The sequence below is a fragment of the Ruegeria sp. H9 genome (genome assembly GCF_056532915.1).
The window spans coordinates 950,833-1,006,867 of record NZ_JBQFNX010000002.1; the positions used below are offsets into that span (position 1 = coordinate 950,833).

General features: G+C 57.7%; 56 protein-coding genes and 1 tRNA gene (2 of these 57 running past the window's edge). 15 read left to right on the forward strand and 42 right to left on the reverse strand.

Going from position 1 to position 56,035, the window contains the following annotated elements:
• The 5 genes from ACR0CZ_RS13290 to ACR0CZ_RS13310 form a co-directional block, all read right to left on the reverse strand.
• Positions 1-7: the start of a helix-hairpin-helix domain-containing protein gene (locus tag ACR0CZ_RS13290; protein WP_480536915.1), read on the reverse strand. Its footprint begins 590 nt before the window's first position; 7 of the gene's 597 nt are visible here — the first part of the coding sequence; the start codon lies at positions 5-7; its stop codon lies beyond the left edge, outside the window.
• Positions 8-95: 88 nt separating this feature from the next.
• Positions 96-1,082: a fatty acid desaturase gene (locus ACR0CZ_RS13295; protein WP_170396376.1), complete on the reverse strand. Its 987-nt coding sequence runs from the start codon at positions 1,080-1,082 to the stop codon at positions 96-98.
• A gap of 164 nt (positions 1,083-1,246) precedes the next feature.
• Positions 1,247-2,710: a ribosome biogenesis GTPase Der gene (gene der / locus ACR0CZ_RS13300; RefSeq protein WP_170396374.1), complete on the reverse strand. Its 1,464-nt coding sequence runs from the start codon at positions 2,708-2,710 to the stop codon at positions 1,247-1,249.
• Between the two features lie 49 nt (positions 2,711-2,759).
• Positions 2,760-4,082, reverse strand: a complete 1,323-nt coding sequence (locus ACR0CZ_RS13305) for an outer membrane protein assembly factor BamB family protein (RefSeq protein ID WP_170396372.1) — start codon at positions 4,080-4,082, stop codon at positions 2,760-2,762.
• Between the two features lie 40 nt (positions 4,083-4,122).
• Entirely contained in the window at positions 4,123-4,794 is a 672-nt protein-coding gene (locus tag ACR0CZ_RS13310) for a hypothetical protein (protein WP_170396370.1), read from the reverse strand.
• Between the two features lie 226 nt (positions 4,795-5,020).
• Between ACR0CZ_RS13310 and ACR0CZ_RS13315 the strand changes: the two genes are divergently transcribed.
• Positions 5,021-6,244 (forward strand): efflux RND transporter periplasmic adaptor subunit, encoded by a 1,224-nt coding sequence (locus ACR0CZ_RS13315; protein ID WP_170396367.1) that lies wholly within the window; start codon positions 5,021-5,023, stop codon positions 6,242-6,244.
• Positions 6,241-10,056: an efflux RND transporter permease subunit gene (locus tag ACR0CZ_RS13320; protein ID WP_170396365.1), complete on the forward strand. Its 3,816-nt coding sequence runs from the start codon at positions 6,241-6,243 to the stop codon at positions 10,054-10,056. Before ACR0CZ_RS13315 ends, ACR0CZ_RS13320 begins: the two co-directional genes overlap by 4 nt.
• Positions 10,057-10,102: 46 nt before the next feature.
• Here the strand turns inward: ACR0CZ_RS13320 and ACR0CZ_RS13325 are convergent, their stop codons facing one another.
• The 3 genes from ACR0CZ_RS13325 to ACR0CZ_RS13335 form a co-directional block, all read right to left on the reverse strand.
• Positions 10,103-10,426 (reverse strand): hypothetical protein, encoded by a 324-nt coding sequence (locus tag ACR0CZ_RS13325; RefSeq protein WP_170396363.1) that lies wholly within the window; start codon positions 10,424-10,426, stop codon positions 10,103-10,105.
• Between the two features lie 136 nt (positions 10,427-10,562).
• Positions 10,563-12,374: an ABCB family ABC transporter ATP-binding protein/permease gene (locus ACR0CZ_RS13330; protein WP_170396361.1), complete on the reverse strand. Its 1,812-nt coding sequence runs from the start codon at positions 12,372-12,374 to the stop codon at positions 10,563-10,565.
• Positions 12,375-12,432: 58 nt separating this feature from the next.
• Positions 12,433-13,773: a LysM peptidoglycan-binding domain-containing protein gene (locus ACR0CZ_RS13335; RefSeq protein ID WP_170396359.1), complete on the reverse strand. Its 1,341-nt coding sequence runs from the start codon at positions 13,771-13,773 to the stop codon at positions 12,433-12,435.
• Between the two features lie 126 nt (positions 13,774-13,899).
• On the opposite strand from ACR0CZ_RS13335, the gene ACR0CZ_RS13340 reads away from it, so the two are divergent.
• On the forward strand, positions 13,900-14,451 hold the full coding sequence (locus tag ACR0CZ_RS13340) for an LOG family protein (RefSeq protein WP_480536914.1): 552 nt from the start codon (positions 13,900-13,902) through the stop codon (positions 14,449-14,451).
• A gap of 48 nt (positions 14,452-14,499) precedes the next feature.
• Here the strand turns inward: ACR0CZ_RS13340 and ACR0CZ_RS13345 are convergent, their stop codons facing one another.
• Positions 14,500-14,952, reverse strand: coding sequence for a baeRF12 domain-containing protein (locus ACR0CZ_RS13345; protein WP_170396355.1), 453 nt, complete (start codon positions 14,950-14,952; stop codon positions 14,500-14,502).
• Positions 14,953-15,236: 284 nt separating this feature from the next.
• Complete coding sequence (locus tag ACR0CZ_RS13350; protein ID WP_113789565.1) at positions 15,237-15,836, reverse strand: superoxide dismutase; 600 nt, start codon at positions 15,834-15,836, stop codon at positions 15,237-15,239.
• 101 nt (positions 15,837-15,937) lie between these two features.
• On the opposite strand from ACR0CZ_RS13350, the gene ACR0CZ_RS13355 reads away from it, so the two are divergent.
• Complete coding sequence (locus ACR0CZ_RS13355; protein ID WP_170396353.1) at positions 15,938-16,705, forward strand: FkbM family methyltransferase; 768 nt, start codon at positions 15,938-15,940, stop codon at positions 16,703-16,705.
• 109 nt (positions 16,706-16,814) lie between these two features.
• Here the strand turns inward: ACR0CZ_RS13355 and ACR0CZ_RS13360 are convergent, their stop codons facing one another.
• The 4 genes from ACR0CZ_RS13360 to ACR0CZ_RS13375 form a co-directional block, all read right to left on the reverse strand.
• The gene (locus ACR0CZ_RS13360) at positions 16,815-17,381 is read right to left on the reverse strand and encodes a sarcosine oxidase subunit gamma family protein (RefSeq protein WP_170396351.1); all 567 of its coding nucleotides are present in this window, start codon (positions 17,379-17,381) and stop codon (positions 16,815-16,817) included.
• A complete protein-coding gene (locus ACR0CZ_RS13365) occupies positions 17,374-20,388 on the reverse strand; it encodes a sarcosine oxidase subunit alpha family protein (protein WP_170466353.1) in 3,015 nt (1,004 codons plus the stop codon). The genes ACR0CZ_RS13360 and ACR0CZ_RS13365 overlap by 8 nt, the downstream gene beginning before the upstream one ends.
• 43 nt (positions 20,389-20,431) lie before the next feature.
• Entirely contained in the window at positions 20,432-20,761 is a 330-nt protein-coding gene (locus ACR0CZ_RS13370) for a sarcosine oxidase subunit delta (RefSeq protein ID WP_170396347.1), read from the reverse strand.
• A gap of 88 nt (positions 20,762-20,849) precedes the next feature.
• Entirely contained in the window at positions 20,850-22,094 is a 1,245-nt protein-coding gene (locus ACR0CZ_RS13375; protein WP_170396345.1) for a sarcosine oxidase subunit beta family protein, read from the reverse strand.
• Positions 22,095-22,272: 178 nt separating this feature from the next.
• Between ACR0CZ_RS13375 and ccmI the strand changes: the two genes are divergently transcribed.
• Genes ccmI through ACR0CZ_RS13390 form a run of 3 tightly spaced genes read left to right on the forward strand, consistent with a single transcriptional unit; the run spans position 22,273 to position 24,217 of the window.
• Positions 22,273-23,493 (forward strand): c-type cytochrome biogenesis protein CcmI, encoded by a 1,221-nt coding sequence (gene ccmI / locus ACR0CZ_RS13380; protein ID WP_170466350.1) that lies wholly within the window; start codon positions 22,273-22,275, stop codon positions 23,491-23,493.
• Positions 23,490-23,954 (forward strand): Holliday junction resolvase RuvX, encoded by a 465-nt coding sequence (gene ruvX / locus ACR0CZ_RS13385; RefSeq protein ID WP_170403288.1) that lies wholly within the window; start codon positions 23,490-23,492, stop codon positions 23,952-23,954. Before ccmI ends, ruvX begins: the two co-directional genes overlap by 4 nt.
• Positions 23,955-23,971: 17 nt before the next feature.
• Positions 23,972-24,217: a DUF1289 domain-containing protein gene (locus ACR0CZ_RS13390; RefSeq protein ID WP_170466347.1), complete on the forward strand. Its 246-nt coding sequence runs from the start codon at positions 23,972-23,974 to the stop codon at positions 24,215-24,217.
• Here ACR0CZ_RS13390 and ACR0CZ_RS13395 read toward each other — a convergent pair.
• The 7 genes from ACR0CZ_RS13395 to ACR0CZ_RS13425 form a co-directional block, all read right to left on the reverse strand.
• Positions 24,214-24,414, reverse strand: coding sequence for a hypothetical protein (locus ACR0CZ_RS13395; RefSeq protein ID WP_170466344.1), 201 nt, complete (start codon positions 24,412-24,414; stop codon positions 24,214-24,216). The two genes, ACR0CZ_RS13390 and ACR0CZ_RS13395, sit on opposite strands and share 4 nt — an antisense overlap.
• Positions 24,415-24,694: 280 nt before the next feature.
• Positions 24,695-25,423 carry a SpoIIAA family protein gene (locus ACR0CZ_RS13400; protein ID WP_170466341.1) on the reverse strand — a complete coding sequence of 243 codons (729 nt, stop codon included), beginning with the start codon at positions 25,421-25,423 and terminating at the stop codon, positions 24,695-24,697.
• A 36-nt stretch (positions 25,424-25,459) separates the two neighbouring features.
• Complete coding sequence (locus ACR0CZ_RS13405) at positions 25,460-26,245, reverse strand: hypothetical protein (protein WP_170466338.1); 786 nt, start codon at positions 26,243-26,245, stop codon at positions 25,460-25,462.
• Positions 26,239-27,063: a sulfite exporter TauE/SafE family protein gene (locus tag ACR0CZ_RS13410; protein ID WP_170396331.1), complete on the reverse strand. Its 825-nt coding sequence runs from the start codon at positions 27,061-27,063 to the stop codon at positions 26,239-26,241. The genes ACR0CZ_RS13405 and ACR0CZ_RS13410 overlap by 7 nt, the downstream gene beginning before the upstream one ends.
• A 28-nt stretch (positions 27,064-27,091) precedes the next feature.
• Positions 27,092-28,111: a tRNA dihydrouridine(20/20a) synthase DusA gene (dusA, locus tag ACR0CZ_RS13415; protein ID WP_170396329.1), complete on the reverse strand. Its 1,020-nt coding sequence runs from the start codon at positions 28,109-28,111 to the stop codon at positions 27,092-27,094.
• Positions 28,112-28,203: 92 nt separating this feature from the next.
• A tRNA-His gene (locus ACR0CZ_RS13420) sits at positions 28,204-28,280 on the reverse strand.
• A gap of 47 nt (positions 28,281-28,327) precedes the next feature.
• On the reverse strand, positions 28,328-28,810 hold the full coding sequence (locus ACR0CZ_RS13425) for a GNAT family N-acetyltransferase (protein WP_170396327.1): 483 nt from the start codon (positions 28,808-28,810) through the stop codon (positions 28,328-28,330).
• Between the two features lie 78 nt (positions 28,811-28,888).
• On the opposite strand from ACR0CZ_RS13425, the gene ACR0CZ_RS13430 reads away from it, so the two are divergent.
• A complete protein-coding gene (locus tag ACR0CZ_RS13430; protein WP_170396325.1) occupies positions 28,889-29,077 on the forward strand; it encodes a DUF6324 family protein in 189 nt (62 codons plus the stop codon).
• Here the strand turns inward: ACR0CZ_RS13430 and ACR0CZ_RS13435 are convergent.
• Entirely contained in the window at positions 29,074-29,505 is a 432-nt protein-coding gene (locus ACR0CZ_RS13435) for an MmcB family DNA repair protein (RefSeq protein WP_170396323.1), read from the reverse strand. The genes ACR0CZ_RS13430 and ACR0CZ_RS13435 overlap by 4 nt on opposite strands.
• A gap of 105 nt (positions 29,506-29,610) precedes the next feature.
• Here ACR0CZ_RS13435 and ACR0CZ_RS13440 point away from each other — a divergent pair, with 105 nt between their 5' ends.
• Both ACR0CZ_RS13440 and ACR0CZ_RS13445 read left to right on the forward strand, forming a co-directional pair.
• The gene (locus ACR0CZ_RS13440) at positions 29,611-29,931 is read left to right on the forward strand and encodes a metalloregulator ArsR/SmtB family transcription factor (RefSeq protein ID WP_170396321.1); all 321 of its coding nucleotides are present in this window, start codon (positions 29,611-29,613) and stop codon (positions 29,929-29,931) included.
• On the forward strand, positions 29,928-30,353 hold the full coding sequence (locus tag ACR0CZ_RS13445; RefSeq protein WP_170396319.1) for an SRPBCC family protein: 426 nt from the start codon (positions 29,928-29,930) through the stop codon (positions 30,351-30,353). The genes ACR0CZ_RS13440 and ACR0CZ_RS13445 overlap by 4 nt, the downstream gene beginning before the upstream one ends.
• A 215-nt stretch (positions 30,354-30,568) precedes the next feature.
• Here ACR0CZ_RS13445 and ACR0CZ_RS13450 read toward each other — a convergent pair whose 3' ends face one another.
• Genes ACR0CZ_RS13450 through ribB form a run of 4 tightly spaced genes read right to left on the reverse strand, consistent with a single transcriptional unit; the run spans position 30,569 to position 33,088 of the window.
• Complete coding sequence (locus ACR0CZ_RS13450) at positions 30,569-30,874, reverse strand: hypothetical protein (RefSeq protein WP_170396317.1); 306 nt, start codon at positions 30,872-30,874, stop codon at positions 30,569-30,571.
• Positions 30,875-30,933: 59 nt separating this feature from the next.
• Positions 30,934-31,416, reverse strand: coding sequence for a transcription antitermination factor NusB (gene nusB / locus ACR0CZ_RS13455; RefSeq protein WP_170396315.1), 483 nt, complete (start codon positions 31,414-31,416; stop codon positions 30,934-30,936).
• A complete protein-coding gene (locus ACR0CZ_RS13460) occupies positions 31,413-31,964 on the reverse strand; it encodes a 6,7-dimethyl-8-ribityllumazine synthase (RefSeq protein ID WP_170396313.1) in 552 nt (183 codons plus the stop codon). Before ACR0CZ_RS13460 ends, nusB begins: the two co-directional genes overlap by 4 nt.
• Positions 31,965-31,966: 2 nt before the next feature.
• Positions 31,967-33,088, reverse strand: coding sequence for a 3,4-dihydroxy-2-butanone-4-phosphate synthase (ribB, locus tag ACR0CZ_RS13465; protein ID WP_170396312.1), 1,122 nt, complete (start codon positions 33,086-33,088; stop codon positions 31,967-31,969).
• A 319-nt stretch (positions 33,089-33,407) separates the two neighbouring features.
• Between ribB and ACR0CZ_RS13470 the strand changes: the two genes are divergently transcribed.
• On the forward strand, positions 33,408-34,463 hold the full coding sequence (locus tag ACR0CZ_RS13470; protein WP_480503369.1) for a phosphatase PAP2 family protein: 1,056 nt from the start codon (positions 33,408-33,410) through the stop codon (positions 34,461-34,463).
• Positions 34,464-34,466: 3 nt separating this feature from the next.
• On the opposite strand, the gene ACR0CZ_RS13475 is transcribed toward ACR0CZ_RS13470, so the two are convergent.
• Positions 34,467-35,054, reverse strand: coding sequence for a riboflavin synthase (locus ACR0CZ_RS13475; protein WP_170396310.1), 588 nt, complete (start codon positions 35,052-35,054; stop codon positions 34,467-34,469).
• Positions 35,055-35,195: 141 nt separating this feature from the next.
• Between ACR0CZ_RS13475 and ACR0CZ_RS13480 the strand changes: the two genes are divergently transcribed.
• The 3 genes from ACR0CZ_RS13480 (at position 35,196) to ACR0CZ_RS13490 (ending at position 39,709) form a co-directional block, all read left to right on the forward strand.
• On the forward strand, positions 35,196-36,494 hold the full coding sequence (locus ACR0CZ_RS13480) for a capsular biosynthesis protein (protein WP_170396308.1): 1,299 nt from the start codon (positions 35,196-35,198) through the stop codon (positions 36,492-36,494).
• 80 nt (positions 36,495-36,574) lie between these two features.
• The gene (locus ACR0CZ_RS13485; protein ID WP_170396306.1) at positions 36,575-37,708 is read left to right on the forward strand and encodes a polysaccharide biosynthesis/export family protein; all 1,134 of its coding nucleotides are present in this window, start codon (positions 36,575-36,577) and stop codon (positions 37,706-37,708) included.
• Positions 37,709-37,711: 3 nt separating this feature from the next.
• Positions 37,712-39,709: a capsular polysaccharide biosynthesis protein gene (locus tag ACR0CZ_RS13490; RefSeq protein WP_170466335.1), complete on the forward strand. Its 1,998-nt coding sequence runs from the start codon at positions 37,712-37,714 to the stop codon at positions 39,707-39,709.
• Positions 39,710-39,712: 3 nt separating this feature from the next.
• Here ACR0CZ_RS13490 and ribD read toward each other — a convergent pair whose 3' ends face one another.
• The 6 genes from ribD to ACR0CZ_RS13520 all read right to left on the reverse strand — a co-directional run bounded on the left by ribD (position 39,713) and on the right by ACR0CZ_RS13520 (position 43,265).
• Positions 39,713-40,813 (reverse strand): bifunctional diaminohydroxyphosphoribosylaminopyrimidine deaminase/5-amino-6-(5-phosphoribosylamino)uracil reductase RibD, encoded by a 1,101-nt coding sequence (gene ribD, locus ACR0CZ_RS13495; RefSeq protein WP_480503370.1) that lies wholly within the window; start codon positions 40,811-40,813, stop codon positions 39,713-39,715.
• Entirely contained in the window at positions 40,810-41,280 is a 471-nt protein-coding gene (gene nrdR, locus ACR0CZ_RS13500) for a transcriptional regulator NrdR (RefSeq protein ID WP_039534475.1), read from the reverse strand. Before nrdR ends, ribD begins: the two co-directional genes overlap by 4 nt.
• Before the next feature lie 119 nt (positions 41,281-41,399).
• Positions 41,400-41,810 carry a secondary thiamine-phosphate synthase enzyme YjbQ gene (locus tag ACR0CZ_RS13505; protein WP_170466332.1) on the reverse strand — a complete coding sequence of 137 codons (411 nt, stop codon included), beginning with the start codon at positions 41,808-41,810 and terminating at the stop codon, positions 41,400-41,402.
• Positions 41,811-41,816: 6 nt separating this feature from the next.
• A complete protein-coding gene (locus tag ACR0CZ_RS13510; RefSeq protein ID WP_170396300.1) occupies positions 41,817-42,218 on the reverse strand; it encodes a hypothetical protein in 402 nt (133 codons plus the stop codon).
• Positions 42,219-42,295: 77 nt separating this feature from the next.
• On the reverse strand, positions 42,296-42,898 hold the full coding sequence (locus tag ACR0CZ_RS13515; RefSeq protein WP_480503372.1) for a DUF4166 domain-containing protein: 603 nt from the start codon (positions 42,896-42,898) through the stop codon (positions 42,296-42,298).
• Entirely contained in the window at positions 42,840-43,265 is a 426-nt protein-coding gene (locus tag ACR0CZ_RS13520) for a DCC1-like thiol-disulfide oxidoreductase family protein (protein ID WP_170396296.1), read from the reverse strand. Before ACR0CZ_RS13520 ends, ACR0CZ_RS13515 begins: the two co-directional genes overlap by 59 nt.
• A gap of 339 nt (positions 43,266-43,604) precedes the next feature.
• On the opposite strand from ACR0CZ_RS13520, the gene ACR0CZ_RS13525 reads away from it, so the two are divergent.
• Positions 43,605-44,618, forward strand: a complete 1,014-nt coding sequence (locus tag ACR0CZ_RS13525) for a helix-turn-helix domain-containing protein (RefSeq protein ID WP_170396293.1) — start codon at positions 43,605-43,607, stop codon at positions 44,616-44,618.
• A 183-nt stretch (positions 44,619-44,801) separates the two neighbouring features.
• On the opposite strand, the gene rpoD is transcribed toward ACR0CZ_RS13525, so the two are convergent.
• The 9 genes from rpoD to ACR0CZ_RS13570 all read right to left on the reverse strand — a co-directional run.
• A complete protein-coding gene (rpoD, locus tag ACR0CZ_RS13530) occupies positions 44,802-46,790 on the reverse strand; it encodes an RNA polymerase sigma factor RpoD (RefSeq protein WP_170396291.1) in 1,989 nt (662 codons plus the stop codon).
• A gap of 114 nt (positions 46,791-46,904) precedes the next feature.
• On the reverse strand, positions 46,905-48,854 hold the full coding sequence (gene dnaG, locus ACR0CZ_RS13535; RefSeq protein WP_170396289.1) for a DNA primase: 1,950 nt from the start codon (positions 48,852-48,854) through the stop codon (positions 46,905-46,907).
• An 80-nt stretch (positions 48,855-48,934) separates the two neighbouring features.
• On the reverse strand, positions 48,935-49,231 hold the full coding sequence (locus tag ACR0CZ_RS13540) for a hypothetical protein (protein WP_170396287.1): 297 nt from the start codon (positions 49,229-49,231) through the stop codon (positions 48,935-48,937).
• Positions 49,232-49,266: 35 nt separating this feature from the next.
• On the reverse strand, positions 49,267-49,812 hold the full coding sequence (locus ACR0CZ_RS13545; RefSeq protein WP_170396285.1) for a sarcosine oxidase subunit gamma family protein: 546 nt from the start codon (positions 49,810-49,812) through the stop codon (positions 49,267-49,269).
• A complete protein-coding gene (locus ACR0CZ_RS13550; RefSeq protein ID WP_170396283.1) occupies positions 49,805-52,738 on the reverse strand; it encodes a sarcosine oxidase subunit alpha family protein in 2,934 nt (977 codons plus the stop codon). The genes ACR0CZ_RS13545 and ACR0CZ_RS13550 overlap by 8 nt, the downstream gene beginning before the upstream one ends.
• Entirely contained in the window at positions 52,735-52,998 is a 264-nt protein-coding gene (locus tag ACR0CZ_RS13555) for a sarcosine oxidase subunit delta (protein WP_170396281.1), read from the reverse strand. Before ACR0CZ_RS13555 ends, ACR0CZ_RS13550 begins: the two co-directional genes overlap by 4 nt.
• A 55-nt stretch (positions 52,999-53,053) precedes the next feature.
• Entirely contained in the window at positions 53,054-54,307 is a 1,254-nt protein-coding gene (locus ACR0CZ_RS13560; protein WP_170466321.1) for a sarcosine oxidase subunit beta family protein, read from the reverse strand.
• A 196-nt stretch (positions 54,308-54,503) separates the two neighbouring features.
• Complete coding sequence (locus tag ACR0CZ_RS13565) at positions 54,504-55,934, reverse strand: Glu/Leu/Phe/Val family dehydrogenase (protein ID WP_170396277.1); 1,431 nt, start codon at positions 55,932-55,934, stop codon at positions 54,504-54,506.
• Positions 55,921-56,035, reverse strand: the final stretch of a protein-coding gene (locus tag ACR0CZ_RS13570) for a hypothetical protein (RefSeq protein WP_170396276.1). 194 nt of this gene lie beyond the right edge of the window; 115 of the gene's 309 nt are visible here — the last part of the coding sequence; its start codon lies off the right edge, out of view; the stop codon is at positions 55,921-55,923. The genes ACR0CZ_RS13565 and ACR0CZ_RS13570 overlap by 14 nt, the downstream gene beginning before the upstream one ends.

Below are 56,035 nucleotides of genomic sequence, written 5' to 3' on the forward strand. Positions count from 1 at the left end.
CGGTCATTTCGTTTCCTTTCGTTAACTCCCCCAGATTGTAAACGCACAGCACATACGTTCCTGCGAGAGCGCCAATTCAAGAATTAGACAGGAGGTTACCCGCTTTCGGCCAGGCGATGGCCTGCAGTCCGGCTGGGAAATGGGACAAGTCTTTTGGCATCTTCATCCCATAGTTTCAGATTCAGCGCCGCCACCGCCTCGGGAAACTTGATCCGTCGCGGTGTGTATTCTGGCGGCAGGTTATAGTGGCACGCGCGCAGCCGGTAAGATGGGATGCGGGCATTGAAATGGTGGATGTCATGCAATGTGATGCAGGCCACCGCATTATCGAACCACCAGCCGAAATCCAGCGCCGAGGACCCCTCCAACGCAGCCAGCTTTGGATCCAGCTCGGGGCGGCGATCCCAGTAGGTGTCTTCGAAATTGTGCTGCAAATACACCAGGAACACCCCAAGCATCCCGCCCAGCAGCGAAAACACCAGCCAGACCAGAATGCCGGTGGCACCGGCGATCAAATACAGCAGTCCCAAAAACACAACAATCGAGAGGTTGTGCAGCACCACGCCCATCACACCGAACCGCACGGTGTTCTTGGGCCAGCGATAGCGGATGAAGTATGTGAACAGCGCGCCAACCGGCACTAGAATGAAGGGATTCCGATACAGTCGGTAAAACAAACGCTTTTTCCAATCCGCCTCGTTCCATTCGCGCAGCGTCATGGTGTGGATTTCACCGGTCTCGCGATGCTCGAGGTTGCCGATTCCGGCATGATGCAGATTGTGGTTCTGCTTCATCACCTCGAACGGGGCAAATGTGAAGGGCGATAACCCATGGCCAGCCCATTCGTTCTGCTCGCGCGTTTCAAACAACGAATGGTGCCCGCAATCATGCTGCAGGACATAGAGACGCACGGCAGAGAAGGCAAAAACGATCCCGGCCGGGATCATGATGTACCAGCGGTCGACATAGGTGATCGCCAATGTAAGCGATGCGAAATACACCGCGAATGTTCCGAAATAACTTAGCGCGGCAAGCTTGTTGTCCTGTACCGCGTATTGTCTTGTATATTCTCTCAGATCCATCACGCCCGCTCCCCACGGAGGTCCGACCAATCACAAATTCAAAATTAAGTGCGGAGATCCCGCAAACAAGCAGCACGTGCAAAACAAATGCACGTGCTTGAATGCTAACGCGCAGAAACGGGGCTGTCACGCCCCCTCTCTGAAAATGCTTGAAATTAGCGCAGTTACGCCCGTCCCTTGAGATGCTTGGCCAGTGCGCCTGCGTTTTTCTTGCGCCGCCCTTTGTAGGGGTTCTTATCCCCCTGTCCGCGCAACGTCAGGCGGATAGGGGTGCCCGGCATATCAAAATCCTCGCGCAGGCCGTTGACCAGATAACGCGAATAGCTGTCAGGCATCTTGTCCGGATGCGAACACATGACCACAAACCCGGGCGGGCGGGTCTTGGCCTGCGTCATATACCGCAGCTTGATCCGGCGCCCCTGCGGGGCTGGCGGCGGGTGCTGTTCCAGCATGGCGGTCAGCCAACGGTTCAGCGCAGCGGTGGGCACGCGGCGGTTCCACACGTCATGGGCACGCAATATCGCGGCGCGCAAACGTTCCAAACCGCGGCCTGTTTTAGCCGAGACTGTGATCAGCGGCGCTCCACGCAACTGCGGCAGCAAGCGTTCGAAGGATTCTTTCAGATCGCGCAGCTTTTCCTGTTTGTCTTCTTCGATGTCCCATTTGTTGACGGCGACGACCACAGCACGACCCTCACGTTCGGCCAGATCGGCAATGCGCAGATCCTGTTGCTCGAATGGGATAGCCGCATCCAGCAACACGACGACGACCTCGGCAAACTTGACTGCGCGCAGCCCGTCGGAAACCGAGAGTTTCTCAAGCTTCTCCTGCACCTTGGCCTTCTTCCGCATCCCGGCGGTATCAAAAATCCGCATCGGGGTGCTGTCCCCGTCAGGGTCGGCCCAGTCGATCCGCAAGCTGATCGCGTCGCGCGTGATCCCGGCCTCGGGGCCGGTCAGCAATCGATCCTCGCCGATGATCTTGTTGATCAGGGTGGATTTACCGGCATTCGGACGGCCAACTACAGCGACTTGCAGGGGTTTGTCAGCGGTGATCAGCGGGGCTTCGCCTTCCCCGTCTTCGTCCAGCTCGATATCGGTTTGCGGTGTCTCTTCTACGCGCGCCTCTTCAGCCGCGTCAGCCAGTGGCATCAATTGCGCATAGAGGTCCGTCATCCCCTCGCCATGTTCGCCCGACAGACGCACCGGCTCGCCAAGGCCAAGGTTGTATGCTTCAAGCACGCCCGCATCAGCCGCGTTCCCTTCGGCCTTGTTCGCTGCCAGGATCACGTGTTTGGAGCGCTTACGCAGAATCTCGGCGAACATTTCGTCCGTGGGCGTCAAGCCCACCCGCGCGTCAATCATGAACAGACAGACATCGGCCATGTCCACTGCACGCTCGGTCAGGCGGCGCATCCGACCTTGCAAGCTGTCATCGGTTGCGTCCTCAAGACCCGCCGTGTCGATCACGGTAAAACGCAAGTCGCCCAGCCGCCCTTCACCTTCGCGCAGGTCACGCGTTACGCCGGGCTGGTCGTCGACCAAAGCCAGGCGTTTGCCCACAAGGCGATTGAACAGAGTGGATTTGCCCACATTCGGGCGCCCCACGATGGCGAGGGTCAGCGACATGATACTCAACTTTCAAGACTCAAGATGCGCCCTTTAACGCATCTTGTCGTCAACGGAAAGCGTGCAGTTCGCCCTTGGTCGACACAACATACAGCGTCTGACCCGCCACAACCGGTGCCGTGGTCGCGCCACCCGGCACTTCGACCTGATGCACCAGCGCTCCGTCGACGGGATTGAAGAAGCGCAGATAGCCGTCGTTCGAAGCCACGACAAGGCGTCCACCGGCCATGATCGGGCCGTAATGGGCAAAGATCGGCCCCCGGCGGCCCGGCTTGTTCTTGACGAAGCCCGGCAGATCGATGGCCCAGACAGTCGAGCCATCGGCTGCATCCAACCGTACCAATTGACTGCGATCACTGATCAGAAAAACACTGTTCCCCGCCGGCCAGACTGTATCAACGGCCCCCTCCGGTGCAGTCCAGTTCCGCTCACCCGAATTCCCGTCGAACGAGACCGTGCGCCCCGAATGGTTGCCGATTATGACCGAACTACCCGACACCATGGGCCCGGCGGTCACATCCACGATCTGAGCTGCCGCTCGGCCCCGACGCCCGCCTGCAACGGACGCGTTCCAGCGTAAAATACCGCCCCGGCGGAATGTTGCCGCGACATCACCCGATCCAAAGGCAAAGACTGACAGGTCCGAGGCAATCACGGGAGCAGGTGCACCCAGAACGTTGCCGACGCTCGGCGTGCCTTCGATTTGCCAGATGATCCGCCCATCCTTGGTATTCACCGCCCAACCGGTTTCGTCCCCGGCCACCAGATAGAGTATGCCGCCGCTAACCAAAGGAGCACCGCTGCCAGTTGCATTCAGACGTTTCTGCCACCTTTGCGCCCCGGATTTCGCATCGAGCGCGGTCAACCTACCGAAACCCGACGAGACATAAAGCACACCGTCGGCATAGGCGAGCCCTCCGCCTGTGGCATCCCCGTCCTTTTCATTCGGCGGGATAAGGTTTGTGCTCCAGGCGACCTGCCCTTGGGGCGTAACAGCCGAGACATTTGCCCCGGAATCGAGCGTATATATCAGGCCACCAGCAACAACAGGGTCTGCGGTGATCCGCTGTTTTCGGCTATCGCCAGACCCAATGTTAGCAGACCAAATACGCTGCGGTGTGGCACTCAGCGCTGCGTTTGTAGTGCGGAAGGCGGGTGTACCCGCGCTTTGCGACCAGTTGGCGTTGCGGCTTTGAGCCGGAATACTGATCGGTTTGGCGCCACGGGTTTCAACGGTTTCGTTGTCGATGGAGGCACGAATATCCTCACGCTCACCCGGCAGAATGACTTCGGGTTCCTGACAGGCGCTGAGAACGGTGAGCGCGGCTGCCGCAACGGGCAATCCGAAGCCTGAGAAATAACGTGATAGCATAATCTACAAACTCGCCTGTGATGTTCCGTTTCGCTGCCGGTTAACCCTGCTGGTTCGCCACGGGCTCGGGTTCGCCCCCAAGCGCGACGATCAGTTGAGCCGCGCGCTGTTGCAGATCGACGCTGGCCTCGGCGTCCTGGCGCAACGCCTGCAAACGGTCCAAAGCGGCTTGCGTATTGCCCTCGGCCACATCGATCAGGGCCAATTGTTCTTCGGCGAGCAGACGCAAAGGAGCACCAGGTATGGCCAGCGCTTCGAACTGTTGACGACGATCCGCCACTGGCATCGTGTCAGTTTGCAGTAGCAATGCCTTGAAACTTGCAATCGCGCGATAGATTTCAGGCAAATCCCCCTGCGTGGCGATCGCGTTCAGACTGTTCACCGCATCTTGCGCCGATCCGGCCTCGGCCTGAGAGGCGGACAGCAACATGTTCAAAACCGCGTCACCGCCGACAGACGCAGCATCGATCGCCTGCAGGCTTTGTGCCCGTTCGGCCGATCCGTTTTCAGCCAGCGCTGACAGAATCGCATCACCTAGAGCCTCGGCCTGGTTGGTATCGCGTGCTTTTCGGTATTCGTTGAACGCAGCACCCCCGACAATGGCCACGACAGCCAGCACACCTACCCAGCCCCAACGGCGCAAAAGAAGGTACATGCGATCGCGGCGCACCTCTTCGGTGACCTCTTCAATAAAACTGTCGGCGTCGCTCATCCCTGCCCCCAGGCTTAAGTGTCCGGTTTTCTAGCGCCATGTCATACCCCGGCGATCAGGCCAAGCCAAGTGCCCGAATTCATACATTTGCCACCATGTGGGTGACCCTTGCGTAAAAAACTAAACCGAACTATTCAGTTCAGTATGGAAAAGACATGGCCACAGCCCCATTTTAAGGGATAGCGGCTAAAGCCGACCGCGCGAACAGATCTGGAGATTCTACCGCATGCGATTGATTTCATTCGTTAACGCCATTTTGGTTATTGTTGCGTTGTATTTTCTTGTTTTCGAGCGCGACGCGCTGTTTGCATTTGCAGGTCGCGGAGACGAACCATCCGAGACCGCGACCGAGGTCTCGGAATCGGTGCAATCACCGGACTCGATCGGCGTTGTTGTGCTGCGCTCAACTGCGCGCGAGATCGGCAGCGCCGTTCAATTACGGGGTCAGACCAAGGCAAACCGCCAGGTCGAGGTCCTTGCCGAAACCATTTCGACAGTCCTGTCCGAGCCCAAGCGCAAAGGAGCTTTTGTCGAAGCAGGAGATCTGCTGTGCGAGCTTGATCCCGGAACCCGGCCCGCGAGCCTGGCCGAAGCCATGGCAGCCAAGCTTGAGGCCGAAAGCCGCGTTCCCGAGGCCGAAGCGCGCCTGGAAGAAGCTCACGCCCGTTTGGCTGAAGCCGAAATCAATCTGAAAGCAGCCCGCAAGCTGTCGGAAACCGGGTTTGGATCAGAAACGCGCCGTATCTCGAGCGAAGCCGAAATGAGCACTGCCGAGGCCGGAATCAAATCCGCCGAGGCTGGTCTGGAAGCTACGCAAGCTGGGATTGAAGCCGCCACCGCAGCAGTTGCAGCCGCCCAGCGCGAGATTGATCGCCTGACCATCAACGCCCCGTTTAAGGGTCTGCTTGAAAGTGATACTGCGGAATTGGGCAGCCTGATGCAGCCCGGCTCGCTCTGCGCAACCGTCATCCAGCTCGATCCGATCAAGCTGGTGGGTTTTGTGCCTGAATCAGAAGTGAATCGGATCATTGTCGGATCGATGGCAACTGCGCAGTTGGTTACGGGTCTGCAGGTCGAGGGGCGCGTGACCTTCCTCAGCCGTTCGGCTGATGAAACCACGCGGACATTCGAGGTCGAGATCACAGTGCCAAACCCGGAACTGCTGATCCGTGACGGCCAAACCGCCAACATTCAGATCGCGGCCGAAGGGGTCAAGGCACATCTGCTGCCCCAATCCGCACTGACCTTGAACAATGAAGGTGAGCTTGGTGTTCGCACAGTGGTAGCCGACAATGTCGTTGATTTTGTTCCGATCCGCCTTCTACGTGACACCGCTGATGGTGTATGGGTTGGTGGCCTGCCGGAAACTGCTGATATCATCGTGATCGGGCAGGAATTCGTCACACGTGGTGTGACGGTCGCGCCGACATACAGGGAAGCATCGCAATGACGGGTATCGTCAGTTGGGCCGCAAGCCGTGCCAGAATGGTGCTGGCTTTCATCGCGATTTCGCTGGTTATCGGCGGGTATGCTTATGTCGGGCTCCCAAAAGAGGGTGAACCCGACATCGATATCCCGATGCTCTTTGTGTCGGTGCAGTTTCCAGGGATTTCAGCCGAGGACAGCGAAAGCCTGCTGATCAGGCCGATGGAAACCGAGATGGCCGATCTCGACGGGTTGGACACGATGACCGCCACCGCCGCCGAGGGCTACGCAGGCATTCTGCTGGAGTTCGAGTTCGGTTGGGACAAATCCGCCACCATCGCGGATGTGCGCGATGCCATGAACACCGCGCAAGCTGATTTCCCTGATGGGGCTGAGCAATACACGATTACCGAGGTCAACTTCTCCGAGTTTCCCATCGTCATTGTTAACCTGACCGGCCCGGTACCAGAGCGTACAATGGCGCGCGTTGCCAAAGATCTGCAGGACGAACTTGAGGCGTTGGACGCAGTGCTGGAAGCTGGCATTGCCGGAAACCGCGATGAAATGCTTGAGGTCGTGATCGACCCGCTGCGGCTTGAGGCCTACAACGTCACGGCCGCCGAACTGATCAACGTTGTGCAAAACAACAACCAACTGATCGCTGCAGGTGAGGTCGAGACCGAACAGGGCACGTTCTCGGTCAAGATCCCGTCGTCATTTAAGACTGCTCAGGACGTCTATGGCCTGCCCGTAAAGGTCAACGGAGACCGCGTGGTCACCTTAGGCGAACTGGCCGAAATCAACTATACGTTTGAAGACCGCGCGGGCACAGCCCGGTTCAACGGCGAACCCACCGTCGCGCTGCAGGTCGTCAAGCGCAAGGGCTTCAATCTGATCGACACCGTTGCGCTGATCAAAGCCACCGTCGCCGAAGAACAAATCAAGTGGCCAGCCGAACTGCAGGCCGCTGTTGATGTGGGCACCTCAAACGACCAAAGCCGCATCGTCGATTCAATGGTGCGCCAGCTTGAAGGATCGGTTCTGACCGCCGTCGCGCTGGTGATGATCGTGGTATTGGCTTCGTTGGGAACACGCGCCGCGTTGTTGGTGGGTTTTGCCATTCCTACCTCGTTTCTGTTGTGCTTCGCCTTCCTCGCGATGATCGGGGTCACCATCTCGAATATGGTGATGTTTGGCCTGATCCTTGCCGTGGGCATGCTGGTCGATGGCGCCATCGTTGTTGTGGAATATGCCGACAAGCGCATTAAAGAAGGCGTTGGTCCGATGCACGCCTATGTCGAGGCGGCGCAACGGATGTTCTGGCCGATTGTTTCGTCGACGGCCACTACACTGTGTGCATTTCTTCCGATGTTGTTCTGGCCCGGTATTCCCGGCGAGTTCATGAAGATGCTGCCCATCACGCTGATCTTCGTTCTGTCGGCCTCGCTGATTGTGGCACTGATCTACCTGCCGGTCGTGGGCGGTGTCTCGGGCCGTATGAGCCGCAGTTTCGAGCGCAGCTCGAACTGGCTGCGGGCCCGCACGCCTTGGTGGCTGCGAGTGCTTCTGGTACCGCCTTCACTGTATATGATCTTCCTCGGCGCAATGCAGGTCTTGAACCCCAACTATCTGCTGCCCGGCGGTTCACTTTCTGGCGTGCTACTGTTTCTGTTCGGCGCCTTCGCTGGGTCGGTCACGCTGAGTGCTGCCAAGATCGAACGCGCCCCGGATGAACATGTTCATACCGCTAAAGAGCACACGCCCTTCGGTTATGTGATCAAGTTCCTGGTCGGCAATCCGGTCATGCCGGTGGTGTCCATCGCAGTCGTCTTTGCGGCGGTGTTTTGGGTCGCATTCATCATATTCCCGCAAAACTCTCGCGGCGTTGAATTCTTCGTGGAAAGCGAACCGGAACAGGCCACGGCCTATGTCCGGGCGCGCGGCAACCTGTCTCTGGCTGAAAAGGACGAAATGGTTCTTGAGGCCGAGCGCGTAATCAGCGAACACCCGGCGGTGATCAACGTATTTGCCTTTGCGGGCGAAGGCGGGCTCAATCAGAACAATGGCGGTGCAGAAGCCCCCGCCGACACAATTGGTCGCGTACAGTTCGAGCTCATTCCTTGGGAAGATCGCCCAATCAGCTCTGAACAGATTACCGGTTGGTTCTGGGGACCGATTGCAGGTCTACTTGGCTTTGCAAAGGAAGAGGTCGCGGCGGAATATGACGGCAATTTTGTTCTGGACGAACTAACCGCAGAGCTGGCAACCCTTCCTGGCTTTATCGTTGATATTCAGGCGCTGGAACAAGGTCCCGCTTCCGCCAAGCCCGTTCATCTGCGCATCAAAGGCGATAGCTGGGAGGATCTGACGGCCGCGACCGTCACAGCACGAGAAGCCTTTGACACCACACCCGGCTTGATCAAGATCGAGGACACCCTGCCTCTGCCCGGCATCGACTGGCAGATCGACGTGGACGTGGCCAAGGCGGGTCGATTCGGCGCGGACGTCGCAACCGTTGGCGCGATGGTACAGCTTGTGACGCGTGGCATCTTGCTGGGTGAAATGCGACCGGATTCAACCGATGAAGAGGTAGAAATCCGCGTCCGCCTACCTGATCAGGATCGCGTCCTGTCAACGCTGGATACGCTGAAAGTTCGCACACCGGACGGGTTGGTCCCCCTGTCGAACTTCGTCACCCGCAAACCCGTGGCCAAGCTCGCCGAGATCAATCGCGCGGATCAACAGCGCTACTATGACGTTAAAGCGGATGTCGAGCCTGGGCTGAGCAAGATCGTGACCACCGGTCCTGACGGTGCAGAGCTGCGTTTGGCAACCGTGCGCGCGATTGGTGAAGGTGCCACACCAACTGGCAGCACGATTACCAGCGCGGACGGGGCAGAGTTCGAACTCGTTCAACTAACGGGTGCCGAGAACGTGGGTGAAGTGCGGTCCGCCATCGAAAGCGGTGACGCTCGGTTTGCCCTGATCAATCCGAACGAACGGATTGCCGTGCTGACCGAGTGGCTGGAAACCGATCCTTTTGGTCGCACCATCACTTGGGAATGGACCGGCGATCAGGAGGATCAGGCTGAAAGCCAGGCGTTCCTGTCCAGCGCATTCCTGGCAGCACTGGGTCTGATGTTCGTGATCCTGCTGGCGCAGTTCAACTCGTTCTACAACTCGGTGCTGGTGCTGCTGGCCGTGGTTCTGTCTACGACCGGCGTGTTGCTGGGCATGATGGTAATGCAACAACCGTTCTCGATCATCATGACCGGGACCGGGATCGTGGCGTTGGCCGGTATCGTGGTGAACAACAACATTGTTCTGATCGACACCTATCAGGAATATAGCGGCTACATGTCTCGCATTGATGCCATCGTCCGCACGGCTGAGGCGCGTATCCGCCCGGTTCTGCTGACTACGCTGACAACAATGGCGGGTCTGACCCCGATGATGTTCGGCCTGTCGCTGGATTTCATCGGCGGAGGGTATTCGATCGACAGCCCCACGGCACTGTGGTGGAAACAGCTGGCCACGGCGGTGGTCTTTGGCTTGGGTACCGCCACGGTGTTGACGCTGATCGTCACGCCTTCATTCCTGGCGCTGCGAGTGTGGGTCACAACCTACGCGGTATGGCTGGGTAAGGCGCTGGCACGCGCCACCGCGGGTCGATCCAGCCAAATCGCGCAGGACATGGCGATCGGCCAAAGCGCGCGAGATGTGCAAGCAGCCGAAATGATCTGGACCGATGAACAGGATAAAGCTGCCCTTGATCAGAGCGCTCAGGACGATCGCCCCGATCATCCTCCAACAACACCGTTGAAAGCGGCGGAATAAAAAAAGGCGAGCCTTCGGGCTCGCCTTTTCAATTCTGGCAGAAGCGTTACTCGACGAATGCGTATTCGCCCAGATCACACAGGTTCAGACCATAGTCTTCAATTGATTCCCCGTCGCTGAAAATACCACGGATGTCATAGACACAGGTGGTCAGCCCGTCCGCAATAAGGACGTCTATTTCGTAATCCGCGCCCAGATAACCACCCTCAAGCAGGTTGCCTTCCCAGCTGCCGGACGAGGCCGGAGACACGTTGAACTCAACCAGGTCATAGCTGGTTTCGTTGATAATCAAGAATTCCAGATCCTCGGCTGCCGCCGAAGTCGCCATCAACAGAGTTGCAGTCAACGCTGCTGCTGCTCGCATTTTCATGAAGTTTCTTCCTTGTCTGTGTTTCGGCCCGCACAGTGTCGCGGCGGCGGGTCCGCGTCAAACGGAAAACCGTATCGCAGCAGCCGATTTTTTTCGAACCGATCCGCGCAATCATCAGTTGCAAGCGCCGTTGAGCTTAGGCCGCTTCGCTGTCGGCCTGTTGACGGTTCCACAGTTGGGCATATCGCCCCTCACGGCCGAGCAGCTCATCATGCGTGCCCTGCTCGATGATCTCACCACGTTCCAGAACGACGATCCGATCGGCCTCGGCAATGGTGCTAAGGCGGTGTGCGATGGTGATCACCGTCCGCCCCTCACCCGCTCGGGCCAAAGCATCTTTGATGTCCTGCTCGGTATCCGTATCCAAGGCTGACGTCGCTTCGTCCAACAACAGGATCGGCGGGTTTTTTAGCAAGGTTCGGGCGATGCCGACACGTTGCTTTTCACCGCCTGATAGTTTCAGGCCGCGTTCGCCGACCTTGGTATCGTACCCTTCTGGCAGGCTGACGATGAAATCATGAATCTGCGCGGATTTGGCGGCGGCCTCTACATCCTGCTGGGTCGCGCCTTCACGCCCATAAGCGATATTGTATCGGATCGTGTCATTGAACAGGACCGTATCCTGCGGAACGACACCGATCGAGGCATGCAGGCTTGACTGGCTAACATCGCGCACATCCTGCCCGTCGATTTTCAGCGACCCGCCGGTGACATCGTAAAACCTAAATAGCAGCCGCCCGATTGTGGACTTCCCAGACCCGGTGGCGCCGACAATCGCAACGGTCTGACCGGCTGGCACGGTCAAAGAAACGCCCTTGAGGATTTCGCGATCAGGCTCGTAACCAAAGCGGACATCTTCAAGCGTAACCTCCCCACCATTTACCTTCAGGTTCGGGGCGCAGGGTTTATCCATCACTTCCGCTGGCTGCTCCAACAGATCAAACATCTGCCCCATATCCACCAGTGACTGACGAATTTCGCGGTACACCGTGCCAAGAAAATTCAGCGGTACGGTTATCTGGATCATGTAAGCATTGACCATCACGAAATCGCCGACGGTCAGCGCCCCCTTCTGCACGCCCATTGCAGCCAGAACCATCACGCCAATCAGGCCACATGTGATCAGGAACGACTGACCAAAATTCAGGAATGCCAGCGAATAGGCCGTCTTCAGCGCGGCCTTCGCGTAACCCTTCATCGAAACATCATACCGTTCGGCTTCGCGGGTTTCGGCATTGAAATACTTGACTGTTTCGAAGTTCAGCAGGCTGTCGATGGCGCGCTGGTTGGCCTCGGTATCCTGATCGTTCATCTCGCGCCGCAGCTTCACGCGCCACTCGGTCACCGCAAAGGTGAACCATATGTAAAGCGCAATCGTCACCGCGACGACGACCAGATACCAGACGTCGAATAACCAAAGCAGGATGATCGACACCAGAAGCAATTCCAGGATCAGCGGCCCGATTGAAAACAGCAGAAACCGCAACAGAAACTCAACGCCTTTCACGCCCCGCTCGATTATCCGGCTGAGACCGCCCGTGCGCCGGGTCACGTGATAGCGCATCGAGAGCTGGTGAATGTGCTGGAACGTCTCAAGCGCCAGCGCTCGCAGCGCGCGTTGCCCAACTGGCGCAAAGAACGCATCCCGCAATTGCTGGAAGCCAACAGTCATCATGCGGGCCACACCATAGGCAACGGTCAATCCGATCGCACCCAACGCAAGCGGCGGTACACCTTCGCCCGCCAAACCATCCACGGCACCTTTGTACAGGATGGGAGTATACACAGCGATCAGCTTGGCCAGCACCAGCATCGCCATCGCCAAAATGACACGCCGTTTCACCCATGGCTCGTCCTCGGGCCAAAGATAGGGCGAAACCTTGCGGATGGTTCGCCAGCCCGAACGATGCTCGTCCGTGTCGGTTTTGATCGCGGATGGTTGTCTCATCACGTACCTTAACTGCGGTCAGAGAATTGCCCTGGCCCAGTTGGGCCAGTGGTCATGTTTATTCAGGAATGGTGAAAATCTGCCCTGGATAGATCAGGTCAGGATCACGGATCGAATCTTTGTTGGCCTCGAAAAGTTTGACATACAGCACACCGTCACCAAACCGGTCGCGCGAGATCGCCCAAAGCGTATCACCCTTTTGAACCGTGACCGAGCGGATCGCCGGAGCGTCGGTTGAGGCCTCACCCGGATTGGTGGTTTCGGTCGCGCGCAGGACCTCGACGGGTTCGCGTTTGAACGGCGTCTCAAGCCTGCTGACCACAGTGCCATCAGGGGCAACCTCATCCACCCTCAGAGTGTACACTCCGGGGTCAATGCCCTCGACCTCGCCGCGCCATTGCCCGTCAGTCGCCGGTGCAATGTCGGCCACAAGCTGGTTGTCCAGATACAAGCGTACGGCCGATCCATCCTGCGCCCGCCCGGTCAATTCCACATCACCCGCGTCCGAATAGCCAATCGTGTCCAGGGCAATCTGCTCTGGCGGCGTATCCTGAACAGTGGGTGCTTGCAAAAGTTCAACCCCTTCTTCGCCCGAGCGCAGGATCGCAACCTGCTGGTCAGGCGCGTCGCCTGATTCCGGCTGAGTTTCAGTCGCGGGCGCGGTCTCATTCACAGGTGGCGTTGCGGCACCTGCAACTTCTGGTTCATTCTCTTCGGTTTCAACTTGGTTGGCTGCTTGCTGATCGGTTGTTTCCGTATCCGTCGTCTGTGCCTCGGCAACCTCTTCGACCGGCTCATCGGCAGCGGGCTCCGACACGGCCGGTGGGGCCGGTTCGGGCAGCGCCGCGATCAGATAATCATCTGAACGGCTGGTGTCTTCGCCTCTCCGGGTCTCAAGAAAAAGCCCGCGAGCGTCGTCTGCAAACGGGATCGATACAAACTCGGCGAACTGGCCGCTGTCATCGACGGTGAAGCTGTGAACAGTCTCACCGTCCAGCAGAACACTGACCTCGGACCCCGGTTCGGCATTGCCGGACAGTACCGCGTTTCCATCGGACTCAACGAATATCTGATCCAGAACCGGCGCGGCCAAAACCGGAACATCCGCTTCTTCGCTATCCGGAGTTTGATCGGAAATCTCGGGCGGTGTGTCTTCAGCAACAGATTCGCCGGCTTCCGCCGCCTGGCTTTCGGGCTGCGCCTCCGCTGGCTGGGTTTCCGGCTCGGCGACCTCCGCAATCGGCTCGGATGTTTCAGTCGCTTCCTGCTCAGCCTGCTGTTCCGGCCCGCCGAACAGACCGGACAGGTACAACCCGCCCGCAACGAGCACCACAACGATCCCGGCAACCAGCCCCCATATGAAGGTACCAGAACCTCCGCTTCCCGATTTGGCGTTCATTCTTTTCCTTTCACTCCGCCCGGGAAATGCCCAGTTTGGCGCGCATTTCATGGAGCGGTTGAGCCAACCTATCAATCCCGCTATCAGGGGTCAAAACCCCTAACACAAGAGCAGAGAGCCCTACCTATGTCCCAGAAATCCGTCTGTGTGTATTGCGGGTCACGCAATGGTGTGAATCCTGCCTACTCCGCCGCTGCCCACAGCTTTGGAACCTTGTTGGCCAACGAAGGCTGGCGGCTGGTCTACGGGGCCGGAGATGTGGGTCTTATGGGCGAGGTCGCGCGGGCGGCACAATCGTCCGGCGGCGATACATTTGGGGTGATCCCGGTGCACTTGCTTCAGCGCGAGGTCGTCAAGACCGACCTTACCCGGTTCATCGTGACCGAGACGATGCACGAGCGTAAAAAAGTGATGATCATGAACGCGGATGCCGTAGTTGTCCTGCCCGGCGGCCCCGGATCATTGGACGAACTTTTCGAAGCACTGACATGGCGGCAACTGGGGCTTCATGACAAACCCATTCTGGTGATGAATGTTGACGGGTACTGGGACACGCTGCACACGCTGCTGAATCAACTGATCGGTCAGGGGTTTGCAGATGGTTCTCTGGCAGAATTCATCACCTGGGTCGACACACCGGATGCGACCATGTCCGCGCTTCGCAAATTACTGAACTAAATAAACTGGCAATCGGGCGACGCAAACCGCCCGATTGTCGGCATTCGTTTAGGCAGGTTTTGCCAATCGGGTCTTCAATATCCGTTCGACCTTGTGCAACGGGTGGTTTGTGAGTGTTTTGTCAACCTCGGCCACCACCTTTGCCAGCACTTCACTGTGCAGCCGACGGCGCAACAGGCCCAGAACATGCGGACTGGCAACCAATACCAATCGTTTATAGGCCCCTTTCAGCCCCTTGCGATTCAGAAGATTCGCCACATCCTGAACGAACAGAGATTTTGCGTGGGACTTCCATGTCTCCTCTTCAACCGCAGATTTCTGGTTCGGTCCCGTATCGGGTCGCCGCCCTGCCCTGTCACTTGGCTTGGTCGGTGCTGCGTCCTGTTCTTCGACCGACACGACGACCAAGTTGGGGTCCTGTGCGTCCGTGATATTCTCCATCACCAGCGCTTTTTCCCCATCGGCGATGATAACCCATGTTCCCTGTTCAAGTGCAGCCATTCGTGATCTCCTGTATCGCTTAGGTTGGCCTTCGCCTGTCCCTTAGACACACCTGTTTAACGATGCGGCGTTGGTGTTTCGCTCGCATTTTGATAGGTTTTTGGTTGATTGGCGGTACTCTCCCTCCGCCTACTTTACGTAGGTGCTGAAAGGCCGTGCACAATAGGTGGAATAATGAAAGTTGACGTACCGGCAGGTTTTTACCGGCCACCCATCAATTCATAACAAAAAGCCCGCCAGCATCACTGCCAGCGGGCCATTCATTAAGTTCTACCAAGTGGAAATCACATCCGCGAGGCGACGTTTTCCCAATTTACAAGATTGTCGAGGAAGTTCGACAGATACGCCGGACGCTTGTTGCGGAAATCGATGTAATACGAGTGCTCCCACACATCACAGCCAAGCAGTGCGGTTTGACCGAAGCACAGCGGGTTCACGCCGTTTTCAGTTTTCGTCACTGCCAACGAACCGTCGGCATTCTTGACCAGCCACGCCCAGCCGGAACCGAACTGACCGGCACCGGCAGCGCTGAACTGCGACTTGAATTCGTCAACCGAACCGAAGCTTTCGGTCAGAGCCTTCTCCAGCTCACCGGGCATCGCGTTGCCACCGGGGCCCATCATCTCCCAGAACTGGTTGTGGTTCCACAGCTGGCTGATGTTGTTGAAGATACCGTTCTGCGCGACGGCATTTGCGTCGTATGTGCCAACGATGATCTCTTCCAGTGACTTGCCGTCCCACTCGGTGCCGGCGATCAGCTTGTTGCCGTTGTCGACATAGGCCTTGTGGTGCAGGTCATGGTGATATTCCAGCGTTTCCGCGGACATACCCTTGGCTGCCAGCGCGTCATGTGCATAAGGAAGATCAGGAAGTTCAAAAGCCATCTCGGCCCCCTGTTGAAAATGAATGTTGCGGTTCCAAAGGTTAAATGCTTTGACAGCCGCCGCAGGTCAAGGGCCGCAACACAAAAACCCGGAGGTCCGCGATGCTGACACAGGCGCGCAAAATGTTTTATCGCGCCCGCGGATACTATGCGGGCAACTTGAACGGTGAACCCTTTCGCCTGGACCCCTATCACTCGAAATTCTGGCGCAAGGTATCAGCCGGGGAGTGGGAACCTGAGACATTTTCGGTGCTGGACCACTATCTGTCGCCCGAAAAGGACTATCTTGATATCGGTGCATGGATCGGCCCCACGGTCCTCTATGCCGCGCGCCGCGCTCGCCATGTGTGGTGTTTTGAGCCTGACCCAGTGGCTTACCGCCATTTGGTCTGGAACCTAGAGCTGAACGACATCCGAAACGTATCAGCCTTCAGCATCGCCTTGTCAGATGGGTTTGGAGTGACACGAATGGCTTCAGCGCACGGAGAGGCAGGCGATTCAACGTCATCATTGCTCCACGAAGGAAGCCATGGCACCGACGCACTTACCATCGGTTGGGATCAATTTTCTGAATCCGTCGACCTGACTGATGTCTCTTTGGTCAAAATGGATATCGAAGGCGCTGAATTTTCGGTCCTGCCTTCTATGCTGCCTTGGTTAGAAAAAGATAACCCTGCGCTGTTTCTCTCAACGCACGCACCTTATCTGAGCGCAGACAACCGCAGCGCGGCCATGAAAAAACTATCAGAAGACCTGGCTTTCTATAGCCATTGCCACGACCCACACACAGGCGAAACCGGCAAGTCAGCCCTCACGGGCAAGCGTGCACTCACTCAATTCCCGACATTCCTGTTCAGCGCGAACCCCTGACACCCGAACCAGAGATCCGGCCTTCATCTCGACAGAAATACCTTGGGAGTGAGGCCGCAGGCCGAGGGGGCAAAGCCCCCTCACCCACATATCATCAGGCGATCAGGGCTTAATAAACCCCGACCTCGCTGCCGGGCTGCGCCGCAACCTTCAGCAATTTGAACGCATAGTCCGCCGCAGAGCGGAAGCAGACGATGCGGAAAGTCTCAGCGTCGTCCATCCAGAAGGCACCTGCCACTTGCGCCAAACGCGAACGGCGGATCTGGCCGGGTTGGAATGCCTCGGCCGACAGCTCAACCGGAGCCAGCTTGCCCAATACCTCGCGCGCGTTCGCGCCCGAAACGCGGAATACGGCCCGCGCGTCGGAGACGTTGACCGCCAGTGCGTGCGTACCACTTAGCGCGTTGGTCATCGCGGCGAGTTTGGCCTCGACCTCGGCATAAGGCACAAGCACCAGCAATTCGTCGGTGGACATCCAGCAAACACCGGTGTCGCCATTCACAAACGCTTCACGCTGACCGGGCACTTTCTGCCCGGTGGCGTCTTTGACAACCTTAGCCAGTACCTTATCCGACAGATCACCGCGCAGTGTGATCATGCCCTGTAGGCCGCATTCCTCGATCTTGGCGATGCCATCATATGAGGCGTGGTTCAGTGCGCTGATGGGTTCAGACATTCTGCTTCTCCCCGTCCTTGTCATAGAAGATCGGGTCCACGATCTTGGCCTTGTAGGTTTTGCCGTCAGTGCCCGGGAACTCGACCACTTCGCCCATCCGGTCGGGGCCGTGTTTGATCATGCCCATGGCGATGCCTTTACCCAGATTGGCCGAGTAGTAGGTCGAAGTTACGCGACCGATCATGTTGCGCTGACCGTTCGCATTCACGCCCTCGCCCACCGCATAGGCACCGTCCGGTAGAACCGATCCATCCACAGTCTCAAGACCAACCAGTTTCCAGCGCTCAGGATCGGCCATATGGGTCCGCGAATGGGCGCGTTTTCCGAGGTAATCCTCTTTCTTTTTGGACAGCGCCCAGTGCAGCCCCAGATCCTGCGGGATCACGGTGCCGTCGGTCTCATCGCCGATCATGATAAAGCCTTTCTCGGCACGCAGAATATGCAGACATTCGGTGCCGTATGGCATCACTCCGAACTCCTGCCCTGCCTCGATCAGAGCGTCCCAGAACGCCTGACCTTGGCTTGCAGGGACCGCGATCTCATAGGACAGCTCACCCGAGAACGAGATACGGTAGGCCCGCGCGTCGAACGCGCCGATCTTGCCATCGCGCCATTCCATGAAGGGCAGCGCCTCTTTCGACAGATCCATGCCGCCCAGCTTCTCAAGTACCTTGCGGGCGTTCGGACCTACCACGGCGACCTGCGCATATTGCTCGGTGACGTTCGCGACGTAGACTTTCCAGTCCCACCACTCGGTCTGCAGCCATTCTTCCATGTGGCCATGGATACGCTCGGCCCCGCCGGTGGTGGTGTGGCACAGCCACGTGTCCTCATCGATGCGGGCAACAACGCCGTCGTCGATCAGGAAGCCATTCTCGGAACACATCAGGCCATAGCGGCATTTGCCGACCTTCAGCGTGGACATCATGTTGGTGTACATCATGTCCAGGAACTTGCCTGCGTCGGGGCCTTTGACGATCAGCTTGCCGAGGGTCGAAGCGTCCAACAGCCCGAGGTTTTCGCGGGTGTTTTTAACCTCGCGATTCACCGCATCATGCACGGATTCTCCGGGTCGCACATAGGCATAGGTTCGACGCCAATGGCCGACCGGCTCCCAATCGGCCCCGTTCTTATCGTGCCAGTTATGCATCGGCGTTTGACGGATCGGCTGGAACACCTCACCACGCGCTTCACCACCAATCGAAGCCATCGAGATTGGAGTATATGGCGGGCGGAAGGTGGTGGTACCGACCTTCGGGATCTCCGAATCCAGCGCATCAGCAAGGATTGCCAGACCGTTGATATTACTCAACTTACCCTGATCCGTTGCCATGCCCAGCGTGGTGTAACGCTTGGTGTGCTCGACACTTTCATAGCCCTCGCGCGCAGCCAGTTGCACGTCCGAGACCTTGACGTCGTTCTGGAAGTCCAGCCACGATTTCATGCGCAGATCAATCTCGGCATTAGAAGGCATGAGCCAGACAGCGGCCATTGGGGCCTCGGCCGTAGTCTCACCAACTGGCGCTTTGGTGCGCTTCGCGGAGAACCCGGCCGCCTTCGCTGCCGCTTTGCCGGCAGTATCTGCATCCTTCAGGACATCCCCCAGGGCCAGCGGGCCGTTCGAAGCCCCTGCCGCCAGAACAAAACCTTCACCGTCTGCCCCCAGCGGAGGACGTGAAGGATCGGGGCGGAAATGCGCGTTCGCCTCGTCCCAGATCAGCTTACCGCCGCAATGCGACCACATATGCACGACCGGAGACCAGCCACCTGACATGGCAATCGCATCGCATTCGACCTCTTCCCGGGCGCCTCCGATCCCCTCTTGATTGCAGATCGCAACTTTCTTGACCCGCTTGCCGCCTTTGACCTTTGCGATCGCCTTGCCCGGATCGACGCGGATACCCAGCTGACGCGCCTCTTCGGCCAGAGGTCCGGCGGTGTCGCGCGCATCAACCACGCGCAGGACATCGACACCGGCCTGTTTCAAGGTAATTGCAGTCCGGTAGGCGTCATCATTGTTGGTGGCGACAATCACACGCTCGCCCGGCGTCACGCCCCAGTTGACCACATAGTCGCGCATGGCAGAGGCCAGCATAACGCCAGGCACATCATTGCCTGCGAATGACAGCGGACGCTCGATGGCACCGGTCGCGGTCACGACCTGCTTCGCACGAATGCGCCACAGGCGGTGACGCGGCCCCTGAACACCCGGTTTGTGGTCTGTCAGACGCTCATAACCCAGTACATAACCATGGTCATAGACCCCCGCACCCATGCAGCGATTGCGCATGGTGACGTTGTCCATTGTTTCGATTTCGGAAACCAATTGTTCCACGAACTTATCCACAGGCTCACCATTGATGGTTCCGCCATCAACCGGAGCACGACCACCCCAGTGCGCAGTCTGCTCGATCAGCATCACCTTGGCACCGGTTTGGGCTGCCACCTTGGCGGCCTGCAAACCCGCGATACCACCACCAATCACCAAGACATCAGTGAAGGCGTAAAAATGCTCGTATGTGTCCGCGTCACGGTTGTCCTTGTCGGGCGCTTTGCCCAAACCCGCCGACTGGCGAATAAACGGCTCGTAAACATGTTTCCAGAACGGTTTCGGATGGATGAACATCTTGTAATAGAATCCGGCTGGCAGAAACCGCGACAGATGCGTATTGATCGCGCCGATGTCGAACTCGAGGTTCGGCCAGTGGTTCTGTGACGCGGATGTCAGACCATTGAACAGCTCTGTCGTGGTGGCGCGCTGGTTCGGCTCAAACCGGTTGCCCTCACCCAGACCGACCAGAGCGTTTGGCTCTTCCGCGCCACTGGCGACCACGCCGCGCGGGCGGTGATACTTGAACGACCGGCCCATCATCATCTGATCATTTGCCAGCAAGGCAGACGCGAGCGTATCGCCCTCGTAGCCCTGCATCGAGGTGCCGTTGAAGGTGAAGTTGACCTTTTTCGACCGATCAATCAAACGGCCATGTTTTGCGAGACGGGTGCTCATGATGCGGACCTTTCGCAGGCGGTATTTTGGATGGCTGTACGGATCATTTGTACTCTCTCCACGTCCAGCCGGGACGCTTGGCGGTGATGGCATCCTTGATCTCTTGCGGCGGCTCGGTTGTCTGCGCCGGATAGGTGCCAAAGACCTCAAGCGTGTTCGTACAGCGCGCGGCGTGGAACCACTTGCCGCACCCATTGGCATGGCGCCAGCGTTCGAAATGAACGCCCTTGGGGTTTTCGCGCATGAACAGGTAGTCGTGGAACTCATCATCTGACGAGCCCGGGCCATAACGCTTCAAATGCGCCTCGCCACCTGCAGCCAGTTCAGTTTCTTCGGCTTCGACGCCGCAATAGGGGCATTTCAAGATCAGCATGTGATCATCCTCTTGGCAGCAGGCGAGACGTATCTGCCTGCAGATTCTGCGTGACGGGCGTGCGAGATTTTTCGACGAAAAATCTTCATCAGTGCGCCACCCCGGCCGCGACGCTTTCGTCGATGAAGCGGCCTTCTTTGAAACGATCCAGCGAGAAGGCTTCGGTCAGTGGTGAATGCCCCGTGGCCATCAGCTGTGCCATGCCCCAGCCTGATCCCGGAATGGCCTTGAAGCCGCCGGTGCCCCAGCCTGCGTTGATAAAGCAGCCATTAAGCGGTGTTTTCGACAGGATGGGTGAACGGTCGCCGGTCATATCCACAATACCGCCCCACTGGCGCAGCATTTTCAGGCGCGAGATCATCGGGAAAGTTTCGACTAATGCGCGTACCGTTTCCTCGATATGGTGGAAGCTGCCGCGCTGGGTATAGTTGTTGAACCCGTCCGTGCCACCACCAATCACCATCTCGCCCTTGTCGGACTGAGACATGTAGCCGTGTACGGTGTTCGCCATCACAACGACATCCATGCAGGGTTTGATCGGCTCGGATACCAGCGCCTGCAGCGCGACGGCTTCCAGTGGCAGTCGGAAACCCGCCATCTCAGCCAACTGGCCGGAATGCCCCGCAACCACGATCCCCAGCTTGTCACAATCGATGGCCCCTTTTGTGGTATCGACCCCGACAACACGACCGTTTTCGGACCGGACGCCGGTGACTTCGCATCTCTGGATAATGTCCATACCCATGGCCGAGCATGCACGGGCATAGCCCCATGCCACCGCATCATGGCGCGCGGTCCCACCACGTTCCTGCCAAAGCCCGCCCAGAACCGGATAGCGCGGGCCTTCCAGATTAATGATCGGCACCAGCTCTTTCACGCGTTCGGGCCCAATCCATTCGGTCTGAACACCCTGCAGCGCATTCGCATGCGCAGTACGCTGATAGCCGCGAATCTCGTGCTGGGTCTGCGCCAGCATGATTACGCCACGCGGGCTGAACATGATGTTATAGTTCAGTTCCTGGCTCAGATCTTCGTAGAGACCGCGCGCCTTTTCGTAAATCGCCGCTGACGGATCCTGCAGATAGTTCGATCGGATGATGGTCGTGTTCCGACCGGTGTTGCCACCGCCCAACCAGCCTTTTTCTATTACGGCAACGTTCTGGATGCCGTAGTTCTTGCCAAGATAGTAGGCTGTTGCCAGGCCGTGACCGCCGGCCCCGACGATAATGACGTCATAGCGCTTCTTAGGCTCCGGCGAACGCCATGCGCGCTCCCATCCGGTGTGATAGCGCAGCGCTTCGCGCGCTACAGCAAAGGCTGAGTAGTGTTTCATGTGCGAATCCGTCCGGTCTTCGATGATTGGGCGCAGGTATGCCGTGCCCGTACATTTTAACCCTGCCGCGCAACGCCGCAATAATGCACTATTGCGACATGAGCGCCCTTCGCGGCTATTTGTCCCTTTTTTCCATGCGCCGACAGGTCTAAGTCAGGGCAACCATTTTGGAGGGACCATGCCATTCTGGGTTCTCATCTTCTTGATCGCGCTGCTGATCGCGATTTTCCTGGGTTACACGATGCTGCGCGGTCGTCGCGGCACCGGCCCGACAGCTGCTTATGATCTGCGAGTCTATCGTGAACAGCTAGCAGGCGTTGACAAAGACTTGGCGCGCGGCGTGATCGCGAAAGCTGATGCCGAGCGTGTACGCACGGAAATCTCGCGCCGTATCCTGGCCGCAGACGCGCAGATGCGCAATGAAGACAAAGGCACCGGGCCATCACGCTTGGTTACCATAATAGCGTTCCTCGCCATGGCCGCCGTTCTGGTTGGTGGCGGGTTGGCGATGTATCGCCAGTTGGGTGCTGCTGGTTTCCCTGACATGCCCCTTTCAGTTCGTCTGGAAATGGCAGAAGACCTGCGCGAAAATCGACCCAGCCAGGCTGAGGCCGAGGGCATTGCCACACCGCTCCAGACGCCTCCGCTGGACGAAAGCTATGCAACTTTGCTGAACCGGCTGCGCGAAACTGTGGCCGAACGCCCCGATGATCTGCAAGGCCATACCCTGCTGGCACAGCATGAAACCAATGCGGGGAACTTCAAAGCAGGGTATGAGGCACAAACCCGTGTGATCGAACTGTCGGGTGACAATGCCTCGGCTCAGGCCTATTCGGATCAGGCAGAGATGATGATTTTGGCCGCTGGTGGCTACGTCTCACCGGAAGCGGAAGCCGCCTTGCGACAGGCGCTTGAGCGCAATCAGCGCTTGGGTCCTGCCCGGTATTATTGGGGGCAGATGCTGGCACAGACCGGGCGGCCTGATATGGCTTATCGCGTTTGGGTCGAAACCCTGAATGACGCCCCGGCCGGCGCGCCATGGGCGAATGCCATCCGGTCACAGATCGATGAATTGGCATTCCGCGCAGGCGTGTTCAACACACCCGACTTTTCTGCTGCATCCGGCCCCAGCCAAGACGATGTAAATGCCGCTGCCGAGATGTCGCCAGAAGAACGACAAGAAATGATCCGCGGTATGGTCGATGGCCTTTCGGACCGCCTTGCGACCGAGGGCGGGACACCCGAGGAGTGGGCACGCCTGATTGCCGCCTTGGGCGTGCTGGGCGAAGGCCAACGCGCCATCAAAATCAGGAACGAAGCCAAGGAAGTATTTGCGGGTAACGCTGAAGCGTTGGAGATGATCGACGCTGCCGCGCTGCAGGCCGGAATCGCTCAATGATCCACGACGCGTTCGAAGACTTCGCAGCATCCCTGCCCCCAATGTCAGCCCTGATGGGGCTGGATCTGGGAGAAAAGACCATCGGCGTTTCCGTCTCGGACCGGATGCGCGGCGTGGCCACCCCGCTTGAGACGGTGCGACGCAAGAAATTCACACTGGATTCCGCGCGTTTGATTGAGATTGTGACCGAACGTGAGATCGGCGGCATTATCCTCGGACTGCCGCGCAACATGGATGGCAGCGAAGGGCCGCGCTGCCAGTCAACCCGCGCCTTCGCACGAAACATGACCCGTTTGACCGATCTGCCCATCGGTTTCTGGGACGAACGACTAAGCACCGTTGCGGCAGAAAAGGCACTGCTTGAGGCGGATACGACACGAAAACGTCGCGGACAGGTTATTGATCACGTCGCAGCAGGTTATATTCTGCAAGGCGCACTGGATAGACTGCGCTTTCTTTGACGGATCGGAAAACGCCCATGACGAATATGGTTTGGAAACGGGACGAGGTCGAAAGCCCTTGCATCCAAATCTGCGTAGTTCATCCGACCGAACGTATCTGCACCGGCTGCTACCGCACCATTGACGAGATCACGCGCTGGTCAAAGATGGACAGCACCGAACGGGCCGAAATCATGCAGGATCTGCCGGAACGCAAACCCCGTCTGGCAAAGCGCCGTGGTGGCCGTGCCGCCCGGCTGCAGGGTCCTGATCCGCAAGCCTAGTATTTTGGTCTCCGCGTAGGCTTAAGATCACTCAGAGATTCGTGATCCCGCAATTCAGAACCGAACAGTTTAACCAGCTCGTTCTGGGTTGTCGTCTTGGCAGGTCGCGGGCGCAACTCAGCTTCCAACTCGTGGCTTTCAGCCTGTTCGGGAATGTCCTTCGAAAGAATGCGCTTTAGTACTGAGCGAAAAATCATTGCTCTTCCAATATGTAATAAACGACGCGCCACTGCGGGACCGTTCCGAACACCGAGGGGGAAGAGTCCGGAAGCTGTGTTTGAGTGAGTGGTGGCCCACAGCGACGCGAAACAGCTTGTTGCCTCTCCCTCTAAATCCGGGACAGGTAAGGACTTTTTAAGTTATTTGACCAACCAGTCAATAATAGCGCTAACTTAAAGTTGCATTCCGTAACGTCAACGCAAAAAAGAACAATACCTATGATTACAAGGCATTGTTTCTGAAACATTTTTAGAGCATTTAGCCAGTCGCAAGCCAGGTTATTGCATTCTCGTATTCCTCCGCCGGGAAATACTGGGTCCGCGTTCCCAGAACATGACTGGCCATGCGTTGCGCCATTTTTTGCCATGTCTTGTCACCGACAATCGCTGCACGATCCAGCATCCCAATATGACCAGCCGCCAGTCTGAAATGGGCTGCCATTGCAGTCAGACCCTGCCAACCATCGAACTCGCGCAGATCGATCAACAGGCGAAACCCGTCACGTTCGCGCAACAGCGCATCAAGATCGGTTTGAGCCTGACCGTATTCCTGTGAATCCAGTTTTCCCATCAGGCGGATCTGCACGCAAGGTCCGCCCAGATCCGTCACGTGGATCGCCCCGAGAGATTCGCGCATCCAGCGACGCGCTTCCTCCACCTCATCCATTCCAAAAACGTGCACCGGGCAAGGCAGGATCGGGGCAGCCAGGCGGACGCTTGTTTGCACCCATCCCTGGTCCGCCACAACGCCAATCCGGTCGAATCCGCGCCAATGGCTGAGCCCCAACTTGGTATCGGACCATGCGGCACCCAGATCATATCCCTTGAACTCGGACCCAACGATCGCCAGCAGACGTATGGCGTCGTGCTCTTCCAATGCGGCCTCAATAGCGGGAACAAGCGTGCTCGCGTAATCTGCGCTAGTGACCTCGCCCGAAAGCTCGACCTCAATAAGGGCACCATCTGCATTCGTGTGAACCGTAATCATCGAACCAACTCTCCAAAGCCAAACAATGGCAGGAGGTTACGGGGATTCGAGCCATTGCGCTACACCACCAGGCAACTGAGGGCGGAAATAGGCGATCATCCGTCCATCCGGTCCAGCGCTGGCATTCGGACCCCATGGTGCAACACCATGCAGACAGTGGCGGTGCAACAGATAGGCTTCGCCCGGGCGCGCCGGTAGCTCGAGGCGCGGACAGGTCTCGAACACTTCGCGACGCGCAGCCTGATAGACATCTGTGATATCGGCCTCGCTCAATTCATGCCGCGGCACCTTCTTCATCGCGGCCCGAAAAGCATCGCCGAGGATTTTGTGGCTTCCCTCCCACAGCACCATTGGTGCTGCGTCCACACTGGCCTCGGTAAGTGGGATACCCAATATCCAGGCATGAGGTTCATCCACCCGCCGTCGTCGATCAGGGCCAGCTGGCTTGAGCCCGTCCACATGCGCCGCATCTCGCCGCGCACGATACCGCGCCGCAGCCTCGCTTTCGCCACGCCGGGGTTGAGGGTAGCCCGGATATATTACCGACACCTGCCCTTGGTGCAGATCAATCGATCCAAACTGCTGGTGTGCCAGTTCGATGGCCGCGCCCGCCAGTGCAGGCGAACCCGCGACCCTGCCCTGCACATCATTGTCCAGTGCATCAACGCCAATGAACCACGTGCCATCGCAATCGTGCCAAGCTGCATGAGCCGGATCGCTGACGGACGCACGCGCAGTGGGAAGAGCGTGCGCCACCCAATCCGCCAACGCTCCATCATAAGGAAACTTTACCCAACCTAGCTTGTAAAACGACGCTACCACCCCAACGCCTTTCTCAGCATATTCAGGGCAACCAGGGTAAGGAATACCGCGAAGACCCGCCTGAGCGGCTTCGGATCCATCGCATGCGCCAGCTTAACGCCCCACGGGGCGGTGATCATTGTCATCGCAACGACGATACCGAAAGCCACCAGATTGACCGCGCCAATGGTCAGCGGCGGGCGATGCTCCGGAGCGATGTTGAGAAATAAAAAACCCAGCACCGACGGTACAGCGATGATCACGCCAAAGCCCGCTGCGGTCGCAACCGCCCGGTGGATCGGAGTGTTATAAAGGCTCATCAATGGAACGCCGAAACTGCCCCCGCCAATTCCCATTAGTACCGACAGAAACCCGACCGAAGGCGAAAGCACAGCGCGGCGCAATCCCTTGGGCATTGCATCCCCCAACCGCCACTCGGATTTTCCCAAACCAAGATAGACGCCGATGACCATGCCGAGCATGCCGAACAGCGCCTGCAAAAACTCTGTCCTCAGAGCTGAAGCCACCAGAACACCGATCACCGCACCCACCGCTATGCCTGGCCCCCAGCCGCGCAGGATGCCCCAATCCACCGCGCCTTTCTTGTTATGGCTAAGAACCGATCGGATCGACGTTACAATGATCGTCGCCAGCGAAGTTGCGAGGCATAGCTGCATCAGCTGAGGCCCGCCATATCCAAGTGTCTGAAACGCATAGAAAAACGCGGGCACCAGAACGATTCCACCGCCAACGCCCAAAAGTCCAGCCAATACCCCGGCCAAAGCGCCGATCACAAGCAAAAGGCCCAGCATCTGGGCCAGCAACATCGTCTCGGGCATCATTCCCCCATAGCGGCTCGAAGCCGTCTTAGCCTACCTGTTCCACCTGCGATAGCGCAGCGACAGAGTCCAGAGCCTGCAGGATCACTTCTGGGCCGGCATTCTCGCGCACAGCACCTTCGGAGAGCATCCGCCGCCATCCCCGCGCACCGGGACGCCCCGCGAACAGGCCCAGCATGTGCCGCGTGATCTGGTGCAATCGACCACCGTCGACAAGATGCGCCTCGACATAGGGCAGCATATTTTGCACCACTTCAATGGGATCCGCGACACTGCCCGTTCCAAAGATCAACGGGTCCGCAGCCGCCAAAATATCTGTCGGTTGGTGATAGGCGGCACGACCGATCATGACACCATCAAGCCCAGCCTCCAGATGCTGTTGCGCCTGAGCAAGCGACGTAATGCCACCATTGATCGAGATGTGCATGTCCGAAAAATCAGCCTTCATCCGGTGCACAAGACCATAGTCCAACGGTGGAATATCCCTGTTTTCCTTAGGGCTTAACCCCTGCAACCAAGCTTTGCGCGCATGGATCGTCACCCGCTGACAACCGGCCTTGCGAATCTGGTCGAGGAAAGCAGGTAGCACTTCTGAAGGTTCCTGTTCGTCAACACCGATACGGCATTTCACCGTGACTTCGAGCTTCACCACCTCGCGCATCGCCGCAACGCATTCCGCGACCTTTTCGGGTGCGCGCATCAATACCGCACCGAATGTCCCTGATTGCACCCGGTCAGACGGACACCCACAGTTCAAGTTGATCTCGTCATATCCGGCTTCCGCGCCCAGCTTGGCCGCCTGCGCCAATTCCTGCGGGTCCGAACCTCCTAGCTGCAACGCAACCGGGTGCTCCTGAGGATTAAAGTCCAGCAGATGCAGCGCGCCGCCGCGCACCAAAGCAGGCGCTGTGACCATTTCAGTATAAAGCAAGGTCTCAGAACTCAGCAAACGATGCAGAAACCGGCAATTCTTGTCGGTCCAATCCATCATCGGTGCAACAGACAGTCTCGCACTTCTACGGACGTCTACAGGTTTCTTATCCGGCATATCTTGCTCATGTCATCGGAACGCAGCTTTCGCCAAGTACCGGGTATACAGAAAGACCTGCAACCGGCAAACCGTTCTTGGGTTTTGGGAGATGGTACCGCCTCCCTGGCTTGAACAGGGGACCTCTGGATCCACAATCCAGCGCTCTAACCAACTGAGCTAAGGCGGCACTTGTGAGGGGCGATTTAGCGAAGGCGTACGGGGATTGCAAGGGGATTAAAGCTGAATTCGCCAGCTTTGTTCGACCAGATCGACACCGAAGGAATGCACCGGCTTGCTGTCGACAAGCTCCCACCCAAACGCACGATACAGCCCGCAAGCGGCGGCGTGACTCTCATGGGTCCACAGCACCATCTGGCGATATCCTGCGTCGCGGGCGAAACCCATGCAGGCAGTCAGTAGCCGCTTGCCCAGCCCCTGTCCACGAGCCTCGGGCAGCAGCAGAAACAACCGCAGCTTGGCGGTTTGATCATCCAGCCTGACACAGAAAATACTACCCAAACGATCCCCGTCGCACTCGGCGATCCAGCCTTGTTCGCAAGTTGGATCATGATCCGCGGTGAATTCCGTCAGAATGCGGGCAACCAGCGGGCCGAAACTGTCATCAAACCCTTCGTCACGGGAATAGAGCAGGTCATGCTGTTCTACCAGCCACGGCGCATCCTCGGCGCGGAAAGGTCTGAGCGTTGCCGTCTCCATGCCCTATTTGACCCCATAGTCGGCTTGATTCTCAACCCATCGCGCGTTAGCACCAAAGCGCATTTCCCGGAGGCGAACATGAGCATCAATACCGAACGCGATATCGAAGCGAACCTGCAGATCGGCCCCACCGATCATGGTATGGTGCGGCTGTTCATTGAAGGTGCCGGAATTGAGATTCCAATGGATTTCGACCCCGAAGAGGCCGAAGAAATCGCCGAGGAAATCCGCGCCGCAGCCCAAGCCGCGCGCGCCATCAAAAGCTAAACCCTGGGGTCGCGCAAGGCCTGCAACCGACGTGCAGAATCCATCGCGAATTTCTGAACCATCTTTTTGCGCCGCGCCGGGGCCAGCTTGCTTTCTGGCCCCATACGGATGATTTCGGCATCATAGGCATCAGCGATGATCAAGCCTGTTTCCGCAGGCAGAAGCTCGGTCGGGAAATCCGTATCAACCGCCCAAAAGAATCGGTCACACCAGTCAAGATAGCCCTGCCATTTGGAATCCGACTGATAATCGGCGCGGCTGGATTTACACTCGACCACCCATATCTCACCCTTAGGGCCCAGCCCCATCACATCGACACGCAACCCTCGGGTGGGGACAAATTCTTCAATCGAAACATAGCCGTGGGTCAACAAGTGACGCGAAACACCACGGGCCAGCTTCTGTCCAGGCTGCATAATTAGTGTCATTCCGAGAATGTGAACAATTCATGAACAAAAATCAAGCAGCTTGACATAGTACCATTTGGTATCTCAATAATATAAAACCAAATGGTATCCAATAAGAGGTGCCCGATGAATACACAGACCCAAAACGCATTTCGCGCCCTGGCGGACCCGACCCGCCGCGACATCGTTCAGATGCTGGCAGCGCAGGATATGACGATCGCTCAACTAACCGAGCGTTTCGACATGACTCGCGCGGCCGTCAAAAAGCATCTGACCGTTTTGTCCGACGGAGGATTGATCACCGTCGAAGCTCGTGGACGCGAACGCATCAATCGCCTTGAACCCAAAGGAATGGCTCCGGTTCTGGACTGGCTCAGCTACTTCGACCGGTTCTGGGATGATCGCCTCGCAAATCTGAAGAAAGCTATCGAAGGGAATAAGAAATGACAGACGCAGTTTTGCAGAAAACAATCTTTCTCCGCGCTACGCCAGAAATCGTTTGGGACTATTTGACTGATCCCGACCGGCTGGCCGAGTGGTTTCACAAACCCGAACGTCCCCTTGCTGCTGGACAAAAGCTTGAGATGTTCGGGACGACCAGCGGCGACCTTCTGATTTGGGGTGAAGTGCGTGAAGCGAGACGTCCAGAGTATCTTGAATATACATTCACCATTAAACCGATGGGCGGCGCCGAAAGTGTGGTCAAGTGGACGCTGGAACCCGTCGCCGGCGGCACACGCCTTGGACTGCTGCACGAGGGCTTACCTCAAGGGGCTGACGCCTTTGGCCTGATCCTTTCGCTGGATGACGGATGGGATGAACATTTCGGCAAGATGCGCACCGCATTGCACGAAACTGTTGATGCTTAACCCCTTGTGCGAACCTGCTTCAGGCCCTACTTAGGCCCGTGGCGGGTTCTGCCCTTCTTGTGACAGGTAGCATTCTGGTGGCCTTAAGCAATTCCGAGGGGGCTGGCTCTGTTCAGGTCCTGGCCTGATTACCTGGCGCCCACCTGTACATACAGGTCCTCGGGAATCAAACCGCACGGTTGACTGGTGGTCCCGCCACATATTTACCTAATAAATCAGCGCCCTGCGCGCGCTTCCTGTTTGATCGGCGCAGGCCTCAAACCATGAGCAATCGGTGTTCCACCACGTGGTTTGTTCGGCTTCTCAGCCATGCTCATGATCGCATAGGCGAACTGCACACCCGCAAAGACGATCCCGTTCATGAACCAGATCATAGCCAACGCGATCAGACCAATTTCCGAACTGGTGATCAGATGCCGTAGATTGGCCACGTTGAGCGCCAGCAGCACCCCGACAAAGACGGCCGAGATCACAAAGCCACAGATGACTTGCGTAATGTAGAGACGGACCAGTTTGGGCATGGCGAACCTCCTTGCGCTGTGATGGTGAGTCTAGCGCATGCTGGGTCGCGGTAAAGGCGTCAGAACGCCTCGGGCTGGGCTTCGCGCGCCATGTGATCCAGCACAGCGTTCACGAATTTGGGCTCTTTGCCTTCCGGGAAGAACGCACGTGCGACATCGACGAATTCGGTGATCACGACCTTTGGCGGCGTGTCGCTCTGGGTCAACTCAGCCCCGGCCGCGCGAAACACAGCGCGCAGGGTCGGATCGATGCGCGCAATGGGCCATTTGGCGACCAATGCACGATCAGTCATCTGGTCGATGGTGGCCTGATAGTTCACGGCGTCATCCACCAATTTACGGAAGACACTGATATCGCCATCCAGCATCTCATCCCCCTCGTAGACCGCGCCAAACCGATGATCCAGAAACTCATTCACAACCTGTTCAGTCGTCTGGCCCGACTGCTCCATCTGGAACAGCGCCTGCACGGCATAAAGCCGGGCGGCGGATTTCATCAGGCGTTTCTGGTTGGCCGGTTTCGGCGCGTCTGTCTGGGTCATGCTGTCGTGGGTCCGTTGCTGTCGCCCGCCACAAGGATGGACTCGGACGGTGGCTTGAAGCCCACGCCCTTTTTGGAAGAGCCCCACTTACGGCTGAGCGCGATCAGATGCAAGGCCGCAGCCGCCGCTCCACCGCCTTTATTCATCTTTTCGGGGTTTGCACGTACCTCGGCCTGTTCGTCGTTTTCGACAGTCAGGATGCCATTGCCGATCAGCAGGCCCTGCAGGCCCATCAACTGGATTGCACGGCTAGAGTCGTTGCAGACGGTTTCATAATGCGTCGTCTCGCCCCGAATGACACAGCCCAACGCGACATAGCCGTCGTAGTTGCACTGACGGTCGGCCATGGCGATTGTGGTCGGGATTTCCAGCGCACCGGGCACTTCGACCACGTCGCAGGTTCCGCCTGCGGCCTCGATCTCAGCCTTGGCACCAGCGACCATGTTGTCAGCGATGGCACGGTAGAACGGAGCCACCACCAGCAGCAGTTTCACCGGCTTGTCGAAGCTGGGAGTCGGCAGAATGCCATGTTTGTCTTTTTCAGCCATTATCAGTCTTCCTTGAGGATCGAGCGGGTGCCGACGATTGACAGTCCAAACGCGTCGAGCCCCAGATACACGGTTTCAGGCGAGTCTGTCAGCAACACCAGTTCCTGAATACCCATCTTGGACAGGATCTGCGCACCCAGACCGGTTTGCTTGATCGTGCGCGGGCCTTCGTCGTCTGCGGCATACAGCGAATTTCGCGGCTGACGGAAAAGGCAAACGACGCCGCGCCCCTCGTCAGCGATCTTTTCCATCGCGCGGGGCAGCTCTCGTGACGATTTCGGGCCAAGACCCAGAATATCGGGCGCTTCATGCAGGGCGTGGGTCCGCGTCAGGACCGGCTCGGGTGTAGTGATGTCGCCCTTGATCATGACAACGTGTTCGATACCGTGGGTCTGGTCGGTGAAAATCCGCATCTCCCATTCGCCACCGTATTCGGAATTCACTGTCTCGCGCGAAGTTTCAACCACCAGATTGTCGTTACGCGAGCGATAGGCGATCAGATCACTGATCGTGCCGATCTTCATGTCATGCTCTTCGGCGAAGGCGACCAGATCAGGCAGGCGCGCCATTGTGCCATCGGGCTTCATGATCTCGCAGATCACGCCCGAGGGGTTCAGCCCGGCCAGACGCGAGATATCAACGGCGGCTTCGGTATGCCCTGCACGCACCAATACACCGCCCCTTTTGGCGCGCAAGGGGAAGACATGGCCTGGGGTCGCTATGTGAGCCATAGTGTTTTGCTCGTTGATCGCGGTCGCCACCGTTAGTGCGCGATCAGCGGCCGATATTCCCGTCGAAACTCCCTCGCGCGCTTCTATCGACACGGTGAAGGCTGTCTCATGACGCGACGAGTTGTTCACCGCCATCATCGGCAGGCCCAGGCTATCGATCCGTTCCGCTGTCATCGGCAGGCAGATCAACCCGCGCCCATGGGTCGCCATGAAATTGATCGCCTCTGCATCAGCGAACTCAGCCGCGATCACCAGATCACCCTCATTCTCGCGGTCCTCATGATCCACAAGAATGTACATCCGGCCCTTTCGGGCCTCGTCGATGATTTCCTCGATCGGACTGATCGCCTCGCGCAATTGGGCCTCTACCGGTCCGGGGGTTTCAAAACTCATAGGGCAGCCTTTCGCACAACGGGTTTGAATGGCGGGATAGACCAGAGTGGACGCAAAGACCAGCCTGTAAGCACTGCGAGATAGATTGATATGCCCAGCGCTATAGGGCCAGCGATGAAATCTGGTGCCAACTCAGTTTACCAATCCTATGCGCCAGTTTTGACTTAGGCCTTTTCTGCGCATTGTTGCCAATAGCTTAACCTTTAGGCCGGTTGCGTGAACTTTGTCCACAAATTGCCCCAATTGGGCCCTTGGATCGCCTGATATCCTGGGCACCAGTCATTGTATAATGTCCTAGCTAGACGAGAATTTGAGCCCAGTGTCTAAGACCGCTGATCTGCCCGCTGCAAATTTCGTGCGTGTAAGCGCCCTTCGGCGAAACAGGCTGCTGCTATCACTCATTGCACTGCAGATGGTCTATGCCATTGCCGTTAGCATCTATGTAGGACGGTCATATTGGGATTTTTCGACCTCTTCCCTGATTGTCATCTCAGTTCGTCTGCTTGGTTTCATGTTCGCAAATTTCGTTCTTTGGCGACTTGGCGTTGCCATGTTCGTCGTGCGACCCAAAAAGCCAATTCAATGGATGTTGCAAGATCTGCGATCCAAGATGGCAGATGTTGAAAAAGCGACCGATGCGGTTATCTGCTTTCTCAGCATCGTCGCTCTTATCCTGACCTATACCTTCCTGAAGAACGAAATACATGCTGTGAATCCGACACTCTGGGATGAGCAATTTGTACAATGGGACCGGTTTCTGCACGGCGGCGTCGATCCGTGGACCTTGCTATGGCCCATTTTGGGATCCCCGATCGTAACCACTGCGATAAATGGCGCCTATCACATCTGGTTTCCCATGATTTACATCGCGGTTTGCGTCGCCTGTCTGGACCGCAGTGACCCGAACCGCAGCACCGTTTTTCTGGTAGCGTTTGCTCTGTGCTGGTTTGTAGGCGGCAATGTGATTGCAACCATCTTTGCCTCGGTTGGTCCCGTTTACTACGAACCCTTCAATCTTGGCTCTGACTTCGTTCCGCAGATGGAGTTGTTACGTAAATCACACGAAATCAGCCCGGTCTGGGCGCTGAATGTGCATGAAATGCTGTTGGATGGTTATCGGAATAATGGGCTAGCAGGCGGAATCTCGGCGATGCCCAGCATGCATGTTGCCTCTACTGTGCTGCTGGCGTTCTACGGCTTCACCTATTCGCGTTGGCTCGGCTGGGCGCTGTCGGTGTTTGCCTTCATCATCTTATTAGGCTCGGTTCACCTCGCCTGGCACTACGCCATCGACGGGTATGTCTCAATCCTGCTGGCTTCATGCTTCTGGTGGCTGTCCAAGAGGCTGACGGCCAAATTTGGACCTTCCACCTGAAGGTCAGGACATCTCGGCCAGTCGCGCGACGTATCGGGCCAGAGTATCGATCTCAAGGTTCACGCGATCACCAACCGAGACGTCACCCCATGTGGTGACCTCTTTGGTGTGGGGAATGAAGTTGATACCAAAGTCACACCCGTCCACATCATTAACCGTCAGCGATGTGCCGTTCAGCGCGACGGACCCTTTCGGAGCGATAAACCGGGCCAGATTGGCCGGCGCCCGCAATGTCACCCGCGTGCTGTCACCCTCGTCTATCACAGAGACCACCTCTGCCACGCCATCCACGTGGCCCGAGACGATGTGCCCTCCCAATTCATCCCCGACTTTCAAGGCACGTTCCAGATTGACGCGCTTGCCCACCTGCCAACTGTCCAGATTGGTTTTCGAAACCGTCTCAGCGCTGATCTGCACATCATACCAATCATCGCCCAACGCGATGACGGTTAGGCAGACGCCATCACTTGCGATTGAAGCGCCAATATCAATGCCCGCCGTTTCATAGCTTGTCTTGATCCGTGCCCGCAGGTCGCCCTGCTGGTCCAGTTCGGTAACGGTGCCAATATCGGTGACGATCCCTGTGAACATATCATTAACCCTCTGAACCTAGCTTCAATAGCCGAGGTAAAGGCACGCAGCTCTACCGGCAAGCCCTGCCTTGCCGTGAAAACGACAAAGAGGCATAATTTTATACAAACGCACCACAAGGCCACTAGACGAGCAGATTGCATGGCACCCTTGACCGCTTGCCCCGACCAGCGTGTGTTCCTGTTTCTACAGGGACCGCATGGTCCGTTCTTTAACGCGCTTGGTCGGATGCTGCGGGCTGCGGGTGCTCAGGTCTGGCGGGTCGGCTTCAACGCGGGCGATCAGGCTTTCTGGGGCGACAAATCCAGTTACATTCCATATCGCGGCGCGCCAGATGATTGGCCGGAGACCTTAAGCGAATTGCTCACCCACTATGATGTGACCGATATCGTGCTCTATGGCGACACCCGGCCCGTGCATGCACGAGCAGTTGAGATTGCCAAAGCACACGGGATCACGGTTCATGTGTTTGAAGAAGGCTACCTGCGCCCATGGTGGGTGACGTATGAACGAAACGGGTCGAACGGAAACTCACGCCTGATGGAACTGGATGTGGCGCAGATGCGGACGGCGCTGGAACAGTCCGAAGGGCACGCACCCCCACCGCCTTCCCATTGGGGCGATATGCGCCAGCACATCTTTTACGGTGCCCTCTATCACTGGTTTGTGCTGTTTCTGAACCGCAGATATCAGAAATTCCGACCCCATCGAGAGCTGCCGGTTTCGAAAGAGTTTCGTTTGTACTTCAAACGTCTGAGTCTGATGCCCATTCACAGGCTACAGCGGGGTTGGGCCACAGCACAGGTCAGATGGAGCGGTTTTCCATACCATCTTGTGTTGCTTCAATTGGGCCATGACAGTTCGGTGCAGTACCACTCGGATTTTTCCTGTATGTCCGAGTTTCTCGAATTGGTGATCGCCGGATTCGCCAAAGGCGCCCCTGCGCATCAACACCTTGTCATCAAGGAACACCCGCTTGAGAACCACCGTGAACCGCTGCGGCTGCGGGCGCGCCAGCTTGCGGCACAGCACGGCATCACAAACCGAATTCACTATGTGCCCGGTGGTAAGCTGGCCAGGTTGCTAGACGATGCAAAATCCGCCGTGACGGTAAATTCCACGGCAGGCCAGCAGGTTCTATGGCGTGGCATACCTTTGCGAATTTTTGGGCAGTCGGTTTATGACAAGCCCGAATTCGTATCTCGGCAATCGATTGAGGCATTCTTTGCCCAGCCAGATGCCCCGGGCGGCAAGGCCTATCGGGCCTATCGCCAATTTCTTCTGGAAACCTGCCAAGTCCCCGGGGGGTTCTATTCTCGCCAAGGGCGTCGTCAATTGCTGCGGCGGGCGGCTGACATGATGCTATCGGCTCAGGACCCCTATCAAGGGTTGCTCTCCGATAAAGAGGCCACAACGCCACAGTTGCGCGTTGTTGAATGATCGCGGGCAACCTGCTGCTGGATGTTTCGAAGCGATGCGGGTAACCTTCACAAAACAAAGACGATTGAGGTAAATCGGCAGTGCAGCGCTTTCCTACCCGATGGATCCGGGGGGTTTCCCTTGTGGCGACCCTTGGCCTGCTGGCAGCATGCCAGCTTCCCAAATCCGGGCCGAACAAAAACGAAATTCTAGCCGGGTCGGTCGAAAACGGGGGTAACGCCTTTGTGGTTGAGGTCGACGACCGTGTTGCGCGGGCCACATCGGTGATTCCGCAATACGGGTTTTCGAAATCCTTCCGCAGCGCGCAAAGCGTCGCATCCGATACCGTACGCCCCGGCGATATTCTGAGTCTCAGCATCTGGGAAAATGTCGAGGATGGGTTGCTAAGTTCCGCAGCCGGTGGCGCAACCGTTCTGGATCAGGTGCAGGTCGACAGCGAAGGTTACATATTTGTTCCTTATGCAGGGCGGCTGCGTGCAGCGGGCAATACGCCCGAACAGCTCCGCACGTTAATTTCCTCGAAGCTGGAGGAACAGACTCCGGATCCGCAGGTCCAAGTGTCGCGCACTCCGGGCGATGGGTCGACCGTTTCTCTGACCGGAACTATCGGCGCGCCGGGAATCTATCCGATTGAGCGACCGACTGGCTCGTTGTCGACCATGCTCGCGCAAGCAGGCGGGGTGGCAGTTGCATCCGATATCGCATTGGTCACTGTGATCAGGGGCAAGCAAAGAGGAACCATCTGGTACGACGATCTGTTCCGCAACCCGGAAACCGATATCGCCTTGCGCGGCGGCGATCGCATTCTGGTCGAACAGGACAGCCGCTCATACATCGCGCTGGGCTCGACCGGCGGGCAATCCCGCGTGGCCTTTGAAAGTCAGGACCTATCCGCCCTTGAGGCGCTGGCTCAGGTCGGAGGCTTACAGCCGCTATCCTCAGACCCGACAGGTATTTTTGTTCTGCGTGAGGAACGGCAGGATGTGGCGCGCAATGTCATGGGACGTCCCGAGCTACAGGGTGATCAGCGCATGATCTATTTGCTGAACCTGACCGCGCCCAATGGCCTGTTCATCGCCCGCGATTTCGTGATCCGAGACGATGACACGATATACGTCACCGAGGCCCCATATGCACAGTGGAGCAAATCTGTCTCGCTGATTGCTGGAGGTCTGACGCCATTTGCGAATGTGGCGACGCTTACGGGTAACTGATGAATGCTCTCTGAATCGGAGAACACGGCCGGGGGCGAACGCTCCCGGCTTTTTGTTTACAACGGTGGGTTCCTGACACAGTCGCGGCTGCGTCGTATATTATCTCTGGCCGGGTATGACATCCGGCTTGGTCTGCCACAGCCAGACGATCTGGTCGGGGTCTGGGGCAACAGCCCGACAGCCCATCGGGGAATGGGTATCGCGCAGAAACGCGATGTGCCCGTCCTGAGGGTCGAAGACGCGTTCCTGCGGTCTCTGCACCCTGGACGAAGCGGTGAGGCACCCATGGGTCTGTTGTTGGATCGATCGGGTCTGCATTTCGATCCGAGTGTGCCTTCGGATCTGGAAACTCTGTTAGCCACGCATCCGCTGGACGACACCGCCCTGCTGGATCGCGCGCGAGGCGCAATCGCGCGCATCCGAGAGCTGAATCTGAGCAAATACTCGGCCTTTGACCTTGATCTGACGCCTCCCGATCCTGGCTACGTTCTAGTGATCGACCAGACGCAGGGAGATGCTGCCGTCACCGCAAGCAACGGCGACTATGCACGGTTCCGCGAGATGCTGGTAATCGCGCAAGAGGAAAACCCCGGCGCACGCATCCTCATCAAAAGCCACCCCGAAACCACGGCAGGCCACCGCAAGGGATACTTTTCCGATCAGGATCTGAGTGACAGAATATCGATCCTCGACAGCCCCATAAGTCCATGGTCGCTGCTTGAAGGGGCCATCGGGGTTTACACGCTGTCCTCGCAGATGGGATTTGAGGCGATATTGGCCGGGCACAAACCTCGCGTGTTCGGGCAACCATTCTACGCTGGGTGGGGGCTGACGCAGGATGATGCCCCCCTGCTCCGTCGCCAACGGAATCTTACGCGGGCGCAGCTTTTTGCCGCCGCGATGATCCTGTACCCGCGCTGGTATGATCCCTACAATGATCGTTTGTGCGAATTGGAATGCGTGCTCGATACGCTTGAGGCGCAAACCCGAGCCTGGCGGCAGGACCACAAAGGCTGGACCGCCTCCGGGATGCGGGTATGGAAACGCCGCCACCTGCAACGCATGTTCGGCCAGCACGGCAAGGTGCGTTTCGTGGCCGAGCAGCCAGAGAATACCAAACAACCCCATATGGTTTGGGCCAGCCGGGCCGGTGAGACGCTGAATGCAACCCGAATCGAGGATGGCTTTTTACGATCCCGCGGGTTGGGCGCGGAGCTGGTGCCGCCGCTATCGCTGGTGACCGATGATATCGGCATCTACTACGATCCTACGCATCCCAGCCGCCTGGAGGAATGGATCACCAAACGCGAAACTTTGCGCCCTGATCAGAGGCTCCGCGCCGAACGGCTGACAGCCCGATTGCTGGCCGAAGGACTAAGCAAGTACAACATCGGCCACCCTGCCCCGGACCTGCCGACTGGCCACCGGATTTTGGTGCCGGGTCAGGTTGAAGATGACGCCTCAATCCGGCTGGGAACGAGCAACATCCGCACCAATCTCGATCTGCTGCGCGCAGCGCGCGAGGCCAATCCCGACTCTGTGTTGATCTACAAACCGCATCCGGATGTTGAGGCTGGGTTGCGCGATGGCAAGATCGAAACCGATCTGGCCGATGTCATTGTAGAAGGCACCGATCCTGCCACCCTGCTTGGACAGGTGGATGAGGTCTGGACTATGACATCTCTGCTGGGGTTCGAGGCTTTGCTGCGTGGCGTCCGGGTCACCACACTCGGCGCTCCGTTCTACGCCGGTTGGGGGCTGACAACGGATCTGGGGGCAGTGCCTGCGCGACGTGGCGCGCGGCCTTCGCTGATGGGATTGGTGCACGCAACGCTGATTGACTACCCCCGCTATCTCGATCCGGTGACGGGACAGACCTGCCCCGTCGAAATCGCGGTCGAACGGCTTGCGCAGGGCACACCATCCCCTACCGGACCCGTAAATCGCATCTTGTCCAAATTTCAGGGCGCGCTGGCGACGCATGCGCATTGGTGGCGCTGAAGGCTAGTGCGTCACGCGCGCCCAGCGATGTAGGATATCGCCGCCAACGACCTGTGTCTCGATCAGATCAAATCGGGGGGCAGTATCCAGAGTATCAAGCCTCAGTGCCCCGATCGCGGACAGCCCTTCTGCCCCGATGGTCAGCCCTGCTATAAAACCGACCAACTCATCGACCAGATCGCCCTTTAGCAAAGATGCAGCCAATGCTGATCCGCCTTCGCAAAAGACACGCGTCAATCCGGCCTGCCCGAGCTGCTGCAACAGATCAGCCGCATCCACGTGATGACCATCCAGCGCACAAGGGATCAGACGGGCACCCAACCCCTCCCACGCACGCGCACGCTCGGGGTCTGGGTGGGGGCCGTGACAGAGCCAGATAGGGATATCGGACGCGGTTCGCGCAAGTTGCCCCATCAAGGGCAGATCCAGATGGCGCGAGACCACCACGCGCACCGGCTGATGCTGCACGCCCAGATCACGAACCGTCAGCGACGGATCATCGGCGCGCGCTGTTCCTGCTCCGACCATAACCGCATCGTGGCGCGCACGCATCGCATGCACCGCGCGGCGAGCATTTGGACCTGTGATCCACTGACTGTGCCCGGTTTCCGTGGCAATCCGTCCATCAAAGCTACTGGCCATTTTCAAAGTCACAAACGGGCGGCCTTGCTCGGTTTTCAGGAAAAACCCTGCGTGATCGCGGGCCGCCTGTTCCGCCAGAACGCCGGTGGTGACCTCAATCCCGGCCTCGCGCAACAGGGCAAACCCTTGCCCAGCGACCCGAGGATCGCTGTCTTCGATCGCCGAGACCACACGGGTAACACCGGCCGCAATCAGCGCTTCGGCACAGGGCGGCGTCTTTCCGTAGTGTGAACAGGGTTCAAGCGAGACATAGGCGGTGGCACCTCGCGCGGCCTTACCCGCCTGCGTCAGAGCCATAGGTTCTGCATGCGGACGACCCCCGGGCTGCGTCCAGCCGCGACCAACGATGCGTTCATCGCGCACGACGACACACCCGACGGACGGATTCGGCCAGCAGGTGCCTTGGCCGCGCCGCCCCAATGATAGGGCCAGCGCCATATATCGCTTATCTGTATCGCTCACTCATCCGTCGAAGGTTGCGGCGGGCGCAACTCGTGGACAAACTCCTCGAAATCATCGGCCGCCTGGAAATTCTTGTACACACTCGCAAAGCGAACATATGCGACCGTATCAATCCGGGCCAGCGCTTCCATTACAATTTCACCGATTTTATTCGAAGGGATATCGGTTTCCCCCATGCTTTCAAGACGGCGCACGATACCGGAGATCATCTGATCAATCCGATCGGGATCAATGGGCCGCTTCTGCATCGAAATACGGATCGAGCGTTCCAGCTTGTCGCGGTCGAAGTCTTCGCGCTTACCGTTGGTTTTGATGACGACCAGATCACGCAGTTGCACGCGTTCATAGGTGGTGAACCGTCCGCCGCAGGCCGGGCAGAACCGCCGTCTACGGATCGCGACGTGATCCTCTGCCGGGCGTGAATCTTTGACCTGAGTATCGATATTTCCGCAAAACGGGCAGCGCATCCGCCGTCTCCTCGTCCCTAGCTGGCCACTTTTTGTAAGCGCTGCGGCTTACTTATCCACAACTATAGGACAGCCTCTAGGGTTTGGGTAGTCGGAATTTTCCACCCCAATATAAAGCGTCACCCAAAATGCGCAGCGACCTTTCTTTCATGCGGCGCGTTGCGGTGTTCAAACAGATATATCCCTTGCCATGTGCCCAGCGCAGGCACCCCACCTGATACCGGTATCGACAGCGAAACAGGCATCATCGCGGCCTTGATATGGGCGGGCATGTCGTCCGGCCCCTCATAGGTGTGGCGCAGATAAGCCATCGACGGATGATCCGATTGCGGCACCAGCCGTTCAAAGAATGCGCGCAGATCAGTCTGCACCTCGGGGTCGGCGTTTTCCTGAATAAGCAGCGAACAAGAAGTGTGGCGCACAAAGAGCGTCAGCAAACCGTCCGAAACCGGCCTCAGCCAACTGCGCAAAGGGGCGGTAATCTCATAGAGCCCCACGCCCTGTGTCTGAATCGAGAATTCTGTCTGCATCGCAGGTCAATTGATAAACGGACGGACGCCGCACCGTGCATTTGCGCCCTGTACCGACATGCTGTCACCCGGCTGGAACCCGGCTGTGACCGAAAAGCTGCCTTTCTGCGGGACATTGGCGGGTTGTTTCAGTGTGAACTGTACCGCCGTCCGGCGTCCCGTTGTCACGCTAGGGCCGTAGCCGCGCAGAACGTAGATTTGTTGCTGCCACCCAGCACCCAATTTCCGGCGGGCAAAATCAGCAGCGGCGCACCAATATCCATCAGTATCCTGACGTGCCCTTGGAATGACCTCGAAGTCTGTGCCGCTCATCGGTTCTGTTCGATAACCGTTCGGCGCTGCATCGACGACGCCCGCAGAGCTGGTCATAAGCATTGCTGCAAATGCGCAAAGTATTATCTGTTTCATCGTGACCATCTTCCTGTTTCCATGTGAAATATAGACTAGTGCGTCGCCATCGTCAGCACAGCGAACTAACGATCATGTCAGCTTGACCCACGTGGTTCGTGAACAGGCTCTAACCATCCCTGATAGCGGATCAGGTGTCCCAATCCCGGTGCTGTCGCCGAAATGTCAAAGCGAAACCTCAATTGTGCGTCCTCAGCCTCGGTCGATCCGGAACGTGGCAAAAGAAACCCCGGACACGGAATGCCAAATAAAGCGAGGCGGCGGATCTCAATGGTCAGCCCCTTATCAGTTCGCACCGGCTGCAACCATATTGTCAGCCCGCCGATCTGTTCCCGCACCATGCCACACAGCGGATCAAAAGTGATCCGTGAACGCGTTTTGTGGCCTGCGAAATCCCGTTCCCATTGCCAATATGCACCGGACTTTCGGATCGTAAGGGTGACCGGCAAATCTTCGCCCGCAGGTGGAAATCGTCCGATGCGAAGTGCCAGAGCGACCAAAACGCCTCGGCCACGCTGAATGCTGCATCGACCAGAGTAGCGACCTTCCCCGCTGTGCAAATCCCTGACCAATCCAGGCACAGCTTCATCTATACCCAGCGCCTGCAGGAATGGATCACGATCAGAATCCATCTTGGGCAAATCGCGATCTGAGAGAAGGATCAGGAACCAGGCACTCATCCCGCCGCCCAAATAGCGCATATCTGTTACGGGCAATCATCCGGTACAGCGGGTTCTTCAGAAACCTCGGCAGGTATCGACACAAGGACAATACCCGCCACGGAACATATAATGCACGCATCGCAGCGGCAAATGCGTCGAGATTTTGGTGCACCTTTCCTTTGACGATCACCAAATTGGTTTCAAATTCGTCTGTCGGCAGGTTCAGGAGAGTATAAAGCTGCTGCCCAAGCGGTGACTGCGCAGTTGCAAATAGAAATTTCTGATCTCGATCATGGCGCAACATGAAGTGAAAAAACCCTGAACACAGCACGCATTCACCGTCGAAGACGATCAAATCTGTATCGATGGAAAGATCATCAGCCACGAGAGATCAAGAAATAACAAAAGGTTCCCCGTGATGCTGTCACGTCGAATGCGCCGCAGCAATGCGACATGACTTACCAGAAGAATGAGAGGGGCGTGCCGGGGAACCCGTTGAAACGGCTTGGTGGACCGCTCGCTCAGGCTCTGACCTTTTCCCCAAAAGGCGCTGACCCGACAACACCGGTCATGTAGCTATTGGCCAAGGCTACGGACATGGCCATTTCTGCCATATCTTTGCGAGTTGCGGTCAATTCCTGGGTATCAGCACCGAGGCTGGCGCATTGCCACGGTTTGCCGCTAGGGTAACGGTATTACAGTAACGCGTTTTTTGGGCTGGGTGATGGACGTCGACATTTCACGCATTCAATTGCTGACACGGACCCTTGAGGATCACGCAAGCGCGACCGTGGTGGAACAAGTCCTGAGTGACTGCGCATTGACCCGCAGCGATATTGAACCGCCTGCCAAAAGGTACAGCGCCCACAAAGAAGCGCTGTTTGTCCGACACGCCTGCGATGCACTTGGCGATATCACCTTTGGGGCACGGGCGGGTCTGGAATTCAGTTCTTCTTCCAGCATTACGGCCTATATTAGCAAGTACTCTCGTGATCTGAAGCAGGTGATCGAGAATACGGCGCGGTTTCATGGCATTATCGACCCGGCCCTGGCCTTCAATCTGCGCCTTTCAGGTAACGCTGCCTCGCTTGAGGCCGATTGGAAAGACCCGAGCTTTTCCCGCTATCATCGGCGGACCGAGTTCCTGCTGTTTGGCGCGATCGCCCGGATGCGGGCGTTGACTCAGTTGAATCTGAATCCGATTGAGATACGGTTTCAGCACACAGTTGGGCAACACCAAGCCACCTACCAGAAAATCGGAGGTTTCCCAGTTACCTTCGGGGCCGAACGCTTGGAAATCATCCTGTCGCTGCCCTCGCTGGAAACACCGATCCCGACCTACGACCCTAGCCTGCGCGCGCATTTGGTTGAATTTGGCGAACGCCTGCTGGCCGAAAGACAGTCGCCAAGACAGAAAACCCGAGCACAGATCGAAGGGTTGATCACAGATGCGATGCCGGGGGGAATCGTACAGGTGGACGACGCCGCCTCCCAGCTCGGCCTAAGCCCTCGAACACTGGCTCGCCGCCTAGCTGATGAAGGCACCTCATATCGTGAGATTGTTGAAGATTTACGATGTGACCTGGCGCAGACCTTTATCAAGAACGGTATGCATCTGTCCGAAATCTCGTATTCGCTCGGTTATTCCGATCAGGCTGCGTTTTCCACCGCCTTCAAACGTTGGACGGGTCAGGCCCCGACTGCTTTTCGCAAACGTGTCTCTCATCCGCTTTCATGAAGCTACAACGTGGCCGGGGGTCATCAGCCCAATCACCTCGCCCCGGCCTGTCCATGAGTGGACAGCGGCGATATAAAGATGGCATCGCCGGACTCCTTGCGAATTCCCGCCAATTTGATTTGAAGTTCAGTCATTGTGAGCGGGCGAAAGAAAAAAGCGCCTCGGGATGAGGCGCCTTTCGATTTACTGATCCAGGAAGGACCGCAATTTACGCGACCTACTCGGGTGTTTCAGCTTACGCAGCGCCTTCGCCTCGATCTGGCGGATACGTTCGCGCGTCACGCTGAACTGCTGACCGACCTCTTCCAGCGTGTGGTCGGTGTTCATGCCGATGCCAAAGCGCATCCGCAGAACCCGCTCTTCACGCGGGGTGAGAGAGGCCAGAACCCGTGTGGTGGTTTCCTTGAGGTTTTCCTGAATGGCGCTGTCCAGTGGCAGCACGGCATTCTTATCCTCGATGAAATCACCGAGCTGGCTGTCTTCCTCGTCGCCGATGGGCGTCTCGAGGCTGATCGGCTCTTTGGCGATTTTCATCACCTTGCGCACTTTCTCAAGCGGCATTTGCAGCTTTTCAGCCAGTTCTTCCGGCGTTGGCTCGCGGCCGATTTCGTGCAGCATCTGACGACCTGTCCGGACCAGCTTGTTGATCGTTTCGATCATATGCACCGGGATACGGATCGTGCGCGCCTGATCCGCGATCGAACGCGTGATCGCCTGACGGATCCACCAGGTCGCATAGGTCGAGAACTTATAGCCCCGGCGGTATTCGAACTTGTCCACCGCCTTCATCAGGCCGATGTTACCTTCCTGAATAAGATCAAGGAATTGCAGGCCGCGGTTCGTGTACTTTTTGGCAATCGAGATCACCAGACGCAGGTTGGCCTCGACCATTTCCTTCTTGGCTTGCCGCGCCTCTTTCTCACCCTTTTGAACCTGCTGCACGATGCGGCGGAATTCAGGGATATCGAGACCAACATATTGGCCAACCTGAGCCATGTCGTTGCGCAGTTCCTCAACCTTTTCGGTCGAGCGTTCGATGAACATCTGCCAACCCCGACCCGGTTTCTCGGCCATTTCGGCCAACCAGTTCGGATCCAGCTCGCGCCCACGATAAGCATCGATGAACTCGCGACGGTTGATGCGAGCCTGGTCAGCCAGTTTCACCATCGAGCTGTCCAGTGACATAATCCGGCGATTGATGCCATAGAGCTGGTCGATCAGAGCTTCGATCCGGTTGTTGTGCAGGTGAAGACCATTCACCAGTTCAACAATCTCAGCGCGCAGCTTCTGATAGGTTTCTTCGTCCTTCGCGCTGAAAGTGCCATCCTCATTCAGCGTCGCAGAAATCCGGCTGTCCTGCATTTCGGACAGCATTGCGAAGTCGGTCGAGATGCGTTCCAGCGTGGTCAGAACCTGATCCTTCAGCGCTGCTTCCATCGCGGCCAGTGACATGTTGGCCTGATCGTCGTCATCATCGTCATCATCGTTGGCGATCGGGTTGCCGTCAGCGTCAAGCTCCGGCCCCTCATCCTTGGCAGGCTTGGCCGCCTGCACCGATGAGGTATCGACAACCGGCTCTTCAACCTCGCCGTCTTCATCCATCTGGTTGCCGAAAGTGGTTTCCAGATCGATGACGTCCCGCAGCAGAATGTCTTCGGACAAAAGTTCATCATGCCAGATGGTGATCGCTTGGAAGGTCAGCGGGCTTTCGCACAGACCAGCGATCATGGTGTTCCGACCGGCTTCGATCCGCTTGGCGATAGCAATCTCGCCCTCGCGGCTCAGCAGTTCGACTGAACCCATCTCACGCAGATACATGCGTACGGGGTCATCGGTGCGATCCAGCTTTTCGGTTGCAGCACCAGCCAGCGCAACCTCGCGCGGACCTTCGGTGGTGACCAGTTCGGTCGAGCCTTTGTTTTCTTCTTCTTCGGCTTCTTCATCTTCGATGATGTTGATGCCCATCTCGGACAGCATCGACATAACATCTTCGATCTGTTCCGAGCTGACCTGATCAGGCGGCAGAACCTGATTGAGCTGGTCGTAGGTGATGTAACCTTTCTCGCGAGCCTCGGCGATCATCTTCTTGACCTGGGCCTGGCTCATGTCCAGCGAGATTTCCTGTTCCTGCTCGTCGGATTTGCGGTCTTCGTTCGTATCCTTGGCGGCCATTCAATGCTCCTGCAGGGATGGGTGATTCGTTTGAACCGAATCATTAGCGCGTAGAAGTGATTCGGCCACCCGTTTACCCGTTTTTCTTTTCCAGTGCCTTACGAAAACACCACTTCATCGATGTTTCCGTTCGAATTTGATGCCAGACGTGATGGCCTCAAACGCGTCTTTCTCATCGCGGTTGATTCGCGCACCATTGTCGGCGATGTCGAAAACGGCCCTGTCTTCGTTCTGGCTGCGGCTTGTACGGTTGCGCTCTTCGGCGGCTTGCGCCAGCCGATATGTCAGCGCCTCATCGGCCAGATCAGACAATTCCTCTGCCGCTTCGGCAATCTCAGCATCCAACCCCCGGAGCGCTTTGATCTTTGCGAGTTCCTCGGCCAGCGTCATCTCGGCCTTTTCAACGTCGCCCGGTTTGTACACACAGGGGATCACTGCGACATGGCGAAGGGCCAGCAGGTTTTCAAGGGGTTCCGGCCCCAAAGTTTGCATGATGTGGTCTTGCAGGTTATCGGGATTGTCAATCGCATGACGCAGGATTGCCCCCCGCAAGGCCGCATGATCAGGGTCGTGGCAATCCATTTCTTCCAGCTGAGCTTCGAATTGCACAACAACCTGCGGATTCAGGATGGCAATCGCGAGAATTGCCGCTTCGCGCAGTTGAATATCCGCATTCTCGGCCGAGGCCAGAAATGACGCCCGTGCGCCTGGCGTGGCAGGCTGTGCCTGCGGCTGCCATTTTCCGCGCGGTTGCCACGGACGATTTTGCGATTGTCGCTGTGGGCGAAACAATTGCCAGCGCAGGTCCTTAATTTCCTGCCCGTAGTGCGATCGGATCGAGGGGTCGCGGATCAGCTTGATCTTCTCTCGCAGGGATTTATCCAGCGCCGCTTTGCGTTCGGGGCTGTCAAAGACCTTGCCTTCCGTCTCGCGTTGCCAGAGCAGTTTGACCATCGGGATTGCAGCATCCAGCACACCCTGCACCGCTCCCGAACCTTCGGCGCGCAGCAAATCGTCGGGGTCCTTGCCTTCGGGCATCAGTGCAAAGCGCAAGGATTTGCCCGCTTCCAGCAACGGCAGCGCCAAGTCGACCGCCCGCATCGCCGCGCGCAGCCCTGCCGTATCGCCATCCAAAGCGATGATCGGCTCGTCAGAGATGCGCCAAAGTAGTTGCAACTGATGCTCGGTGATCGCAGTCCCCAATGGCGCAACCGACGCGCCAAACCCGGCCTCAGCCAAAGCGATCACGTCCATATAGCCCTCGGCCACAACCAAAGGCTGCCCCTTGCCTGCCGCCTGTCGTGCGGGGCCATGGTTGTAGAGGCTGCGGCCTTTGTCGAACAGATCGGTCTCGGGCGAGTTCAGGTATTTGGCGTTGTCATTGGGATCCATCGCCCGGCCACCAAACGCAATGCACCGCCCGCGCGGGTCGCGGATCGGGTACATGATGCGGTTGCGGAATGTGTCATAGGGCTTTTTGCCCTTGTTCGAAGGTTTCGCCAGCCCGGCCCCAAGGATTAGGTCCTCGGAGACATTCTTACCGGTTAGATGATCCCACAGAGCCTGCCAGCCCTCGGGTGCGAAACCGATTTCCCAACGGTCCAGCGCCTTCGCGTCAAGACCGCGACGTGTCAAATAATCACGTGCCGCCGCCCCTGCCCCAGTCTTGAGTTGCAAACGAAAGAACTGCACAGCCTGTTCCATCACCTCGGCCAGCTGTGAACGGCGGTCCTGCTTTTCCTGCGCCTTGGGATCACGCGCGGGCATCGGCATCCCGGCCTCGCGCGCCAGAATTTCCACGGCTTCTATGAAAGAGACATTCTCGGTCTCTTTCACAAAACTGATCGCGTCCCCTTTGGCGTGGCAGCCAAAGCAATAATAGAATCCCTTTTGGTCATCGACGTGGAACGAGGCGGTCTTTTCGTGATGAAAGGGGCAAGGCGCCCACATATCCCCCTTGCCCTGATTGGATTTGCGCTGGTCCCACATGACCTTACGCCCAACAACCTGAGACAGGCTGAGGCGCGTGCGCAGTTCATCCAGAAATCCGGGGGGCAAAGACATGGGTCAAACCTGCCAGAAATGAAAACGCGCGCCAAGGGGATGGCGCGCGGTTGTCCACAGAGAAATGATCTGACTGTGGATTATTGTTGTAAACACAACTCCAGCCACGCAGCTCCGAGATCCTTCTTACGCACGTCGCGCATCTTCTGCTCATATACCCAAGGCGTGATCAGCGGAACAGCGGCATTGTAGTTCTCGGGCCAGGTAGGACCACTGTCGGCCACCGCCTGCGCCACATCGCGTTCCTTGACCCGGTCAAGTCGTGCTTTCTGTATCGCTGCAACAACGTCGGCCTGATACTTGCAGCTCTGTTCCTTGGTTTCCTGTGCAACCACTGGCGTGGCCAGCACGGCCGCAACGATAGCGATACGCAACATGGGGATCTCCCGGGATTCGTTTCTTTCAGCGCAGCTTAGCCGCGCACGGCGATGCCTTCCATCGCCCTTTTCAAATCGTGAATCAACGTCTCAGCCATTGAACGGAAGACCATGATCTGAAACGCGTCCTCTCCAACGCGCGTGATCGAAGCAGTCATGTGGAAGAGCAGGGTGCGGGAGGTATGGCCGCGCTTGAAATGCACCTTGCGCAGATCAACCGGCACTACGCGCGCCAGTACGTCTTCGACATCAGCACCCTCTAACCGGACCACAGCCCAGGCATCTGATTGGTCCACAATGGCAGCATTCTCGGTCAGGGTCGCATCAGGAGACGGCCCGATCAGCATCGCATGCGCCGGGCCGAACCAGATCGCCCGCGCGCCAGCCTTACCCGTTGCGCGGTTGGCCGATGGATAGGCCATCCCGTGCGCTGCTTTCAAAGCTTCGGATAGCGCCTTTTGCTTACCCTTGAAAGGTGAGATCGAATGGATCGCCCCTACATCCTCTTCGCTGAGCGTTACTGAGCCGATAGTCAAAGGCAGCAACCCGTCGCAGGGTGTTTTGGCGGTCAGATTATCCACGGACGCGCCCTCCTTCGGGGTCAAAGAAAACCGGGTTCACCACTTCACACAGGGTTGTCACGCCGCGCAGATGATCGACCATTTTCACGATTTCTCCATACCTCTCAGGCCCGTCCGCCAAGAAGCCCAAGCCCAACATCGTTTCCAGCGTCGGGGAATAACACACGGAGGTCAGATAGCCCTGATCATTGGTCCGCACCGGCTCGGCCTCTTCCCGGTAAAGATGCGCACCCGCCAGCAATTCCTTGCTTTCGCCAATGGGTTTGAGCCCGACCAACCGCTCGCGCCCCGGCTCTTCAAGGCCCGGACGTTGCGACATGGTTTTGCCGATGCAATCCTTCTTCTGCGACACCATCCGACCCATGCCGATATCATAGGCAGTCGCCCGTCCGTGGATCTCGGAATGCGTAATAAAGCCCTTTTCGATCCGAAGAACGTTCAGTGCCTCCATCCCATAAAGACCACCGCCCAGTGTCTCAGCCCGGTCGGTCAAAACATCGAACAGGCTCGCGCCATAGCGCGCAGGCACGGCGATTTCATATGCATGCTCGCCCGAGAACGAGATCCGGAACAAACGCCCCTGCATACCCAGCACCGAGATCGATCCGCAAGCCATGAAGGGCCAGCTTTCTTCATCAAGAAGTGTGTCCAGCAGATCGTTCAACAATTCACGCGATTTTGGTCCGGCCACGGCAAACTGTGCCCACTGTTCAGTGACCGAGATGAACGAGACATCCAGATCAGGGCGCAGGCCCTGATGAACGAACTCCAGATGCTTCATTACATCGCCAGCACCTGCCGTGGTGGTGGTCATCAAGTAATGCGTCTCTCCCAGCCGCGCGGTGGTGCCATCATCCATGACGAATCCATCCTCACGCAACATCAGGCCATATCGCGTTCGGCCAACTTTGAGGGTCGAGAACATGTTCGTATAAACGAAGTCCAGAAACGCCCCCGCATCCGGCCCCTGTATGTCAATCTTGCCAAGCGTCGAGACATCGCACACCCCGACGGCCTGACGCACCATGTTGACCTCACGGTCACAGGATTGCCGCCACGTGGTTTCTTCATCCTTTGGGAAATAGCTGGGGCGATACCACAGCCCGGCCTCAACCAACGGAGCTTTCCGCGCTACGGTCGCTTTGTGCGAAGTGATAAAGCGTTGCGGTTTGAAACCCTTGCCTTCAGCCCCAGCGCCCAGCGCGGCAATGGCGATAGGAGAATACGGAGGGCGGAACGTCGTGGTTCCGGTTTCGGGTATCGCGCGCCCGGTGACGTCCGCCAGAATGGCCAATGCTGCCACGTTCGAATTCTTGCCCTGATCCGTCGCCATACCTTGCGTCGTATAGCGCTTCATGTGCTCGACTGACCGGAAATTCTCAGTCGCGGCCTGTTTGACGTCTTTCACTGTAACATCGTTCTGGAAATCCAGCCACGCGCGGCCTTTGCCGGGCACGGCCCAAAGCTGCGTGATCTCGTATGGCGTATCCTCGGCCTGCGGTGGCACAGTCTTCGAGGCCTTGTAGCCAAGATCGCCGAGCACGCCTTTGGCTGCCTCAATCCCTTCACGAAGGCAGGCTGTAGTTGAGAAAGATCCATTGCACGCACCCGCTGTCACCATGCCCGGCACGGCCCCCGGCGTTGGCACAAAGGCCTCGATCTCACGCTTCCAGATCGGGCGGCTATTCATGTGACACGTTAGATGAACCGAAGGATTCCAGCCCCCTGTCATGGCAAGGCAATCCGTGTGTATCCGTTCTTCTCCACTGGCGCGGCGCACTGTAATCGCCTCCAGCCCCTTACGGCCCGAACTGTTACAAACTTGCGCCCCGCGTAGAACCTCGTAATCGTCAGACAAGGGCGCGTCATGGCGGCTATCGATCACAGCCGCCACATGGACACCAGCATCCAACAAATCACGAGCAGTGCGATGGATATCGTCAGTATTTCCGAAGATCGTCACATTGCGGCCCGGGCTGACACCCCATCGGTTTAGATACGCCCGCACCGCGCCAGCGGTCATGATCCCCGGGCGATCATTGTTGCGGAATGCGACCGGGCGCTCCAGCGCGCCTGCCGCCAGAACTGACCGCTTGGCCACGATCCGCCAATAGGTTTCCAACGGCGCCCCGTTGGGGCGGTGATCCGTATGGTGAAAAACGCGTTCCAACGCCGCAAAGGTACCTTGGTCATAGGCACCTGCGATAGTGGTCCGGGTCATGATGCGGACATTGTCCATCGCGGCTAACTCGGCCAGCACTTCGTCAACCCAAACGGGACCCGGTTTTCCGTCGACCTCATAGGTCTCGGCCAGCAGACGCCCACCCACGCGACTGTTTTCGTCGGCCAGAATGACGTCCGCGCCGGCACGACCAGCGACCAGTGCGGCCATCAGCCCCGCAGGCCCTGCCCCGATAATCAGCAGATCGCAAAAGGCATAAGCGCTTTCGTACTTGTCGGCATTGTCTTCGCCCGACAGTGCTCCCAATCCGGCGGCACGTCGAATAATCGGCTCGTATAGCTTTTCCCAGAAGCTTTTCGGCCACATGAAGGTTTTGTAGTAAAAACCCGCGCCCAAAAACGGGGAAGCCAGATCGTTGATCCCCATCAAATCGACACTCAGGCTGGGCCAGCGATTCTGGCTGCGCGCTTCAAGTCCCGGATAGATCTCTTGCATCGTGGCGCGAATATTTGGTTCTTGACCTGCGCCTGCCCCCACGGTCATCAGCGCATTCGGCTCTTCGCTGCCTGCGCTCAGCACACCCCTAGGCCGGTGGTACTTGAACGAACGCCCCATCAGTCGTACGCCATTCGCCAAAAGCGCTGAGGTCAGGGTGTCGCCCGCATAGCCGCTATAGCTGGCACCATCGAAAACAAACGGAATCGACTGCGTACGATCGATAAGACCCTTTCCATCGATCCTCATGCCCGCTCCTCCGATGCCGGCTGCGCGTCGATCATCTCATGCGTGACCGTGTTTCGTGTGACCACGATCCATGCACCGCACCCGCCTTCGTGATACCAAAGCTCTCGTGTCGGCCCTGCCGGGTTTTCCCGTTGGTAGACAAAATCATCCCAAGCCGCCTCACCGGCATCCGGGGCCGGTCGGTCCAGATCCACTGCCGCCCCGCGATAATAGAATTCGCGCCGATCCCGCTCGCCGCAATATGGACAGGTGATCCTCATAGCCGCGCGCCCTTCTTGATCTTTTCAATAATACCCAAATCCAACATCGCGCCCCTCAATGCAGATTGTGCTGAGAGCCCTTGCCCTCTTCATCGATAATCCCGCGCCCGGTGCGGAAACGATCCAGTCGGAAGCCGGTGGCATTCTCGTGATACCGATCCGTCGCAATCAGATGCGCAAACACATTCCCCGAACCCGGAACCGCCTTGAAGCCACCATAGTTCCAGCCGCAATTGAGATAGAGCCCATCAATATCCGTTCGGTCTATGATCGGAGAGCCATCGGGCGACATATCCATGATCCCGCCCCAGGATCGCAGCACCCGCGCCTTGCCGATCATCGGCATCAGCGCCATCCCGGCCTCCATCACGCTTTCGACGGTGGGCAAGTTACCTCGCGCCGCATAGGAGGCGTAAAAATCCAGATCACCGCCAAAAACCAGCCCGCCCTTATCTGACTGGCTGATATAGAAATGCCCCATGCCAAACGTCACCACATGATCGATGCAGGGCTTCAGACCTTCGGTCACGAAGGCCTGCAAGACATGGCTTTCAATCGGCAGCCTCATTCCAGCCATCGCCGCCACCTGACCTGAACGCCCGGCAGCAACCGTCGCCACCTTCTTGGCCCGGATCGGCCCGCGCGAGGTCTGAACACCGCGAACCACGCCATTCTCGATATCAATACCGGTCACTTCGCAGTTCTGGATCAGATCCACGCCGCGCTGGTCCGCTCCGCGCGCATAGCCCCAGGCCACGGCATCGTGTCGCGCTGTACCTCCGCGCGGGTGGTAGAGACCGCCATACAGAGGGAACCTAAGGTCATCGAAATTCAGATAGGGCACCATCCGCCTCAATTCATCGCGATTGAGCAGGATAGCATCGTCACCCTGACTGATCATCATGTTGCCCCGGCGCGCAGCGGCATCACGCTGCCCGTCCGAATGGAACAGGTTGATGATCCCGCGTTGCGAATGCATGACATTGTAGTTCAGATCCTGCTCAAGACCTTCCCACAGCTTCAATGAGTGCGAGTAGAACTCGGAATTGCCCTGCAAAAAATAGTTCGCGCGCACAATGGTGGTGTTGCGCCCGATATTGCCCCCACCGATATAGCCCTTTTCCAGAACAGCGATATTGGTCAGACCATGTTCCTTGGCCAGATAATAGGCCGTGCTCAACCCATGACCTCCGCCGCCGATAATGACGATGTCATATTCGGATTTCGGTTCAGGCTCGCGCCAGTGCGGCGTCCAGCCTTTGTTGCCGGTCAGGCCCTCTTTCAGGACACGTAAGCCGGAGAAACGCATTCAGAACTCCCTACAGGTGTGTCGGCATCAAACCAACTTCACCCAGCAGTAACAACGCCGGAATCCGGTTCCACTCCTGTTTTCGACGAAAACTTGTCGCTGGGCGACCAATCCACACACTCTGACGACTTCGACCTAAATGAAAAATGGCCAACCCGATGGTTGGCCACTCAAGAATCTTCTGTTGTCTGTGCGCTCAGAGGCCCTTGGCGCGATAGCTTTTTGAGACGCGGTCGATCGCAACGATATAGGCCGCCGTGCGCAGATCGTCGACATCCGCGCGATCATGCCAGACTTCGCTCATCGACTGATAGGCAATGCGCATCGTGTCATCGAGACCAGAACGCACCAGCTCCAACTCGCCAGCGCCCTTTAGGTACTTAGCCTTGAAATCCGGAGACATCGACCAAGCGTCACCCAGATACCGATCCAACCGTTCCAGTTCGCTGACGATCAACTCATGCCGAGCTTCTTCCTGACGCCGCTGCATCCGGCCAAAACGGATGTGGCTGAGGTTTTTGACCCATTCAAAATAGGACACGGTCACACCACCGGCGTTTGCATACATGTCAGGAATGATCACCGTGCCTTTCTTGCGCATGATCTCATCAGCACCCGCCGTGACAGGCCCGTTGGCGGCCTCGATGATCAGTGGTGCCTTAATACGTTCGGCGTTGGATAGGTTTATTACCCCCTCCAGCGCCGCCGGAATCAGGATGTCACACTCGGCTTCAAGTACCGCGCCGCCCTCGGCGGAATGCGTGGCGTCGGGATAGTCCTTCACGCCGCCATGCTTGACAATCCACTGCCGCACGGCTTCTACGTCGATGCCATCGGGATTGTACAGTGCGCCATCCCATTCGATGATGCCGACCACACGCGACCCGTCTTCCTCGCTGAGGAACTTGGCTGCGTGATAGCCCACGTTACCCAATCCCTGCACGACGACGCGCTTTCCGTCCAGCGTGCCTGACAAGTTCGCCTTCTTGACGTCTTCCGGGTTTCGGAAGAATTCGCGCAACGCGTATTGGATGCCGCGCCCGGTTGCTTCGACCCTGCCCGCGATGCCTCCCGCGTTCAGCGGTTTACCTGTCACACAGGCTCGCGCGTTGATATCGGTCGTATTCATCCGCGCATATTGGTCAGCCATCCACGCCATTTCGCGCTCGCCTGTTCCCATATCGGGCGCAGGCACGTTCTGTGAGGGGTTGATCAGATCGCGCTTTGCCAGCTCATAGGCAAAACGACGCGTGATCTGTTCCATCTCATGTTCTTCATACTGGCGAGGATCAATGCAAAGGCCCCCTTTCGAGCCACCAAAGGGCGCTTCGACCAGTGCACACTTGTAAGTCATGAGCGCAGCGAGCGCTTCGACCTCATCCTGGTTCACCGCCAAGGCATAGCGAATGCCACCCTTTACCGGCTCCATATGTTCCGAATGAACCGAACGATATCCGGTAAAGGTGTGGATCTGCCCCCGCAGACGCACCCCGAACCGAACGGTGTAGGTGGCATTACAAACCCGTATCTTCTCTTCTAGCCCGGGCGGCAAATCCATCAGAGACGCCGCTCTGTTGAACATCAAATCAACACTCTCACGAAAGCTGGGTTCTTTAATGCCGGTCATAAAATCCTCCGTGCCGGTAGACGAGATACGTCATGACTTTTTGTCGCACTGCTTGCCAAATACCGCAATCAGTAACTGCACGTATTTTCATCAGTTTGTGA

Excerpts from the sequence above, each read along its gene's own strand:
- ACR0CZ_RS13355 (WP_170396353.1), top strand. The coding sequence starts at position 15,938 with ATGCTGACACAGGCGCGCAAAATGTTTTATCGCGCCCGCGGATACTAT.
- ACR0CZ_RS13515 (WP_480503372.1), bottom strand. The coding sequence starts at position 42,898 with ATGAGTGCCTGGTTCCTGATCCTTCTCTCAGATCGCGATTTGCCCAAG.
- ribB (WP_170396312.1), bottom strand. The coding sequence starts at position 33,088 with ATGAGTTTTGAAACCCCCGGACCGGTAGAGGCCCAATTGCGCGAGGCG.
- ACR0CZ_RS13550 (WP_170396283.1), bottom strand. The coding sequence starts at position 52,738 with ATGAGGATCGATGGAAAGGGTCTTATCGATCGTACGCAGTCGATTCCG.
- ACR0CZ_RS13295 (WP_170396376.1), bottom strand. The coding sequence starts at position 1,082 with ATGGATCTGAGAGAATATACAAGACAATACGCGGTACAGGACAACAAG.
- nrdR (WP_039534475.1), bottom strand. The coding sequence starts at position 41,280 with ATGCGCTGCCCGTTTTGCGGAAATATCGATACTCAGGTCAAAGATTCA.
- rpoD (WP_170396291.1), bottom strand. The coding sequence starts at position 46,790 with ATGGCCGCCAAGGATACGAACGAAGACCGCAAATCCGACGAGCAGGAA.
- ACR0CZ_RS13305 (WP_170396372.1), bottom strand. The coding sequence starts at position 4,082 with ATGCTATCACGTTATTTCTCAGGCTTCGGATTGCCCGTTGCGGCAGCC.
- nusB (WP_170396315.1), bottom strand. The coding sequence starts at position 31,416 with ATGACCCAGACAGACGCGCCGAAACCGGCCAACCAGAAACGCCTGATG.
- ACR0CZ_RS13395 (WP_170466344.1), bottom strand. The coding sequence starts at position 24,414 with ATGATTTTTCGCTCAGTACTAAAGCGCATTCTTTCGAAGGACATTCCC.
- ACR0CZ_RS13315 (WP_170396367.1), top strand. The coding sequence starts at position 5,021 with ATGCGATTGATTTCATTCGTTAACGCCATTTTGGTTATTGTTGCGTTG.
- ACR0CZ_RS13345 (WP_170396355.1), bottom strand. The coding sequence starts at position 14,952 with ATGGCTGCACTTGAACAGGGAACATGGGTTATCATCGCCGATGGGGAA.
- ACR0CZ_RS13335 (WP_170396359.1), bottom strand. The coding sequence starts at position 13,773 with ATGAACGCCAAATCGGGAAGCGGAGGTTCTGGTACCTTCATATGGGGG.
- ACR0CZ_RS13440 (WP_170396321.1), top strand. The coding sequence starts at position 29,611 with ATGAATACACAGACCCAAAACGCATTTCGCGCCCTGGCGGACCCGACC.
- ACR0CZ_RS13540 (WP_170396287.1), bottom strand. The coding sequence starts at position 49,231 with ATGTTGCGTATCGCTATCGTTGCGGCCGTGCTGGCCACGCCAGTGGTT.
- ACR0CZ_RS13510 (WP_170396300.1), bottom strand. The coding sequence starts at position 42,218 with ATGAAACAGATAATACTTTGCGCATTTGCAGCAATGCTTATGACCAGC.
- ACR0CZ_RS13430 (WP_170396325.1), top strand. The coding sequence starts at position 28,889 with ATGAGCATCAATACCGAACGCGATATCGAAGCGAACCTGCAGATCGGC.
- ACR0CZ_RS13330 (WP_170396361.1), bottom strand. The coding sequence starts at position 12,374 with ATGAGACAACCATCCGCGATCAAAACCGACACGGACGAGCATCGTTCG.
- ACR0CZ_RS13375 (WP_170396345.1), bottom strand. The coding sequence starts at position 22,094 with ATGAAACACTACTCAGCCTTTGCTGTAGCGCGCGAAGCGCTGCGCTAT.
- ACR0CZ_RS13400 (WP_170466341.1), bottom strand. The coding sequence starts at position 25,423 with ATGATTACGGTTCACACGAATGCAGATGGTGCCCTTATTGAGGTCGAG.
- ACR0CZ_RS13325 (WP_170396363.1), bottom strand. The coding sequence starts at position 10,426 with ATGAAAATGCGAGCAGCAGCAGCGTTGACTGCAACTCTGTTGATGGCG.
- ACR0CZ_RS13365 (WP_170466353.1), bottom strand. The coding sequence starts at position 20,388 with ATGAGCACCCGTCTCGCAAAACATGGCCGTTTGATTGATCGGTCGAAA.
- ACR0CZ_RS13555 (WP_170396281.1), bottom strand. The coding sequence starts at position 52,998 with ATGAGGATCACCTGTCCATATTGCGGCGAGCGGGATCGGCGCGAATTC.
- ACR0CZ_RS13390 (WP_170466347.1), top strand. The coding sequence starts at position 23,972 with ATGACGAATATGGTTTGGAAACGGGACGAGGTCGAAAGCCCTTGCATC.
- dnaG (WP_170396289.1), bottom strand. The coding sequence starts at position 48,854 with ATGTCTTTGCCCCCCGGATTTCTGGATGAACTGCGCACGCGCCTCAGC.
- ruvX (WP_170403288.1), top strand. The coding sequence starts at position 23,490 with ATGATCCACGACGCGTTCGAAGACTTCGCAGCATCCCTGCCCCCAATG.
- ACR0CZ_RS13565 (WP_170396277.1), bottom strand. The coding sequence starts at position 55,934 with ATGACCGGCATTAAAGAACCCAGCTTTCGTGAGAGTGTTGATTTGATG.
- ACR0CZ_RS13490 (WP_170466335.1), top strand. The coding sequence starts at position 37,712 with ATGCTCTCTGAATCGGAGAACACGGCCGGGGGCGAACGCTCCCGGCTT.
- ACR0CZ_RS13340 (WP_480536914.1), top strand. The coding sequence starts at position 13,900 with ATGTCCCAGAAATCCGTCTGTGTGTATTGCGGGTCACGCAATGGTGTG.
- ACR0CZ_RS13425 (WP_170396327.1), bottom strand. The coding sequence starts at position 28,810 with ATGGAGACGGCAACGCTCAGACCTTTCCGCGCCGAGGATGCGCCGTGG.
- ACR0CZ_RS13475 (WP_170396310.1), bottom strand. The coding sequence starts at position 35,054 with ATGTTCACAGGGATCGTCACCGATATTGGCACCGTTACCGAACTGGAC.
- ACR0CZ_RS13525 (WP_170396293.1), top strand. The coding sequence starts at position 43,605 with ATGGACGTCGACATTTCACGCATTCAATTGCTGACACGGACCCTTGAG.
- ACR0CZ_RS13410 (WP_170396331.1), bottom strand. The coding sequence starts at position 27,063 with ATGCCCGAGACGATGTTGCTGGCCCAGATGCTGGGCCTTTTGCTTGTG.
- ACR0CZ_RS13480 (WP_170396308.1), top strand. The coding sequence starts at position 35,196 with ATGGCACCCTTGACCGCTTGCCCCGACCAGCGTGTGTTCCTGTTTCTA.
- der (WP_170396374.1), bottom strand. The coding sequence starts at position 2,710 with ATGTCGCTGACCCTCGCCATCGTGGGGCGCCCGAATGTGGGCAAATCC.
- ACR0CZ_RS13445 (WP_170396319.1), top strand. The coding sequence starts at position 29,928 with ATGACAGACGCAGTTTTGCAGAAAACAATCTTTCTCCGCGCTACGCCA.
- ACR0CZ_RS13435 (WP_170396323.1), bottom strand. The coding sequence starts at position 29,505 with ATGACACTAATTATGCAGCCTGGACAGAAGCTGGCCCGTGGTGTTTCG.
- ACR0CZ_RS13450 (WP_170396317.1), bottom strand. The coding sequence starts at position 30,874 with ATGCCCAAACTGGTCCGTCTCTACATTACGCAAGTCATCTGTGGCTTT.
- ACR0CZ_RS13560 (WP_170466321.1), bottom strand. The coding sequence starts at position 54,307 with ATGCGTTTCTCCGGCTTACGTGTCCTGAAAGAGGGCCTGACCGGCAAC.
- ACR0CZ_RS13320 (WP_170396365.1), top strand. The coding sequence starts at position 6,241 with ATGACGGGTATCGTCAGTTGGGCCGCAAGCCGTGCCAGAATGGTGCTG.
- ACR0CZ_RS13350 (WP_113789565.1), bottom strand. The coding sequence starts at position 15,836 with ATGGCTTTTGAACTTCCTGATCTTCCTTATGCACATGACGCGCTGGCA.
- ccmI (WP_170466350.1), top strand. The coding sequence starts at position 22,273 with ATGCCATTCTGGGTTCTCATCTTCTTGATCGCGCTGCTGATCGCGATT.
- ACR0CZ_RS13370 (WP_170396347.1), bottom strand. The coding sequence starts at position 20,761 with ATGCTGATCTTGAAATGCCCCTATTGCGGCGTCGAAGCCGAAGAAACT.
- dusA (WP_170396329.1), bottom strand. The coding sequence starts at position 28,111 with ATGCCGGATAAGAAACCTGTAGACGTCCGTAGAAGTGCGAGACTGTCT.
- ACR0CZ_RS13460 (WP_170396313.1), bottom strand. The coding sequence starts at position 31,964 with ATGGCTGAAAAAGACAAACATGGCATTCTGCCGACTCCCAGCTTCGAC.
- ACR0CZ_RS13360 (WP_170396351.1), bottom strand. The coding sequence starts at position 17,381 with ATGTCTGAACCCATCAGCGCACTGAACCACGCCTCATATGATGGCATC.
- ACR0CZ_RS13310 (WP_170396370.1), bottom strand. The coding sequence starts at position 4,794 with ATGAGCGACGCCGACAGTTTTATTGAAGAGGTCACCGAAGAGGTGCGC.
- ACR0CZ_RS13505 (WP_170466332.1), bottom strand. The coding sequence starts at position 41,810 with ATGCAGACAGAATTCTCGATTCAGACACAGGGCGTGGGGCTCTATGAG.